Below are 57,671 nucleotides of genomic sequence, written 5' to 3' on the forward strand. Positions count from 1 at the left end.
GACGGACGGCTGGAGTACCTGGGCCGCGCCGACTTCCAGGTGAAGGTGCGTGGCTACCGCATCGAGCTGGGAGAGATTGAATCCGCGCTGCGGACGCATGCCTCCATCGGCGACGCGGTGGTGGTGGTGCGCGAGGACGGCCCCTCGGGCGCACGGCTCGTGGCCTATGTCGCGCCGCATGCCGGCGCTTCCCTCCCCGACATCGGCGTGCTGCGGACGCACCTGGGTGAGCGCCTCCCCTCGTACATGGTGCCCTCGGCCATCGTCGCGATGGAGGCGCTGCCCTTGTCCTCCAACGGCAAGGTCGACCGCGCCGCGCTGCCTTCGCCGGACGCCGTGAGCACCGACTCCTACGTCGCGCCTCGCAACGAGATGGAGGAGGCCCTCGCCACGGTGTGGGCCCAGGTGTTGCGCGTCCCGCGTGTCGGCATCCACGACAACTTCTTCCAGTTGGGCGGCGACTCCATCATCAGCCTCCAGCTCGTCGCGCGCGCCCGTCGTGCCGGTCTGCACTTCGCGCCCCGGCAGCTCTTCCAGTCGCAGACCATCGCCACCCTGGCCCCCGAGGTCTCCCGGCTCCAGGCCACCACCGCCGAGCAGACGCCCGTCGTCGGCCCGGTGCTCCTCACGCCCATCCAGCGCGCGTTCCTCGAGGGCACGAATCCCGAGCCGCACCACTACAACCAGGCGCTGATGCTGCGGCTGCGCGAGCCGGTGGAGCCCTCTGTCCTCGAAGCCGCCCTGCGCAAGCTGGTGGAGCACCACGACGCCCTGCGCATCCGCTTCGTCCAGGTGGACGGCCGGTGGAGCCAGCACGGCACGGGCCTGGAGCACACCCCGTCGTTGCGCCGGGAGGACGTGTCCTCGCTGTCCACGGGTGAGCGGACCGCGCGGGTGGAAGCCATCGCCACCGCGGCGCAGAGGTCCTTCGACCTGGGCTCGGCGCCGCTCTTGCGCGCCGTCCACTTCGACTTCGGCCCGGGGGAGTCCGCACGACTGCTGCTCGTGGCCCACCACCTCGTCGTCGACGCAGTCTCCTGGCGAATCCTCGTCGAGGACCTGGAGACCCTCTGCCGTCAGGCCCTGCGTGGCGAGGCGCCCTCGCTCCCGGCAAAGACGACGTCCTTCAAGACGTGGTCCGAGCGCCTGCACAAGCATGCCCGGTCCGAGGCGCTCGACGCTGAGCGCGCCTACTGGCTGGACGAGGCCCGCGCGCGCGTCCTCCCGCTGCCCCGAGACAGGGCGGAGGGGCTGAACACCGTCGCCTCCTCGCACACCGTCTCCACGAGTCTCGACGCCGGAGACACAGGCCTGCTGCTGCGTGAGGTGCCCGCGGCGTACCGCGCGCGGCTCCAGGATGTGTTGCTGGCCGCGCTGGGCCGTGCCCTGGCCGTGCGCACGGGCCAGTCGCGCTTCCTCGTCGAAGCCGAAGGCCACGGCCGCGAGGACCTCTTCACCGACGTGGACCTGTCACGCACCGTGGGCTGGTTCACCTCCCTCTACCCGGTCCTGCTCCAGGTGGGCGCCGGGGACAGCCCCGGTGACACCGTGCGCTCCACACGGGACGCGCTGCGCACCCTGTCCGCCAACGGCCTGGGACACGGCCTGCTGCGCCATCTGCGCGAGGACGACACCCATGCGCGGCTGCGCGACCTGCCCGTCCCCGAGGTGTCCCTCAACTATCTGGGCCAGGTGGACTCCACCTCCAGCGACGCCTCGCTGTTCACGTTCGCTCCAGAGGCCCAGGGTCCATCCATCAGCCCGCGTGCGCCGCGCGCGCACCTGCTCGACGTGTCAGCCGTCGTCCAGGGGGGACAACTCCACCTCTCCCTCTCGTACAGCCGCGACCTCCACGACGAGGCCACCGCGCTCGCGCTCGTGGAGTCCTTCAAGGATGCGCTGCGCCTGCTCGTCTCCGGCCGCGCCACGTCCGATGCCCTGCGCTACACCCCGGCCGACTTCCCGCTGGCTCGGCTGACACAGGCGACGCAGGACAGGGTGCTCCCACCGGGCTTGCCCGTGGAGGACGTCTACCCGCTGTCCGCGCTCCAGCAGGGCATGCTGTTCCAGTCGCTGATGGCGCCGGGCTCGGGCGTGTACGTCACGCAATTCGGCTGGACGTTCGGCGCGCGCATCGACCTGGGGCACTTCCGCCGCGCCTGGGAGACGGTGGTGGAGCGCCATGCGCCCCTGCGCACCGCGTTCGTCTGGGAAGGGCTGGATGAGCCGCTTCAGGTGGTGAGCCCGCGCGTCGCGCTGCCCTGGGAGGAGCTGGACTGGCGCGGCCTGACTCCGGACGAGCAGAAGGCCCGCTTCGATGCCCTCATGGCCTCGGACCGCGTCCGGGGCTTCGACCTGCGCCAGTCGCCCCTGATGCGCCTGACGGTGGTGAAGCTGGATGATGGGTTGCACCGCGTCCTCTGGTCCTCGCATCACCTGCTGATGGACGGCTGGAGCCTCGGCCTCGTCTTCAAGGAACTGTTCGCCTCCTACAACGCCGCCTCCAAGGGCCAGCGTCCCGCGCTGGGGGCCGCTCCCGCGTACCGGGACTTCATCTCCTGGCTACGAGAGGACCCCACCGCGCACAGCGAGGCCCACTGGCGCGAAGCCCTCCAGGGCTTCACCGCGCCGACGCCTCTCCCTGGCGCCCGGCTCCCCGACACCAAGGACGCGCCATACGCGCAGGGCGAGCGAGGGCTCCTCTTGAGCGCCGAGACGACCCAGGCGCTGCACGCGTACGCACGCCAGCACCAGCTCACGGCCAACACCGTGCTGCAGGGCGCCTGGGCGCTGGTGCTCGCCCGCTACTCCGGTGAGGGCGATGTCATCTTCGGCACCACCGTGTCCGGCCGCGCCGCCGACGTGCCGGGCATCGAGCACATGGTGGGCCTGTTCATCAATACGTTGCCCCTGCGCAGCCGGCTGGAGCCCGATATGCCGGTGGTGGCGTGGCTCGCTTCGCAACACGCCCAGATGCAGGCGCTGAACCAGCACGAGCACGCCTCACTGGCGCGCATCCAGGCATGGAGCGACGTGCCTCGCGGCCAGCCGCTGTTCCAGAGCCTGTACGTCTTCGAGAACTACCCCGTCGACGACGCCGTCTACTCCGGCGGCAGCGACTTCCAGGTCCGCGACCTCGCCAGCGCCGAACAGTCCGACGTGCCCTTCGTGGCCATCGTCCTGCCCGGCCCTCGGCTGGAGCTACGCCTCGTCTACGACACGCAGCGCTTCGAGACGCCGGCGCTGGAGCGGGTGCTGCGCCACTGGGCCGCGGCCCTGGAGTCCATGCTGGCCCAGCCCCAGGCCCTGCTGTCCTCGCTCTCCCTGGTGACACAGGAGGAGCGCGAGCGAGTGCTGGTGGAGTGGAACCGGACACAGCGCGACTACCCGCGCGACGCGGGAGTGCATCAGCTCTTCGCCGAGCAGGCGGCGCGCACACCGGACGCCATCGCCGTCGAGTCCACGACGGGCACGCTCACCTACCGGGAGCTCGACGAGCGCTCCAACCAGCTCGCGCACCATCTGCGCACCCTGGGAGTCACGCCGGGGACTCGCGTGGCCCTGTGCCTGGAGCGAAGCCTGGAGCTGCCCGTGGGCCTGCTGGGCATCCTCAAGGCGGGCGCGGCCTTCGTTCCGCTCGACCCCGCCTATCCGGCGGAGCGGCTGTCCGCCATGCTCGCGAGCACGGGCGCGTCCGTCCTCGTGACCCAGGAGCGGCTCGCCGATGAGCTGCCCGCCTACGTCCCGCTCCTCGTCTGCCTCGACTCCGACTGGGAGCAGGTGGCCCTCCAGCCTGTGTCGGCGCTCGACACTCGCGCTGACGCGGACAGCCTCGCGTACGTCATGTTCACCTCGGGCTCCACGGGGCAGCCCAAGGGCGTCGCCGTCCCCCACCGAGGCATCACCCGGCTGGTGATGAGCGGCGAGTTCATCCACTTCGGTCCCGAGGAGGTCTTCCTCCAGCTCGCACCCATCTCCTTCGACGCCTCCACGTTGGAGGTCTGGGGCGCGCTGCTCCATGGCGCCCGCCTGGTCCTCTTCCCGCCTCACACGCCCACGCTGGAAGAGCTGGGCGCGGTGCTGGTGCGCCACCGCGTCACCACCCTGTGGTTGACGGCGGCCCTCTTCGAGCAGATGGCCATCCACCAGCCCGAGGCCCTGGCCTCCGTGCGACAGGTGCTGGCGGGAGGCGATGTGCTGCCCGTGCGGCGCGTGCGCGAACACCTGTCGCGGATGGCTCCCGACGCGGTGCTCGTCAACGGCTACGGCCCCACGGAGAACACGACCTTCACCGCATGCCACCGGATGGAAGCGGGCGACGTCATCGGCGCTTCCGTGCCCATTGGCCGCCCCATCTCCAACACCCGCGTCTACGTGCTGGATGAGCGGTTCGAGCCGGTGCTTCCCGGTGCGCCGGGCGAGCTGTTCACGGGAGGAGACGGATTGGCCTGGGGCTACCTGGGCCGGCCGGACCTCACGGCCGAGCGCTTCGTGCCCCATCCGTTCAACGCGGGAGAACGCCTCTACCGCACGGGCGACAAGGTGCGCTGGAGCGACGACGGCACGCTGGAGTTCCTCGGCCGCACGGACTTCCAGGTCAAGGTGCGCGGATTCCGAATCGAGCCGGGCGAGGTGGAGAGCGTCCTGCGGCTGCACGCCAGCGTGAGCGAGGCCGTCGTCGTGGTGCGCGAGGATGCGCCCGGCGACAAGCGACTGGTGGCCTATGTCGTGGCGCCCGACGCCGACGTGGTGGGGCTGAAGGACTTCCTGCGCCAGAAGCTGCCCGAGTACATGGTGCCCTCGGCCCTGGTGTGCCTGGAGTCCCTGCCGTTGACGCCGAACGGCAAGGTGGACCGCAATGCCCTGCCGGCACCGGAGCTGGAGGGCTCGGGCGCTGACGCCTTCATGGTGCCTGTCGGTGCCACCGAAGTGGCGCTGGCCAGCATCTTCTCCGACGTGCTGGGCGTCCCGCGCGTGGGGAGGAATGACGACTTCTTCGAGCTGGGCGGACACTCGCTCCTCGCCACCCAGGTCGTCTCGCGCATCCGGGCGACGTTCGACCTGGAGCTGGCCCTGCGTGAGCTGTTCGAGTCCCCGACGCTCTCCGCGCTGGCCGGGCAGGTGGACGCCCTGCGCCTGGAACGGCGAGGCCTGGGCCTGCCCCCGCTCGTGCCCGTGCCGCGCACGGATGCGCTGCCGCTGTCCTTCGCGCAGCAGCGCCTGTGGTTCATCGACCAGTTGGAGCCGGCCAGCGCCCTGTACAACATGCCCTCCGCGCTCCGGCTGGTGGGCGACCTGGACGTGGCCGCGCTGGAGCACTCCATCTCCGACGTGGTGGAGCGCCACGAGGCACTGCGCACCACCTTCGCCTCGCGCGATGGGGAGCCTGTGCAACACATCCATCCGGCCGCGCCCGTGACGCTGCCGGTGGTGGACCTGAGCACCCTGCCCTCGGCCGAGCGCGAGGCCGAGGTGCTCCGCCTCGCCCGCGAAGAGGCCCTGACCCCCTTCGACCTCGCCACGGGTCCGCTCTTCCGCGTCACGCTGCTGCGAGTGGAAGCGCGGGAGCATGTGCTGCTCTCGACGATGCACCACATTGTCTCCGACGGCTGGTCCACGGGCGTGCTGGTGCGCGAGCTGGGCGCCCTCTACGCGGCGCACCTGTCAGGGACACAGGCGGAGCTGCCTCCGCTGCCCGTGCAGTACGCCGACTTCGCGGCCTGGCAGCGGGGCTGGCTGCGCGACGACGCGCTCCGCACGCGCCTGGGCTACTGGAAGCGACAGCTCGAAGGCGCTCCGGCGCTGCTGGAGCTGTCCACCGACAGACCCCGTCCGGCCGTCCAGACGCGCAACGCCGCTCAGCGCGCCGTCGTGCTGTCCACGGACCTCTCCGACGCCATCAAGACCCTGTCGCAGCAGCACGGCGCCACGCCCTTCATGACGTTGCTGGCCGCGTTCCAGGTGCTCCTCGCGCGCTACTCCGGCCAGGACGACATCGTCGTCGGCTCTCCCATCGCCGGGCGCAACCGGGGGGAGACCGAGGGCCTCATCGGCTTCTTCGTCAACACGCTGGCGCTGCGCGCGCGGCTGGAGCCACGCGCCTCCTTCACCTCGCTGCTGAAGCAGGTGAAGCGCACCACGCTGGAGGCCTTCGACCACCAGGACGTGCCCTTCGAGAAGCTCGTCGAGGAGCTGCACCCCGAGCGCAGCCTCAGCTACTCGCCGCTGTTCCAGGTCATGTTCTCCGTGCTGAACACCCCCATGGGCGCGCTGGAGCTGCCCGGGTTGCGGCTGGAGGGACTGGGGGACCACGAGATGCCCCTCAAGTTCGACCTGAACCTCACCCTGACGGAGACGCCAGCCGGCTTCGTGGGCACGCTCGACTACAACGTCGACCTGTTCGACGACGCCACCATGGCGCGGATGGTGGAGCACCTGCTCACCCTGCTCCGCGCGGCCGCGGCGGACCCCGAGCAGTCGCTCTCCACCCTGCCGCTGATGGACGAGGCCGAGCTGCGACGCGTCCTCGGAGAGGGGAACGACACCCAGACCTATGTCCTGGACGCGGACCTGCGGCCGGTCCCCACGGGCGTGCCCGGCGAGCTGTATCTGGGCGACGAGGGTCTGGCGCGCGGCGCCCCGCACCAGCCCCACCTCATCGCCGAGCGGTTCATCCCGAACCCGTTCAGCACCGAGCCCGGTGCCCGCATCTACCGCACCGGCGACAGGGCGCGCTGGCTCGCGAACGGAACCCTCGAGCACCTGGGCCGCTTCGACTTCCAGGTGAAGCTGCGCGGCTTGCGCATCGAGCCAGGTGAAGTCGAAGCCGCGCTCCTGCGACAGCCGGGCGTCCAGGAGGCCGTCGTGCTGGTGCGCGACGACCTGCTGGTCGCCTACGTGGTGCCACGAGCAGAGAGCACGCTGGAGGCCACGGAGCTCCGGCGAGGACTGCTGACCGGACTGCCTGAGCACCTGGTACCCGCGGCCTTCGTGGTGCTGGATGCGCTGCCCCTCACCGCGAACGGCAAGCTGGACCACGAGGCGCTGCCCGCACCGGACATGCAGGCCGACGCGGATGCCGCGTGGATCGCCCCGCGCACGCCCACGGAACAGACGCTGGCGGAGCTGATGGCCGCCATCCTCCGCGTCGAGCAGGTGGGAGCGCAGGACAGCTTCTTCACCCTGGGAGGCCACTCGCTGCTCGCCACCCAGCTCGCCTCTCGCATCCGGGCCGCGTTCCAGGTGGACCTCCCCCTGCGCGCCCTCTTCGAGGACCCCACCGTGGCGGGCCTCGCCGCGCGCATCGACGCCAGCCGGGGGGAGACGACTCCGGCGGTGCCGCCCCTGCTTCCCGTACCTCGTACGGAGGCGTTGCCGCTCTCCTTCTCCCAGCAGCGCCTGTGGTTCATCGACCAGCTCTCCCCGGGCACGCCGCTCTTCAACCTGCCCACGGCGCTGCGCGTGGAGGGTGCACTGGAGGTCGGAGCGCTGGAGCATGCCTTCAACGCCCTGGTGAACCGCCACGAGGTGCTGCGCACCACCTTCGCCATGCGTGACAGTGCGCCCGTGCAGCGCATCCGCCCCGCCTCGCACTTCAGCGTGCCCGTGGTGGACCTGAGCGCGCTGTCCGAAGAGGAGCGACAGGCGCGGACGCAAGCCCTCATCGCGGCGGACGCCCTCGCTTCGTTCGACCTCTCCACGGGGCCGCTCCTGCGCGCCTCGTTGCTGAAGCATGGCGCACAGGCCCATGTGCTCCTGGTGACGATGCACCACATCGTCTCCGACGCGTGGTCCACGGGCGTCCTCGTGCGCGAGCTGGCCACGCTGTACGTGGCTCGGACCACGGGCACTCCGGCCGCGCTGCCTCCGCTGCCCGTGCAGTACGCCGACTACGCGGCATGGCAGCGCTCCTGGCTGCGCGGCGACATGCTCCAGCGACAGCTCGACTTCTGGAAGGAGCACCTCTCGGGCACCTCGGGTGTCCTCGAGCTGCCCACGGACAGGCCTCGTCCGGCCGTCCAGTCCCACAAGGGCACCCTGCTCCCTGTCGCGCTGACAGGCGAGCTGAGCGCCTCCGTGCGAGCACTGGCCCAGCGTGAGGGCGCCACGCCCTTCATGGTGCTGCTCGCGGCCTGGCAGCTCGTGCTCGCCCGCTACGCCGGGCAGGACGACGTCTCCGTGGGCTTCCCCATCGCCAACCGCCAGCAGGGGGAGACGGAGGGCCTCATCGGCTTCTTCGTCAACACGCTCGTCCTGCGCTCGCGCATCGACGCGCGCGGCTCCTTCCTCCAGCTCCTCGCCCACGTGCGCGGTGCCACGCTGGCTGCGTACCAGCACCAGGACCTCCCCTTCGAGAAGCTCGTCGAGGAGCTCCAGCCTCAGCGCGACCTCGCTCGCAGCCCGCTCTTCCAGGCCACCCTCACCCTCCAGAACACCCCCGTCGAGGCCATCCAGCTCCCGGGGCTCTCCTTCGCGCCGCTCACCGCGAACATCACCACGTCGCAGTACGAGGTCAGCCTCCTGCTGGAAGAGGGGACGCAGGGCTTCTCCGGCGCCCTCAACTACAACACCGACCTCTTCGACGCGGACACGGTGAAGCGGCTGATGCGCCACTATGCCGTGCTGCTGGAGGCGGTCACCGCCGCGCCGGAGCGTCCACTGGGCCTCGTGTCGCTGCTGTCCTCCGAGGAGCGGCATCAGGTCCTGACGCGGTGGAACGCCGCCGCCGCGGAGTACCCGCGTGACGCGGCCATCCATCAACTCTTCGCCCGACAGTCCGCGCTCACTCCGGACGCCGTCGCCGTCGAGTCCGAGGACGCGAGCCTCACGTACGCGCAGCTCGACGCGCGCGCGAACCGGCTCGCCCATCATCTCCGCGGACTGGGCGTGCAGCCCGGCAGCCGCGTCGCCGTGCACCTGAAGCGCTCCGTGGACCTGGTGGTCGCGCTGCTCGGCACCCTCAAGGCGGGAGCCGCGTACGTCCCTCTGGATGCCACCTGGCCGACCGAGCGCATGGCGTGGGTCCTGCGCCAGTCCTCCTCCGCCGTCCTGTTGACGGAGTCGTCGGTGGCGGACGAGCTGCCAGAACTGGGCGTCGTGCTCGTCGTCCTGGACGAAGAGGCCGCGCATATCGCCCGCCAGCCGGACTCGGCCCCAGAGGTGCCCGCGAGCGCGGACGCCCTGGCCTACGTCATGTTCACCTCGGGGAGCACCGGCGAGCCCAAGGGCGTCTGCGTGCCGCACCGGGGCGTCGTCCGACTCGTGCAGCCTCACGGTGCCATCCGCTTCGGGCCCAACGAGGTCTGGCTCCAGGCGGCCCCCGTCGCCTTCGATGCCTCCACGCTCGAACTCTGGGGCGCGGTGCTTCACGGCGCCCGGCTCGTCCTCGCGCCTCCTGGAGCGCTTTCCCTGGAGGAGCTGGGAGCGCTGCTCGCGCGTCACCGCATCTCCTCGCTCTGGCTCACCGCTGCCCTCTACGAGCAGATGGTGACGTATCAGCCCCAGGCGCTGACCGGCGTCTCCCAGGTGCTCGCGGGTGGAGACGTGCTGCCCGCGCGGCGCGTGCGCGAACACCTCGCGCTGCTGCCTCCGAGCGGCGTCCTCATCAACGGCTACGGCCCCACCGAGAACACCACATTCTCCGCCACACATGCCCTGCGCGCGGGTGATGCGGTGGGCGACTCGGTCCCCATCGGCGGGCCGGTGCCTCACTCCTCCGCCTTCGTGTTGGACGGCTCATTCCAGCCGACGCCTCCCGGAGTGACGGGCGAGCTGTACGTCGGAGGCGACGGCCTCGCCTGGGGCTACCTCGGGCGGCCGGACCTCACCGCGGAGCGCTTCGTGCCCCATCCCTTCGGGGCTCCTGGCACGCGGCTCTACCGCACGGGTGACAAGGCCCGGTGGCGGATGGATGGAACCTTGGAGTTCCAGGGGCGCGCCGACTTCCAGGTCAAGGTGCGTGGCTTCCGCATCGAGCCCGGTGAAGTGGAGAGCGCCCTGCGCCAGCATCCGGGCGTCGGTGAGACCATCGTCGTCGTGCGCGAGGACGCCCCGGGCGACAAGCGACTCGTCGCCTACGTGGTGCCCTCGGAGCATGGACTGGACACGGGCGCTGTGCGCGGCTTCCTCGAGGAGCGGCTCCCCGCGTACATGGTGCCGTCGGCCATCGTCACGCTGACGGAGCTGCCGCTGACAGCGAACGGCAAGGTCGACCGCAAGGCCCTCCCGCCGCCCGGAGTCAGCACTCAGCCTCAAGAGGCGCCCGAGATGCCACGCACCGCCACGGAGGAGGTGCTCGCGGGCATCTACGCCGAGGTGCTCGGTGTCTCGCGAGTGGGCCCGGAGGACGACTTCTTCGAGCTGGGAGGCCACTCCCTTCTCGCCACGCAGGTCGTCTCCCGCATCCGCTCCGCCTTCAACGTCGAGCTCCCGCTGCGGGAGCTCTTCGAAGCCCCCACCGTCGCCGGACTGGCCCGGTACCTGGATGCCTCGCGACAGGAGCAACAGGGGCTGGAGGTTCCGGCGCTGACGCCCGTGCCGCGCACAGGCGCCCTGCCGCTGTCCTTCGCGCAGCAGCGACTGTGGTTCATCGACCAGCTCGAGCCCGGCAGCGCCCTCTACAACATCCTCACGGCGCTCCGCCTCGAGGGGACACTCGACATCGCCGCCTTGGAGCGAGCGGTCTCCGACGTCGTCTCACGCCACGAGGCGCTCCGCACCACGTTCACTTCCATCGACGGGCAACCGTCCCAGGTCATCCACCCCGCGGCGCCCGTCTCCATCGCGCTCATCGACCTGAGGCACCTGGAGGATGACCACCGTCAGGCCGAGGCCCGACGACTGACGGTGGAGGAAGGAGAGCGTCCCTTCGACCTCACCTCCGGACCGTTGTTCCGCCTCCGCCTCGTCAAACTGGCGGAGCGCGAGCACCTGCTCCTCGCCAACATCCACCACATCGTCTCCGACGGTTGGTCTTCCGGCGTGCTGGTGCGCGAACTGGGCACGCTCTACGCGGCGCACCTCTCCGGCGAGCCGGCCGAGCTTCCGCCGCTGTCCGTGCAATACGCCGACTTCGCGGCGTGGCAGCGCGGCTGGCTGCGTGACGAGGCGCTGCGGACGCGGCTGGCCTACTGGAAGCAGCAACTCCAAGGAGCCCCCGCGCTGCTGGAGCTGCCCACCGACAGGCCCCGCGCCGCCCACGCGTCGCGCGAGGCCGTCATCCTCCCCATCGCGCTGGGGGCCGAGCTGTCCGACGCCATCAAGGCGCTCTCACAGCGCCAGGGCGCCACGCCCTTCATGACGCTGCTGGCCGTCTTCCAGCTCTTGCTCTCCCGCTACTCGGGCCAGGACGACATCTCCGTCGGCTCACCCATCGCCGGCCGCAACCGAGAGGAGACCGAGGGCCTCATCGGCTTCTTCGTCAACACGCTGGTGCTCCGTGCGCGCATCGACCCACGAGCCTCGTTCCACGCGCTGTTGGAGCGCGTCCGCGCCACCACCCTGGGGGCCTTCGAGCACCAGGACGTGCCCTTCGAGAAGCTCGTCGAAGAGCTGCAGCCCGAGCGGGTCCTCGATGTCCCCCCGCTCTTCCAGGTCATGTTCTCCCTGCTGAACACGCCCATGGGAGGCCTGGAGCTGCCCGGCCTGCGAGTGCATTCCGTCGACCAGGGTGACGCGCTCGCCAAGTTCGACCTCAACCTCACCTTCGTCGAAGCACCTTCTGGATACGAAGGCGCCCTCCAGGTCGCCACCGCGCTCTTCGATGCCTCCACGGCCGCGCGCATGGTGACGCACTTCCTCACGCTACTCCGCGCCGCTGTGAATCAGCCGGACGCCCCGGTCGCGTCCCTTCCGCTCATGGACGAGGCCGAGCAGCGCCGCGTCCTGGTGGACTGGAACGACACGCACGCGGACTTCCCCGCGCACACCACCGTCCACGCCCTCTTTGAGGAAACCGTCGCTCGCACTCCCGACGCGCTCGCCGTGTCCATGGGCGACGCTCAGCTCACCTTCCGTGAGCTGGACGCACGCGCCAATCAGCTCGCCCACGCGCTGCGCGACCTGGGTGTGGGGCAAGGCTCACGAGTGGGCCTGTACTTCCGCCGCGCACCCGACATGGTCGTCGCCCTCTGGGCAACCCTCAAGGCCGGTGCCGCCTACCTGCCTCTCGACCCGGCCCTGCCCGCCTCTCGCATCGCCTTCCTCCTGCAAGACACCGACGTCGCCGTTGTCCTCACCCAGGCCGCGCTCGCGGACGCACTGCTCACGAACACAGTCTCCGTCCTCAGAGTCGACAAGGACTGGGACGTCACGGCCGGCAAGCAGCCCACGACGGCGCCGGCCCCCCTGGCCACCGCCGACGACCTCGCCTACCTCATCTACACCTCCGGCAGCACCGGTCTCCCCAAGGGCGTCATGGTGGAACACCGGGGCGTCGTGAACTACCTCACCTGGGCCCTGCACGCGTACCGCATCGCCGAAGGCTCCGGCTCTCCGGTCCACTCGCCTCTCTCCTTCGACCTGACCGTCACCAGCCTCATCGCTCCGCTCATCGCGGGAAGACCCGTGGTGCTCGTACCCGAGGAGGCAGGCGTGGAGGGACTGGGTGAAGCCTTGCGCGAGGGCAGCGACTTCAGCCTCGTGAAGCTGACGCCCACCCACCTGCAACTGCTCTCGTACCAGCTCACGCAGGGTGAGGCGGCCGGTCGCACCCGAGCCTTTGTCATCGGTGGCGAAGCCCTGACCGCCGAGGGCGTGGCCTTCTGGCGCAAGCATGCTCCAGACACCCTGCTCATCAATGAGTACGGCCCCACGGAGACGGTGGTCGGTTGCAGCGTCCACACTGTGGCCGCCGGAGACGCGACGAGCGGTTCCATCTCCATCGGCCGTCCCATCGCCAATACCCGCCTGTACGTCCTGGATGCCCACCTGCGCCCGGTGCCGGTAGGCGTCGTGGGTGAGCTGTTCATCGGCGGCTCGGGCGTGGCGCGCGGCTACTGGCGGCGGCCCGCGTTGACCGCGGAGCGCTTCATCCCCGACGCCTTCAGCACACTGCCTGGAGCCCGGATGTACCAGACGGGCGACCGCGTCCGCTGGGGCGCCGACGGACGGCTGGAGTACCTGGGCCGCGCCGACTTCCAGGTGAAGGTGCGTGGCTACCGCATCGAGCTGGGAGAGATTGAATCCGCGCTGCGGACGCATGCCTCCATCGGCGACGCGGTGGTGGTGGTGCGCGAGGAGGGCCCCTTGGGCGCACGGCTCGTGGCCTACGTCGCTCCGCATTCAGGCGCCCCCCTCCCCGACGCCAACGCCCTGCGGGGTCATCTGGGTGAACGCCTCCCGGCGTACATGGTGCCCTCAGCCATCGTCGCGCTGGAGGCGCTGCCCCTGTCCTCCAACGGCAAGGTCGACCGCGCCGCGCTGCCTTCGCCGGACGCCGTGAGCACCGACTCCCACGTCGCGCCTCTCAACGCCACCGAGCGCACGCTGGCCACCCTCATGGCGGAGTTGCTGCGCATCGAGCACGTCGGCGCCGAGGACTCCTTCTTCGCGCTCGGCGGCCACTCCATCCTCGCCACCCAGCTCGCCTCGCGCATCCGCACGGTCTTCCAGGTCGAGCTGCCCCTCCGAGCCCTCTTCGAGGCGCCCACCGTCTCGTCCCTCGCCGCACGCATCGACGCGAACGCTCGCGGGGGCGCCTCGGCGTTGCCTCCCCTGATTCCCGTATCCCGCACCCAGGCACTGCCGCTGTCCTTCGCGCAGCAGCGCCTGTGGTTCATCGACCAGCTCGAGCCCGGCAGCGCGCTCTACAATATGCCCGCGGCGCTGCGCCTGGAAGGGGCGCTGGACGCGGACGCGCTCAAGGCCAGCTTCGACGCCCTGGTGCGACGCCATGAAGCCCTCCGCACCACCTTCCCGTCGCATGACGGCGATCCCGTGCAGGTCATCCACCCGGCCGCGGCCTTCTCACTTCCGCTCGTGGACCTGAGCCGCGTGCACGGGGACGAGCGCGCTGCTCGGGCTCAGCGGCTCATCAACGAGGAGGCGCTCAAGCCCTTCGACCTGGCCACCGGCCCGCTGCTGCGCGCTTCGCTGCTCCGGATGGACGCGAAGGAGCACGTGTTGCTGGTGACGATGCATCACATCGTCTCCGACGGCTGGTCCATGGACGTGCTGGTGCGCGAGCTGGTCACGCTCTACGCGGCCATCGCCACGAACACGTCGCCAGACCTCGCGCCATTGCCTGTGCAGTACGCCGACTTCTCCGCATGGCAACGCGCGTGGCTGCGCGGCGAGGTGCTCCAGCGACAGCTCGACTACTGGAGGAACCAGCTCGCGGATGCGCCCGCCGTGCTGGAGCTGCCCACCGACAGGTCCCGCCCGGCGGTCCAGTCCTCCCAGGGTGGAGCGGTGCCATTCCACCTGCCCGAGGAGCTGACCCAGGCCCTGGAGTCCTTCACCCAAGCCGAAGGGGCGACGCTCTTCATGGGCGTGCTGGCCGCCTTCCAGCTCCTGCTCTCGCGTTACTCCGGGCAGGACGACATCTCCGTGGGCTCGCCCATCGCGGGACGCAACCGAGCGGAGACCGAGGGCCTCATCGGCTTCTTCGTCAACACGCTCGTCCTGCGCTCCCGCATCGCCCCACGCTCAACCTTCCGCGAGCTGCTCTCCCAGGTCCGTGCATCCACGCTCGCGGCCTATGAGCACCAGGACGTCCCGTTCGAGAAGCTCGTCGAGGAACTCCATCCCCGGCGCAGCCTGAGCCACTCGCCGCTCTTCCAGGTGATGCTCGCGCTCCAGAACACGCCTCGACAGGCGCCGTCGCTCCGCTCCGGACAGAGCGGGCTGGAAGCACTGAAGCTCACGCCGATGGGCGTGGAGGGGCTGGAGGCGAAGTTCGACCTCTCGCTCTCGCTCGCCCGGACATCCCAGGGACTCGGAGGAGCGCTCGATTTCCGCGTGGAGCTGTTCGACGAGCGGACCGTCGCGCGCATGGCGGGGTACCTCATCACCCTGCTGAAGGCCGTGGTCACCACGCCCGATGCGGACCTGGGTTCGCTGTCCCTCCTCTCCGACGCGGAGCGGGAGCAGCTCCTCGTGACGTGGAACGACACGCACCGCGAGCTGCCGTGGGGAGGAGCTCTACACGAGCGAATCGAAGCTCAAGTCGCTCGCACACCCGATGCGCTGGCGGTCCTCGACGACACGACGTCGCTCACCTTCGACCAGCTCGACCGTCGGGCCAACAGGCTCGCCCACTGGCTGCGTGCTCACGGCGTCAGGCCCGAGTCCCGCGTCGCCATCTGCATGGAGCGCGGCGTCGACATGATTGTCGCCGTCCTCGGCGTCCTCAAGGCGGGCGGCGCGTACGTCCCCCTGGACCCCTCCCATCCTCGCGAGCGGCTCGCCTTCGTGCGCCGCGACTCCGGCGTCACGCTCGTCCTCACGCAGCAGCTCCTGGCCGAGCGACTGGAGACGCCGTCCGTCAAGGTCCTCCGCATGGATGACCCGGACGTGGCCCAGATGCTCGCCAGTGAAGCGGACACCGCGCCACCCCGTGTCTCCGCGCCCCAGCACCTTGCCTACGTCATCTACACGTCGGGCAGCACCGGGCATCCGAAGGGCGTCATGATTCAGCACGCCTCCGTGATGAATCTGCATGCGGCCCTCGCGTCCACGGCGCTCGCCGGCCTGCAAGGCCCGCAGCGAGTCAGCCTCAACGCGCCGCTGGCCTTCGATGCGTCTGTCCAGCAGCTCATCCAGCTCTCCGATGGCCACACCCTGTGCGTGGTGCCCCAGGCCGTTCGCCAGGACGCGCCCCGCCTGGTGAACTGGGTGGAGCAACACCACATCGACGTGCTCGACTGCGCGCCGTCCCACCTGCGTCTGCTGCTCGATGAGGGGCTGGCCTCCAATCGAGCCCTGCGAGTCCTCGTCGGGGGCGAGGCGGTGGACGACGCCCTCTGGGAGCGGCTCGCCACCCATCCGCGCATCACCGCCTTCAACGTCTACGGGCCCACCGAGTGCACGGTGGACTCGACGGCGCGCGCGGTACGCGGAGCGCCGCGTCCTTCGCTCGGCTCACCGCTGACGAATGTGCGGGCCTACGTCCTGGATTCCCACCTCCAGCCTGTCCCCGTGGGTGTCTCCGGAGAGCTGTTCCTGGCCGGCGATGGCCTCGCGCGTGGCTACCTCGCGCGCCCGTCCCTCACCGCGGAGCGCTTCGTCCCCAATCCGTTCAGCTCCGTCTCCGGCGCGCGCATGTACCGCACGGGAGACAAGGTGCGCTGGCTCCCTGATGGAGAGCTCGCGTTCCTCGGCCGCCTCGACTTCCAGGTGAAGCTGCGCGGCTTCCGCATCGAGCTGGGCGAAATCGAAGCCACCCTCGCCCGCCACCCCGACGTCCGTGAAGCCCTGGTCCTCCTCCGCGAAGATGTCCCAGGAGACCAGCGCCTCGTCGCCTACTACACCGCTCACTCACGCCCGCCCGAACCCGCGGCCCTCCGCGCCTACCTCACCAAGAGACTCCCGGCCTACGAGGTCCCCGGCGCGCTCATGGCCCTGGAGTCCTTCCCGCTGACGCCCAACGGAAAGGTGGACCGCAAGGCCCTGCCTTCTCCCGAAGCGGCACCCGGCGCCGACGCCTTCGTCGCTCCGCTCACGTCCACCGAGGTGCGCCTCGCCGCCCTCTGGGCCGACGTCCTCCGCCTCCCGGTTGTCGGCCGGCATGACCACTTCTTCGAGCGCGGCGGCCATTCGCTGTTGGCCACCCGGTTGATGTCGCGCATCCGCTCCGTCTTCGCCCTGGAGCTCCCCCTGCGCGCCCTCTTCGAGGCGCCCACCCTGGAACTGCTCGCCCTCCGCGTCGAGCGCGCCACCGAGGCGTCCGCGCTCCCGCCGCTGCTCCCCGCACCGCGAGACGGCGCACCGTTGCCTCTCTCCTTCGCGCAGCAGCGCCTCTGGTTCCTCGAGCAGCTCCAGCCCGGCACTCCCACGTACAACATGCCCACGGCCCTCCGCATCGAGGGCTCGCTCGACGTCCCTTCCCTCCAGCGCGCCTTCTCGGAGCTGCTCCGCCGCCACGAAGCCCTCCGCACGTCCTTCGCCGAGGACAACGGCTCGCCCTTCCAGCACATCTCTCCCCCGGCTCCCTTCGCGCTCCTCGTGGAGGACCTCTCCTCCGTCGAGGAGCGTGAGGCCCTCGCTCGCGAGCGGGCGAATGAGGACGCCGTCCGCCCGTTCGACTTGAGTCGCGGCCCCCTGCTTCGCGCCTCCCTGCTGCGCCTCGCGCCCCAGCAGCACGTGCTGCTCCTCAACCTCCACCACGCCGTCACCGACGGCTGGTCCATGGGCCTGCTCGTCCGAGAAGTGGTCACCCTCTACGAGGCCTTCCGCCAGGGACTCCACTCCCCCCTTCCCGAGCTGCCGCTCCAGTACGCCGACTACGCCCTCTGGCAGCGCCAGTGGCTCAAGGACGATGTCCTCTCCCGGCAGGTGGCCTGGTGGAAGAACCAGCTCGCGGGAGCCCCCGCGCTTCTCGAGCTGCCCACCGACTTCCCTCGCCCACCGCTCCAGTCCTTCCACGGTCGCACCGTCGACTTCCAGATTCCCGGGGCCCTCGCTCGTGCCGTGGAAGCCTTCTGCAAGCAGGAGGGCGCCACCCTCTTCATGGGCGTGCTGGCCACCTTCCAGCTCCTGCTCTCGCGCTACTCCGGGCAGGACGACATCTCCATCGGCTCCCCCATCGCCGGCCGCAGGGCTTCCGAGTTGGAGGGCCTCATCGGCTTCTTCGTCAACACCCTCGTCCTGCGCTCCCGCGTCGAGCCGCGCGCATCCTTCCGTCAGCTCCTCTCCCAGGTGCGAGCCTCCACACTCGCCGCCTATGAACATCAGGACGTCCCCTTCGAGAAGCTCGTCGAGGAGCTCAAGCCCCAGCGCAGCCTCAGCTACTCGCCGCTCTTCCAGGTGATGTTCACCCTCCAGAACACCCCCACGGACACGCTGGAGGCCGGCGAAGGCACCGCGATGCTGAGCGTCCAGTCCGTCGCGCCCGACGTGCGTTCCACCCACTTCGACCTGACGCTGTCGCTCGCCGAAACGCCGGAGGGCTTCTCCGGCGCACTGACCTATCGGACCGACCTGTTCGAGGAGTCCACCATCACCCGCATGGCGGGACATTTCGCCACGCTGCTGGAAGCCGCCATCCACGCTCCCGAGACACATGTGGGCGAGCTTCCGCTGATGCCCGTCGCCGAGCGCGAGCAGATGCTGACTCGCTGGAACGACACCCATCGCGAGCGGCCCTGGGAGGGCGCCATCCACGGAGAGGCCATTGACGAGTCCTACTGGGAGAAGCTCTCCGCTCCCCGGCCCGTCGGTACCCCGCTGGCCAACGTCCAGGCCCACGTCCTCGATGCACGCATGCAGCCCGTTCCCCTGGGCGTTCCCGGCGAGCTCTTCCTCGCGGGCGCGGGCATCAGCCGGGGCCATCTCGGCGGGCCTGGCCTCACCGCCGAGCGGTTCCTCCCAGACCCGTTCTCGTCCACGCCTGGCGCCCGCCTCTACCGAACGGGTGACAAGGTGCGCAGACGGGACAACGGCGAACTGGTCTACCTCGGCCGCTTCGACGACACGGTGGACCCGAAGGCCCAGCTCGCTCCGGACATGCCCTCCACGAGCATCGAGTACGTCGCTCCGCGCAACCCTGGCGAGGAGACCATCGCGGCCCTCTGGCGCGAGCTCCTCGGCAGGCAGAAGGTGAGCGCCACCGACGACTTCTTCGCCCTCGGCGGCCACTCCCTGCTGGCCGTCCGCCTCATGTCGCTGCTGCGCGAGCGGCTGGGTGTCTCGCTGCCGGTGTCGGCCCTCTTCCAGGCCTCCACCGTGGAGCGCCTGGCACGACGGGTGGAGCAGCGCGAGCAGGCTCCACGGCCCACTCCCAACCTCGTGCGCCTGGACACCGGCACGTCGACCGAGCGGCCCCTCTTCCTCGTCCACGGCGGCGGAGGCGCGGCGCTGGGCTACACCGAGCTCGTTCGTGAGCTCGGTACCCAGCGGCCCATCTACGGCCTGTCCGCGTCCGGCATGGAGGGCGGCGAGCTTCCCGAGTCCTCCGTGAAGGCGCTGGCGCGCGACTACCTCGCACAGCTCCGCACGGTGCAGCCTCGGGGGCCGTACCTCCTCGGCGGCTGGTCCTTCGGCGGCGTCGTGGCACACGAGATGGCGCGGTTGCTCGAGGCCACGGGAGAGAAGGTGGACCTGCTGGTGCTGCTCGACAGCCGCGCGCCCACGCGGCAGCCGATGCCCAAGCCCGACACGCTCACGCTGCTCGCCGGCTTCGGTCAGATGCTCGGCGTGTCCTGGGGAGATGCCTCACTGGAGGTGGGGCGGCTGGAGCACCTGGGAGCGCGAGAGGTGCTGGCCCAGGTGCTGCCACGGCTGCGACTCGCCGCTCCGGCCTTGCACACGCTGGAACTCGACACGGCTGAGCGGCTCTTCAACGTCTACCAGCGACTCACCGAGGCCCAGCGTCGCCACGTGCCAGACGGTGTCTACACGGGTCGGACCGTGCTCTTCCGCGCCACCCGGTCTCCCGACGAGGCCCCGTTGCGCGAGGACCGCGGCTGGCGCGAGTGGCTCACCGGGGTGCTCTCGGTGCACGACGTCGCGGGCGACCACTTCACGATGTTGAGCGCACCGCGAGTCTCCGAGTTGGTGGAGCAGCTCGCGCGAGACCTGGAGGACGCAGCCTCGTGATGTGATTCACACCAGGCCCGGGCCATGAGCCCGGGCCCATTCCCCTCAAGGGAGGTCCTTCAGCATCTATCGGGTCCATCGGGTGACCACAGCGCGTCGTCGGGTGACCAGGGAAGGCTGGGCGCAGACGGAACCGGGGCGGGATTGAGGCTCGGTGCGGCAGGCGGGGCGGAAGGGATGGGAGCCGCCGACACCTTCGTGGCGACGACGGCTGGAGTCGCGACCTCTGGCGCGGCCGAGTCCGAGCGAGCCCGCGGCGACGCTGTCTGCTCGCGTGCGACCAGTTGGACCGGCAAGAGGACCGCGAGGCCAAGGAGTAGCAGCGCCACTCGCAACGAAGTACGGCGTCGCGGAGTGGAGACATCGACGTGTTCCAGCATGGACAACCTCCTGTGCAGCGTGTGGATGTGAGTTGAGGCACCGAGCACCGCGGCGGTGCCGTGGGTACGGGTGACGCCAAAGGTGAGGAGGAGCTGGCCATAATCACCGGGCGCGGCCCCCGTGAGGCGGAGGGCTTCGGCGTCGCAGGCCTCCTCTCGTGCCAGCGCATACTCCTGGGCTGTCTTGCGTACGAGCGGGTGGAAGAAGAGGACGCTCTCCGCGAGTGCCGGAACCCAGCCAAACCACAGGTCGCGGCGCTGGAAATGGGCCAACTCATGAGCCACTGCCATCCGCACTGATTCCAGGTCCAGGCACCGGACCGCCTGCGCGGGCAGAACAATCACCGGGGAGATCAGCCCCGTGGCCAGAGGGCTCGCCATCTCATCGGACATCAGGAGACAGGGCACTCGGCGCAGTCCCGCGGCGGAGGCGAGCTCGCTGATGGCCTTCTCGATGTCCGGTTGGCGAAGGGGCATCGCGCGAAGGCGCAGGCGACGCATGCGACTCCAGGCTCGCACATGCCCCTTGAGCTGCCAGGCGATTCCCAATCCCCACGCAACGAGCAGCACCGCCGCGCCCCCATGTCGCCAGGGCACTCCATCGCCCATGAGAGCCATGGTGTCCGGAGTGGCCACGTTCTCCTCCGGCCCCATCGACTCCACTCGTCCCGGAATCAGCGTGGGCAGAAGAGGAAGCTGCACCGGGCTCAACGCCCCCAGGGACAGCACGAACTTGAGGGAAACCAGCCACCACAGTCCCGCGCGCAGGGCGGAGGGCATGCGCGGCACTGCGTGGGACAGCCCCCAGACCAGCGCGGCCCACGGCGCACCCTGCCAGGAAGCCCGCCACAGACACTCCAGTGTGGAAAACCCCCAGCTGAAGTCCGTCAGCCATTCAGCACCCATGGGCGCACTCCTTCCCCTGCTTCCGAGAGTTCAGCCGGGCCACGACGTCCTGGAGCTTCCGAGAACCGGGTGAGGTGCCCCTTCGTCCGCAGCCACTCCATCACCCGCTCTCCCACAGTCGCCATGACTACATCTGTAGTCAGAACGTACGCGTGACTACAGCCGTAGTCAAGTCATCTCCGGAGCCGAGCTGCTTGCGCGACTGAACTCCTCCCAGCGCCACCTCGCCCTTGTCAGTCCATTCAGAATGCCCGTTGCGGTGCGCAAGCGAATCAACGCGATGGTCGCGGTATCGCGCATCGAGGAACTCAACAGAGTGGAATCGACTCACGCAGATGGCGAGCCGCTCTCATCGCCTGAAACGTTTGGTGACCCGCGGTCCGGAACTCCATCGTCGTGACTCGATTGTTCGGGGAAAACCCTACCAACGCCCATGCTTCAACGTTCCTGCCTGACTTGAATCGCTCCAAAGATTGACATGGCGAAATCGCCGCTCCCAAGGTTGGCCTGTCGCCGACGCTGGCGACCCGGAGCGCCTGCTGGTGTGAGCGAGCGCAATGGCTCTCACAGGCAGACGCGCATCGCCGTCCATTGCGTCGTTCGCGACGCTCAATGCCGAGGAGCCATCCATGTCGAAACCAAGCCAGTCAGCGCCACCCCTCTCCCGCCGCCTGTTGCCAGCACTCGCCGCCCTCGCCCTGGCCGTCGCCGCACCGGACGCCTCCGCGGCCTCCGCGGTCTACGGCGGTGGCCCGTTCTACTCCGGCGGCACCGCGGTGATGGACGACCTGCGCGCCTCGGGCTTCACCACCATCATCCTGTGGAGCTTCCACATCGAGGACAACGGCGACCTCGTCTACAACGACATCCCCGTGGTCAGGAACGGCGCCTACATGGGTGATGCCGCGTGGCCGACACGCCTGGCAACGCTCAAGACCGCGCCGACCTCGGTGAATCGCATCGAGGTGTCCATCGGCGCCTGGAGCGTTCCGGACTTCGAGCGCATGGCCAGACTGGTCAATGGCACCGCCGCCGGCTGCGGCACCACCCTCGTCTGCGGCACCGGCAGCAACAGCATCCTGTACAGGAACTTCCAGGCGCTGAAGGCCGCCACCGGCGCCGACGCGGTGAACTTCGACGACGAGAGCGCCTACGCCCTGGCTCCGACGACGACCTTCGGGCAGATGCTCATCGGCCAGGGTTACAAAATCACCTTCGCGCCGTACACCCAGCAGACGTTCTGGCGGAGCCTCAAGGACAACCTGGGGAGTGCCGTCGATAGAATCTACCTTCAGGTGTACGACGGCGGCGCCGGCAACAACCCGGCGAGTTGGAACACCGCGATGGGCATGACGGTCGACCCGGGCCTGTGGTCCAGGCATGGCACTGGCTGCACTTCGGGCGACAGCCCGGCCTCGGTGCAGAGCCGGATGAGCGGCTGGAAGACCAGCGCTGGCATTCGCGGCGGCTTCATGTGGTTGTACGACGACATCCAGCGGTGCTCCGCCCAGGGCACGAGCGCGCAGTACGCGGCGGCCATCAACACCGCGGTCAGCGGCAACACCCCGCCGGTGGCGAACTTCGGCGTCACCGTCAGCAGCCTCACCGCGACCTTCAGCGACTCGTCCACCGATGCCGACGGCACCATCACCTCGCGCAGTTGGAACTTCGGCGACGGCGGCACCTCCACCGCGACGAACCCCTCGCGCACCTATGCGAGTGCCGGCAACTACAACGTCACCCTCACCGTCACCGACAACGGCGGCGCGAGCAATACCAAGAGCCAGACGGTCTCGGTCGGCGCGGGCGTCGCCAATCTGGCGTTGAACAAGCCCACCACCAGCTCGGCCGCCTGCAACAGCAACGAGTCCGCGGCCAAGGCGGTCAACGGCAGCGTCTCGGGCGGCACCACCGACAAGTTCTGCTCACTGGTCTCGCCGGCGTGGATGCAGGTGGACCTGGGCTCGGCCCAGACGGTCAGCAGCTTCACCCTCAAGCACGCGGGGGCCGGGGGTGAGAACACGAGCTGGAACACCCAGGCGTTCACCATCCAGACGTCGAGCAATGGGACCACCTGGAGCACGCCTGTCACGGTGAGCACCAACACCGCCAGCAGCTCCACGCACGCCATCACCTCGACGTCGGCGCGCTACATCAAGCTCAACGTGACGACGCCCACCCAGAATGGAGACCCGGCGACGCGAATCTACGAGTTCGAGGTTCGCTAAGCTCTCGAAGACGAAGCCGACCCGCGACGCACCGTCGCGGGTCTTGACCTTGACACTGGTGTCAGGGGCTAGCGTTCGTTTCCAAGAGAGCCGGATGAACATCGGAGAACTCGCCAGGCGCACGGGCTGCAGTGCGCGCTCCATCCGTCACTATGAGAAGACGGGGCTCCTCAGGTCGAATCGACGCGCGAATGGCTACCGGGATTTCGATGGGGAGTCGGTGCCCCGGGTGATGCAGGTGGCCCACCTCATCCGGCTGGGCTTCTCCCTGGGGGACATCGCCACCTTTCCCCCCTGCATGCTCCGCGACGTCACGCATGCCATCTGCCCGCAGGCGCTCGCGCTCCACCGCAAGCGGCTGGCGGAGTTCGACCAGCAGCTCCTGGAGCTCGCGGGTCGTCGAGACCGGCTCGCTCGCGCGCTGGGCGCGAATGCCCGCTCCACCAAATAAGGACCTCATGAATCGTCGCGACCTGATGAAGACCGCCCTCCTGGGCGCGGGCATGCTCCCGATGCAAGGTGCCCTCGCCGCCGCGTCCGAGCGGGGCAAGCAACCCCGTCGCTCGTTCCTCCTGGTGCATGGCGCCTGGCACAACGCCCTCCACTGGGCACGCCTCACGGAGGCACTCTCCGCGCGAGGCCACCAGGTGGTGGCCATCAACCTGCCTGGACACGGCCTCAATGCGCGGTTTCCCTCGGCCTACGTGACGGGTGATGCGGCGAAGCTCCTCGAGGAGCGCTCACCGCAGGCGGACCTCACCTTGGAGGACTGCGCCGTCGCCGTGGTCACCGCGCTGGAGAAGCTGCGACAGGGGGCGGGCGGGACGAAGCCCGTCCTCGTGGGCCACAGCGTGGGCGGCGCCGTCATCACCCGGGCGGGAGAGCTGGCGCCACAGCACATCGGCCGGCTCGTCTACCTGAGCGCGTACTGCCCCCTGCGACTGGGAAGCCCCAGTGGCTACAACGAACTGCCCGAGGCGCGCACCGGCTACGGGGACACGCTGTTCCTCGGGGACCCGGGGAAGCTGGGCGCGGTGCGCATCAACCCTCGCGGAGGCACGGACTACCTGGAGGCCCTTCGCGAGGCGTACTACCAGGACGTGCCCCTGGCGGACTTCCTGCCCTTCGCGCTCTCCCTGACGCCGGACCTCCCCTTGTCGCTCTGGACCGCCAAGGTGGGAGCCACCCCGGCGCGCTGGGGCCGGATTCCTCGCAGCTATCTTCGCTGCACCCAGGACCGCGCACTGGCACCGGCGCTCCAGGAGTTGATGATTCGCGAGGCCAACGCCTTCACGCCCGGCAATGCCTTCACCGTCGAGTCATTGGAGGCCTCGCACTCGCCATTCGCGTCGCAGCCCGAGGCGCTCGCCGCGCTCCTGGACGGTCTGCGCTGAGCTGAAGTGAAGGTTGCCCTCGGCAGCCTGGGCCGCGCGGCTTATCCTCCAGACGTTGGAATGACGTGCGTCAAAGCCACCGAGGTCCAGGAGGGAGCACAATGGCCGGCAAGACACCCCGGAAGTCGGCGAAGGTCGCCAAGAAGACCGCCGCCAAAGCCAGCAAGCCCAAGCCCACGAAGGCCCCGGCGAAGAAATCACCGGCGCGCCGTGCGGCGCCCAAAGCCACCCCGGCCCCGCGCAAGAGCGCCAAGGAGCCTCGCCTCCTCTCCGGCGGCAATCCTCAAATCGCGAAGGGCTACGGCGACGCCCCCGTACAGGCCTACATCGCGGCCATGCCGGGGTGGAAACGCGACGTCGGGCACCGCCTCGACGCGCTCATCTCGCGCACCGTCCCCGGCGTGAGCAAGGCAGTCAAATGGAACTCGCCGATGTACGGAGTCGAGGGCCAGGGCTGGTTCCTTGGCGTCCATTGCTTCGCGAAGTACGTCAAGGTGGCGTTCTTCCGCGGCACCTCGCTGCGTCCTCTCCCCCCGGGCGAATCCAAGAGCCAGGACACGCGCTACCTCGACATCCGCGAGGACACTCCGCTCGACGAAGCTCAGTTCGCCAGGTGGGTGAAGCAAGCCAGCAAATTGCCTGGCGAACGGATGTGAGCGGCCACCCGCGCCGCTCCTGAAATCAGCGCGAACGCCGCCGCCTCTTCCATCAGCGGCGGCGTGTCCGACCTCATCCGCTCAGCCTCTTCTCCAGACCCGAAATGAGGCGCCCCGTGCGGAACCACGCAGGGGCGGAATCACTCAGGACTTCGCCTTCTTCGAGGGCCTGGCCTTCACCGCCGGCTTCGCCTTCGAGGGTTTGGCCTTCACCACCGCCTTCGCCTTCGAGGGCTTCGCCTTCACTACCGGCTTCGCCTTCGCGGGCCTGGCCTTCACCACTGGCTTCGCCTTGCCCTCGCTGTTGAGGTCGATCGCCTGGCGAATGAGCATCTTGAACGCGGCCGCATCCACCTTCTCTCCTTCGCGGATGTCGATGGCGCGGCGCGTATTCCCTTCGAGGCTCGAATTGAAGAGCCCGCCCGGGTCCATCAGGGAGGCGCCCTTGATGAAGGTCAGCTTCACGACCTCCTTGTAGGACTCGCCCGTGCAGATGATGCCGTCGCGCGACCAGACTGGAGTGCCCATCCACTTCCACTCCTCGACGACGTCCGGGTCCGCATCCTTGATGAGCTTGCGCATCCTGGCGAGGGTCTCCCCACGCCAGCCCCCAAGGTCGACGATTCTCTGCGAGATGAGCTCCGATGCCGACGGGCCTTCACTCGCGACGGGCTTTTTCATGGTCTCCTCCTAGAAGGTCCAGCGCTCAGGCGGTCGCCGGGCGGAGCCCAACGGACGGGGCCTGCAGGCGGCGCCAGAAGAAGTACGAGAGCCCCCAGAGTACTCCGGTGACCACCGCGTAGCTCCACGACTCCGGGCCGTGTCCCATCGCGAGGTGGGCGATGAGCGCCGAGACGAGGGTGTAGGCGAAGCCCGCATAGGCCCACTCCTTGAGCCGCGCCGGCACCGGCGCGAGCAACAGCACCACGCCGAGCAACTTGGCCCACGCGAGCTCCTTGCGGAAGTAGTGAGGGAAGCCGAGCTGGGCGATCGCCTCCGCCACCTCCGGCATGCTCAGCTGCGCGTAGGCGGTGAAGCCCATCTGCAGGCAGAGCAGCGCGGTGACGACCCAGAAGCCAATGACGATACCTTTTGAGCGGTGCATGTTCATGTCCAACGGGGGTTAGAAGGAGGGAGCTTCAACGCCGAACTGCCTGGCGTACTCGACATGCAAGCGCTGCCAGCCGTCGAACCGCATGGCGTCAGGGCCGACGAGGCGTCCGATGGGCTGACCTGCGAGCAGCCGATCCATCACATCGAAGCAGATGTGCCATCCGGCGGCGCCCATGGCGATGAAGCCACGGTTGATGTTGTGCCAGAGCGTGAGCCGGGTGCCGGCGCCCTGCGGCTCCAATTCCCAGCGGAGGTCCTGTCCTCCCCAGCTGTATTCGAGCAGCCGGGGCTCGTCGGCCCGCTTGATCTGCGTCTCGGCGACCATCTGCGTCGGAGCGCCCACGGTCGACAGCTTCGCGGTGCCCAGGCTCCCGAGGTTCCGGTCAGAGTCGAACGGCGCCCATTCGCGCAGATGCTCGGGCTGGGTGATGGCCCGCCAGACCTTCTCGGGAGGATGGGAGAGGTCGCGCACGACCACGAGCGTCCACTTCTCTCCCTCTTTCTGAATCCTGGCACCAGAAGCGGCACCCGGCATGTAGTGCTCACGGCTGCTCATGTTTCTTCTTTCCTTTCACAGGAGGAACCTTGTCCATCTTGTCCAGGTGCTGCTCCAGCGCATCCAGGTGCTTCGACCAGAAGCGCCTGAAGGGAATCAGCCATTCGTCGAGTTCCATGAGCGGCTCCGGTCTCAGTCGATAGAGGCGACGCTGCGCTTCGATACGTGATTCCACGAACCCGGCGTCCCGCAGCACCCGCAGGTGCTTGGAGACGGACGGCTGCGACAATCGAAGCTCGCGCTCGATGTCGCCCACGGAGCGCTCTGATGAGAGCAGCAGGCTCAGGATGGCCCGTCTGTGCGGCTCCGCGATGATGGCGAACGATGATTCCACGCCCCATACATACCCATTGAGGCATATACTCGTCAAGGCATATTACTCGCCGTCGGCCGCCGGTCGACGTAGAAGCTGAGCGGCCGGACGGCCGGGCCGTTCGGATGTCCCACACCCCACCCCACTGCCGTTGGTTCCCAAGCCATGACTGAGCGCAAGCCCTCCCCCAGCCAGCCTCCCGCGGACCGCCACGACCTGATTCGCGTCCGGGGCGCACGTGAGAACAACTTGAAGGACGTGAGCGTCGAGCTCCCCAAGCGACGGCTGACGGTGTTCACCGGCGTGTCGGGCTCGGGCAAGTCGTCGCTGGTGTTCGGCACCATCGCCGCGGAGTCGCAGCGGCTCATCAATGAGACCTACAGCGCGTTCGTGCAGGGGTTCATGCCGAGCCTGGGCCGGCCGGAGGTCGACGTCCTGGAGGGGCTGACGCCGGCCATCATCGTCGACCAGGAGCGGATGGGCGCCAACTCCCGCTCGACGGTCGGCACGGCGACCGACGCCAACGCGATGCTGCGGGTGCTGTTCAGCCGCCTCGGCAAGCCGTACATCGGCTCGTCCAACGCCTTCTCCTTCAACATCCCGTCGGTCCGAGGGGTCGGAGAGGTTTCAGTCGAGAAGGGCGACGGGAAGACCGAGAAGCGCGAGTTCACGGCCGCCGGCGGCATGTGCCCGCGCTGCGAGGGCATGGGCTCGGTGACGGATATCGACCTGGCGCAGTTGTACGACGACACGAAGTCGCTCGCCGAGGGCGCGCTCACGATTCCTGGGTACACCCCCGACGGCTGGCAGGTGCGCATCTTCGCGGCCTCGGGCTTCGTCGACCCGAACAAGCCCATTCGAAAGTACACGAAGAAGGAGCTGCACGACTTCCTCCATCACGAGCCCATCAAGGTGAAGTTCGAGAGCATCAACCTGACCTACGAGGGCCTGATTCCGCGAATCCAGAAGTCGTTCCTGACCAAGGACAAGGAGGCGATGCAGCCGCACATCCGTGCGTTCGTGGAGCGGGCGGTGACGTTCACCCCCTGTCCCGAGTGTGGCGGCACCCGACTCAACGCGGCCGCCCGGTCCTCCAAAATCAAGAAGATCAACATCGCGGACGCCTGCTCGATGCAGATCAGCGACCTGGCCGAGTGGATTCGCGGGCTGAACGAGCCGTCCGTCGCGCCGTTGCTGGCGACGCTGCGGCAGACGCTCGACTCGTTCGTGGAGATTGGCCTGGGCTACCTGAGCCTGGACCGGCCGTCGGGGACGCTGTCGGGCGGTGAAGCCCAGCGCACGCAGATGATTCGTCACCTCGGGTCCGCGCTCACGGACGTGACGTACGTGTTCGACGAGCCGACGGTCGGCCTGCACCCGCACGACATCCAGCGGATGAACAACCTGCTGCTGCGGCTGCGCGACAAGGGCAACACCGTGCTCGTCGTGGAGCACAAGCCGGAGGTCATCGAGATCGCCGACCACGTCGTCGACCTGGGCCCTGGGGCTGGAACCGCCGGTGGTGAGGTGGTGTTCGAGGGCACCGTCGCCGCGCTGCGGGCCAGCAAGACGCTGACTGGACGGCACCTGGACGACCGGGCTGCGTTGAAGCCGTCGGTGCGCAAGTCGTCGGGGGCGCTGAAAATCCGCGGCGCCAGCTCCCACAACCTGAAGAAGGTCGACGTCGACATCCCGCTCGGTGTGCTGGTGGTGGTGACGGGCGTGGCCGGGTCGGGAAAGAGTTCCCTGATTCACGGCTCGGTGTCGGGCAGGGACGGAGTGGTGTCGGTCGACCAGGCCCCGATTCGGGGCTCGCGGCGGAGCAACCCCGCGACGTACACGGACATGCTGGAGCCCATTCGCAAGGCGTTCGCGAAGGCCAACGGCGTGAAGCCCGCCTTGTTCAGCGCCAACTCCGAGGGCGCCTGCCCCACGTGCAACGGCGCCGGAGTCATCTACACCGACCTGGCGATGATGGCCGGCATCAGCACGCCCTGCGAGGACTGCGAGGGCCGACGGTTCCAGGCGGCGGTGCTGAAATACAAGCTCGGCGGGCTCAACATCGCCGAGGTGCTCGACCTGCCCGTCAAGGACGCGGTCGCATTCTTCGGTTCCGGCGCGGCGAAGACGCCGGCCGCGCATGAGATTCTCACGCACATGGCCGACGTCGGGCTCGGCTACCTGCGGCTCGGCCAGCCGCTCACGACGCTGTCGGGTGGCGAGCGGCAGCGGCTGAAGCTCGCGACGCACATGGGCACGGACGGAGGCATCTACGTGCTGGATGAACCGACCACCGGACTGCACCTGGCCGACGTCGAGCAGATGCTCGGGCTGCTGGACCGGCTGGTCGACTCCGGCAAGTCGGTCATCGTCATCGAGCACCACCAGGCGGTCATGGCGCACGCCGATTGGATCATCGACCTGGGACCGGGCGCGGGCCACGAGGGCGGGAAGATTGTCTTCGAGGGCACCCCGGCCGACCTGGTCGCGGCGCGCTCGACGCTGACCGCTGAGCACCTCGCGACGTACATCCGCTGACCAGGGACCGTGGACCACGGGGGCGCGGGTGATGACCGCGCCCCCGTACCCTCGAGGTATTTCCCCCTGAAGCCGCTAACGTCCGGGAGGGACGGGAAGCGCGTACCCGCTCTCCTTGGCCCAGAGTTCGAGCCCGGTCAGGCTTTGGGGTGCTCTGCCAACGCCCCCAGGTCCCGAGCGCTTCGGCCCCACCCAGGCATCGTTCGAGTCCTTGACTGGGAACACTCCTTCCTTGTTGGCGTCGACCTCGTGGCACGCCTCAACCAGGGCGAGGACCTTGTCCTTGGGCAGCCCCTGCACGTAGTCCAGCATCGCTGTCGGATCGACACCGATGTGTTTTGCCAGCGCCGTGAGCACCGGCCCCACGCTGCGGCCATCCTCATCGGCATTGCGCAGGTGGTGGGCGACGCCATCCTGGGTGACACCGCCTCCCTTCAGGAAGTCCTCGGTGTGTTCGTTCTCGTGCTTGTTGGAGGCCCTCACCTTGTCGAGCTGACGGAACCCCCAGGCCGCTCCGACCGCCAGCACGATTCCCACACCGGTCAGGGCCAGACTTGCCGAGACGCCGACGAACCCTGTTGCAACCAACGCCATCTGACCCGCCGTCTGAGCCGCATAGATGCCTGCCTTGGCGAGGTCTCCATCCTTCGCGGCCATCACCCCCTGCGCGAGGGTGATTCCCGCCCCCACTGCGCCAAGGAACTTGCCCGCGGCCCATCTGCTGCCGATCGCGGCGCCGGACTGAGGGGTGGCGCGGAAGAGCCCCGCCAGTGCTTCAACCTGCAGGGCGGCGCCCAACGTGGTGTTGATGGCGGTGAGGACATTCGTGACGCTGGGATTATCGAACGCCTTGGGCACCGTCGTACCAACGCCCCATGCGGCGACCACGCCCCCCATCGATTGGAATGCCTTGGACAGAGGATCATTGAAAGCGAAAAGCCCCATGCCGCTGAGCCCATCGATGGCCCCGCGCAATGACTCGAGCGCGGTATTCAGTCCCGGGGGCAGGTTGACGCTGAAGGAGCCACCCGATGCGGGGTCGGGCACGGGATAGGCCGCCGCCTCGGTCTTCACGTTCTGAATCTTGGCGATGACATCGTTGAGTTGTTCCGGTTGCAGGCCAAACAGCGCCGCGTTCCTGCGAACACCCTCGAGCATCTCGTTGAACGCGTTCGGCTCCGAGCCGCCCGCGCCAGTCATGGTCTGTGCCGCGACGACATTCAGCGACGTGGTCGCGAACTGCGTGAGAAACTCCTTCTCGTTGTCCGTCGTCTTGGCGATGGCGGGAACGTCTTTCAGGATGGTGTTCCCACCCGTGCCTTCCCGCTTGAAGAGCGCCTGCAGCTCCTGCTGGGCATCACCGCTCTGCTCAATCCGAGGGAACTGCTCGGCCACGAGCTTCTCGTTAGCCTTGATGATGTCGTCGGCGTGGTCCATGCCCTTCAGGTTCTCGGGCATCTCCTTGAGGGACTGGGCCGTCCGGACCATCTGCCCGCCGAGCTTCTCCAGCTCGTCGTATTCGGAGAACCCCTTCTTGTATTCGGTGATGGCATTCGTCAGCTCATCCTTGGTCATCAACGGGCCCCAAGCGTGAATCAGCTCCGCGAGCTTCCCGTTATGGTCTTCGACCTTCTTGGCCACATCCTTCATGTGGTCGTTGAAGGCCTTGGTCCCCTCCTTCACGTTCTCGAGGATATCGTCGGCCTGCTTGCCGCGCCCCGTCTCCGTGAGCTGGCGGCTGACCTCGAGCGAGAGGTTCGCGCCAGCACCATGGGTGACGGCGTTCCCCAGCGCCTCGTCGAACCGCCCGATGTCCTTCTGGTCGATGTTGCGGGTGATGGACGCGCCCACCGCCTGCAACACGTCCTGGTTCTTGCCATCCTTCACCGCGATGTTGGTCGCGGCGGCCAGGTCGGTCACCACCTGGTCGTACTTCTTTTGAGGTTCGGCGATGAGCGAGGAGTCGAACTGCCCGCCATCGAGCTTCTTGGCCTGCTTGCCCAGCTCCTCGGTGATTTTGTCGACGGTCGGCTGGGCCGCGCGCAGGACTTCAGCGGCGACATCCGGAGGAGCGTTCTCGGTCTGCTTGCGCAGCTCGGCGGCGGCGGCCTCCGCGCCACCCTTCGTGAACGCATCCGCGACCGCCTGGGCCTGGGTGGCACCAGGAGGTGGCGCGGGCGCGGCGGGCGGCGGCGGCAGTTCGGCCTTCGCCATGGCAGGCCCGGCGGGCGGCGCGGCCGGAGGCGCTTCCGCACCGGACAGGTTGACGAGAGGGCGCGCGTTGGCTTGGGGGACGAACTCATCACGAGCCCCCGCGAACTCGGGCCTGTTCCTCGCCGTCGGGACCTTCGCGTCAGCAGCGGCAGCGGCGGCGGCCTTGGCCATCTCGGCGGCGCGACGGGCCTCTTCGGCGCGACGGGCGGCCTCGGCGGCCTGTCGCTGGCGCTCCGCTTCGGCGGCCGCTGCCGCTGCATTCGGGTTCATTCCATTGGACGAGGGGATGGCGGACATAGGGGGTCTCCGGGGGGCAGAGGGCTTCTTCCCAAAGAGGTCCCGAGCCCCAACGCCATCCCAGAAAAACGCATCACCGCTTCTGCTAGCCTTTCCAGGGATGACGACGGAGTGCCCTGGCGAAACCACATTGAGCGACCTCCTCGCGGGGATGCTCGCGGCGGACCGTCGGGACGCGGTCCTCGTCCATGTCGAGGGTTGCGTCGGGTGTCAGTGGGTCCTGGAGGCCTGTCGCACGTGGCCGCCCGAGGGCACGCCCTTGAAGCCCGGGGCGACCTTCGCGCGGTACGTGGTGGAGCGACAGCTCGGCGCGGGGGCCATGGGCGTGGTGTACGCCGCCAGGGACCCCGCGCTGGCGCGACAGGTCGCGCTCAAGGTCCTCCGCCCCGAGGGCCGTGAGGTCAAGGAGCTCCAGCAACGACTCCTCCAGGAAGCGCAGGCCCTCGCGCGCCTCTCCCATCCGAATGTCGTCACCATCCATGACGTGGGCACCCATGAGGACAGCGTGTTCCTCGCCATGGAGCTGGTGGAGGGCACCACGCTCGAAGAATGGCTCCGACAGGAGCGCCCCTGGCGGGAAGTGGTGCGCATCTTCCTGGAAGCGGGACGGGGCCTGGCCGCGGCACACGCCGTGGGGCTCGTGCATCGCGACTTCAAGCCCGCCAACGTCCTGGTGGGAGGCCAGGGCCGCGTCTACGTGACGGACTTTGGCGTCGCGCGCTCCATCCTCCGAGGAACGCTGCCTCCACCTCCCGAGGCCCTTCGCATCGAGGAGATTCCCCCTGGCCCCCTCACCCGCACTGGAGCCCTTCTCGGCACCCCGGCCTACATGGCGCCAGAGCTGCTGGACGGAGGGATTGCCGACGAGCGCTCCGACCAGTTCAGCTTCTGCGTCGCACTGCACGAGGCCCTCTACGGGGCCCGCCCTTTCGAGGGCGCCGACCTGGAGACGCTGGCCCGGTCCGCGCGCGAGGGAATCCTCCGGCCCGTAAAGGGCACGGTCCACGTTCCCGCGTGGATACGACGCGTGGTGCTGCGGGGCATCCAGGCGCGCCCCGAGGACCGGTTCCCCTCCATGGAGGCCCTGCTCGTGGCGCTGTCCCCTTCCCCCAGGCACAACCGGGCCCGGGCCTGGGCCCTGCTCTCGCTGATGGTCCTGGTGGGTGCGGGCGCGGCATATCAGTGGGCCCATCGAAACGATGCGCGCTGCGAGCAGGAGGTGCAACGACTCACCTCGACGTGGAATCCCTCACGGCGGGAGAAGGTGCGGCAGGCTGTTCTCGCCACGAAGGCCCCTTATGCGGACACCGTCTGGGCACAGCTCGCCCCCGCGCTGGATGCATATGCCCAGCGCTGGCAGACGCTGCGTGGCGAGTCCTGCGCCGGGAGGAGCGACGACCTGTCGACGCCCGCCTGGCAGACCGCGACCTGTCTGGACGCCCGACTCTGGCGCTTCACCGCCACCGTCGAGGTGCTGGAGAAGGCGGACCCGCTGACCCTGCAGAACGTGCCTCGGCTGCTCACCTCGCTCGAGGGGCTCGACGCGTGTCGGGACACCCCCGCGCTGGCCACGCGCCCGCAGCCCGCCGAGGCCATCCGGAGTCGCGTCGATGAGGTGCGAAGCAAGCTGGCCCAGGTCCAGGCCCTCCTCTTCGCCGGGCAGTACACGACCGCGCTCGCGCGGACGCCGGCCCTGACGGAGGCGCTGAAGGGGCTCGACTTCCGACCGCTGGAGGCGGAGGTCCTGCTCGCGCAGGGAGACCTGCTGGGGAAGTCCGGCAAGATGAAGGAGGCCGAGGCGACCCTCTACAAGGCCGTGTACGCGGCGGAGGCGGGCGGCGACGACGAGTCGGTGGCCCGTGCCTGGGTGCTCCTCTTGTGGGTCGTCGGCAATGAACTGGCGCGCGTGGAGGACACGGAGCGCATCACCCAGCATGCCCGGGCCGCCGTGGAACGCGTGGGGAGGATGCGCTTCCCAGTCACCACCTCCGACATGCACCTGTGGCGCGCCGTGGTGCTCAGGCAGCGCGGCAAGCTGGAGCAGGCCGAAGCCGAAGCCCTCCAGGGGTTGGCCTTCTCCCGCGAGGCCCATGGTCCCGCCAGTCCCTACACCGCGATGTTCCTGCTCGCGCTGGGACAGCTTCGCTACTCCCAGCAGCGAGGAGAAGAGGCCCTGACGCTCCACGAGGAGGCTCGCGCCATCCTCGAATCCACGTTCGTTCCAGAGCACGCCACCCGCCTGTCGCTCGACAACAGCATCGCGTTGGACCAGTGGCTGCTGGGGCGGTACGAGCAGGCCATCGCCGGCTGGCGGAGAATCCTGACCATCCAGGAGCGAACCCAGGCACCGGAGCACGTCGCCCTCGCATCGCCCCTGCTCAACCTGGGAGCGCGCCTGCGGGTCGAAGGGCTGTTGGACGAAGCCCGGGGTCACCTCGAACGGGCGCTCGCCATTCTCGAGAAGGCCCATGGCCCCAATCATCCACGGGTGGCCGCGGCGCTGGAGGCGCTCGCCTTGCTGGAGCTGGATGCGGGCCAGCTCGAACGAGCGCTCGCCTACTGCGAGCAATCCCTGACGCGCATCCGGAACGTCCTCGGGCCCGAGTCTCCACGCAACGCCATGCCGCTCTTGATACGCGGACAGATACACCTCGCGGCGGGCCGCTTCGCGACCGCGAAGAAAGACCTGCGAGACTCGCTCGAGCTCGCGGAGAAAGAGCACGGCAAGGACAGCGTCCTGTCCACGGACATGCACATCTGGCTGGGCAACACGGCGCTGGCCTCGGGCCAGCCGCGAGAAGCCATGGTGCACTGTCAACGGGCCCTGGCCATCGACGAGAAGGACTCTGCGCTGCAACAACTCCGCGACGTGGCGCTGGAGCTCACGTGCGTCGCGGAAGCGCGGCTCGCGCTGAAAGAGCCGGCGCAAGCGCTGCCCCTGCTCGAGAGAGCGTGGGACATCCACACGCGGCACCCGCCCCTGGACCCACTGGACGCGGGCCGTGGCGCCTTCCTGCTGGCCCGCGCCGTGGCGGAGCAACACCCATCTCCGGACCTCGCCCGCGCCGCACGACTCACCGAGGAAGCCAGGGCCCGCCTGGGCAGGCTGGGAGTCCGGGCCGCTCCAGAGCTGCGCAACCTGATGGCGCGACAACGGCTCGAGGCCTCGCGATGACGAGCCCGGCCCTCGTGCTCGCCACGTGGCTCCGAGCAGAGCTGCCGCCCGCGAAGGCCGCCCTCCTCGACGATGTGGACGGGCTGGAGCCGCTCCTGGAGCGTCACGTCGCCTCCGCACGGGAGGCCTGGCCCGAGCTGGCGCTCGATATCCCCACGTTCCTTCGGCACATGGCCCGGCATCTGCCGGCGGAGAATGCGCCGGAAGTGCTCCGCCAGTTGCATGCGAGCGACCTGTATCTCGCCTGCGCCTGCGCCGCCGGGGAAGAATCCGCGCTGCGGGGCTTCGAGCGGCACGTCCTGCGACGGATTCCCGAACGCATCCACACCCTTCCCCGGGACGTGGTGGACGAAGCGCTCCAACAGCTCCGCGAGCAGTTGCTGTTGGGCCGGGCGGACACGCCCGCGAGGATCGCGAGCTATTCAGGCCGAGGGCCGCTCCTGGCCTGGGTGACCATCTCCGCGGCCCGACTCGCCGCGGGGCTCGCGAACCGGGAGGGCCATACGCCCTTCTCCGAAAAATCTCCGGACACCTACGTCCAGTTACTCACGCCCGGAGACCCCGAGCTGGAGTTGCTGCGAAAGGATTCGAGGACCATCGTCGCGGACGTGCTCCGCAAGGCATTGGCCGCCATGCCTGGACCGGAGCGCGCACTGCTGCGCCTGCACCACCTCCATGGCTACAACATGACCCAGCTCGCCACCGTCTTCGGAGACTCCCGCTCCGGCATCGCGCGCAGGGTGCTGCTGGCCCGTGGGCGGCTGCTGAAGCTCACTCGCGCGGAGCTGGCTTCGCGACTTCGTCTCGACGACACCCAGCTCGAGAGCTTCCTGGGCTTGATTCGCAGTCGCCTGGACTTGAGCTTGAGCAACCTCATGATTTGAGGGTGGGGGCCCTACTCAGGCGTTCCTCATCCATCATCCACGTCCCCGCGACAGCGCCCCAGCTCGGCCCGCGCCTCCGCTGTCTCCTGCGCATAGGCCTTGCTCCAGACGGACAGCTCCTCCCAGGCGTGCCGAGCCTCCACGCAGGCCTCCTCCACCGCACCCGTCAGCCGGAGCGCCCGCGCGAGCCGACGACGCACTCTCGGGACACGCGCGGAGACCACCTGCCGCGCCGTGAGCACCTCCAGCGCGGTGCGCAGCGGCACCAGTGCCTCGGCGGGCTGGCCCCGCGCGAGGTGGACGTCCCCCTGGAGGAGCAACGCCTCGATGCGCTCGGACGACGAAGACCCCAAGTCCCGCTCCATGCTCGCGAGCGCCCGCTCCACATGCCCCCGGGCCTCGTCAACCCGCCCCAGGAAGAGGAGGGCATCCGCCAGGGCACGCAGCCCTGCACCATCCACCTCGCCCTTGGCGACCAGGGGCGCTTGGAGCAAGACGCCGCGCGCATGAAAACCTCGCGCCTCGTCCGGACGCCCCAGCAGACGCAGCAGCCTGCCCACCTCGTGGACGTCCAGGGCCACCTCCGGGTGTGAGGCGCCGTAGACGCGCTCTCGATGCGCCAGGACGCGTCGCACGTGCGCCAGCTCCAGCGGACGCTCGCCCTGCTCTCCCAGGACGCCGAGTCGGTTCGACTCCATCCCCATCAGCACCGGACTGTCCGCGGCCACGCTCGCGCGCGCCACCGCCCAGCTCTCCTCCGCGGCCTTGCGCGCCTGGGCCCCATGTCCCCACTCGAAGTAGACGAGGGCCAGGTTGGACAACGTCCGGGCCACCGACAGGTTCTCCTCGCCCAGCGTCCGGCGAAGGATTCCGAGCGCCCGTTGGAGGACCGCCTCGGCCCTCGTCAACTCACCCAGCAGGGCCAGGGTGCCACCCAGGTTCGCCAGGGCCCGTCCCGTGTCCCGGTGGACCGGACCAAAGTGCTCCTCATGGAGCCGCAGCGCCTCCTCCTGCCAATGCTTCGCCTCCAGCAGGCGCCCCTGTTGCCGGGCCAGCAGGCCCAGCCGACCACTCAGCTCCGCACGCGCGTGCGTCTGTCCGCGCGTGGTGACGGTCTCCAGCGACGCACGCAAGAGCGGCTCCGCCTCCGAGAAGCGGCCCTCCTGCTCCAGCAGCTCCGCCTGCACGTTGTCCAACATCGTGTCCAGCTCGGCGTCACGCAGCGTCTCCGCCACGGCACGGGCGCGCTGGAGGAAGGGCCACGCCTCCGGGGTGCGCCCCAAGCCATATCCATGCAGCCAGGCCTGCGACTTCAGCACCCGCGCGAGCACACCCAGGTGTCGCCCCGCCTCGGCCGCCAGCGAGCCCTGGGCCAGCGACGCTCGCGCGTCCTCGAACGCTCCCGCATCCTCCTGCAACAGCGCGCAGAGCTGATGCGCCTCCGCTTCCAGGGGTCGATGCCGGGTGGCGAGCGCGCGCTCCCGGGCAGGCAGCGCGATTCGCAGCGCCTCCGGTGTATGCCCCGCGAGCAGCTCCGCGTTCGCCCGCGCCAGCTCCGTGCGCACCGCGTCCACCTCCGCGCGCACCCTCGGGTCTTCCGGTGGAGACACGGCCTCCTGCAACGTGCGCACGTCCGCGCATCGGCCCACGCCGCCAATCGAGGCGCCCAGCCCGAAGCCCCTCTCCACCGTCCGCGCGTCCGCTCCCTGCAGCGCCACCGTCAGCCGGGACAGCTCTCCCAGCCGCTGGTCCAGACACGTCATCCGAAGCCCGAGCACTGCCTCCGACTGCTCACCGAAGACGCGCGTCGCCTCGCACGCGGACTGATGCGCGTGCGTCCAGTCCCGGGTCCACCGCTCCAGCGAGGAGGCCACTGCCTGGAACGAGGCCTCGGCCGAAGGGTCCTCCGTCTTCAGAAATGCCAGATGCGTGGACTCACGCACGGACACATCCCAGATGCCCGCGAGGTGCCGCTCACTGCCCTGACAGAGTTCGCTCGGCGTCGCCGATGAAGGTCCCAGCACGACGAACCCCAGGCCCACCACACCTCCCGTGAGCACCGCCGTGGCGGCGATGCGCTTCCAGGCCACCACCTCCCGTGAGAGCTGGGCCCGCAGCACCTGCATGGACTCGAAGCGCCGCGACGGGTCCACGGAGAGTCCACGCCGGACCACGGCCTTGAGCCACGAGGGCACGCCCCGCGTCTCGGCACGCACCTCCTGGCGCTGCATGGACGACAGGAGTTCCTCGCGCGTGGCGCCCTCGAAGGGCCGCTGTCCGTTGAGCGCCTCGTAAAGCGCGACGCAGAAGGCGAACTGGTCCGAGCGTGCATCACCCCGCTCTCCGCGGAGCTGCTCCGGCGCGCCATACGCGAGCGTCCCCAGGAACGCCCCGGTGACGGTGAGCGACTCTCCGCCAGGGACAGGGGCCACGTCCTCTCGAGGAGGCTCCAGGGCACCCGCTACGTTGGCCAGGCCGAAGTCGGTGATGCGCACCTGACCGTCGCGCGTCAGCAGGACGTTGTCGGGCTTGAAGTCGCGGTGGATGATGCCCAGCGCGTGCGTCGCCGCGAGCCCCTCCGCCGCCTGGATGAAGCGCGCGAGGATTTCCCGGCGCGTGCGCGGCTTCTCCGCCAGCCAGCGCCGGAGCGTGCCGCCCTCGACCAACTCCATGACCAGGAAGAGCTGCCCCTGGAACTCGCCCACGTCGTGCAAGTGGGCAACATGGGGATGCGACAGCCGGGCCATCGTGCGGGCCTCGCGCTCCAGTCGCTGACGCGCCTGGGCCAGGGAGTCCACCCCCAGCCTCGCGAGGTTCAGCAGCTTGAGCGCCACCTTGCGGTCCAGCTCCGGGTCATAGGCGGCATGGACGCGCCCCATGCCTCCTTCGCCAAGCAGACCGAGCACCATGTACCGCCCCACGCGCGCGCCGGAGACGAGCAGCCCCGTGTCGACCAGCGGTGGAGGCGCCTCGAGTCCGCCCAGCGCGGCGAGCACGCTCCGGCACTCCGAGCAGCCCGCGACATGCTGGCGCACGACCGCCGTGCCCTCCGAGTCCAACGCGCCATTCGCATAACCCGAGAGCGTGTTCTCGTCCGGGCAGCTCATTCGCGCACCGCCAGCAGACCCGAGAGGCTCAGGTCCAACCGGCCATGGATGGCGCGCATCAGGCTGTCGACTTCCGGCTCGGGCAGAGACAGACGCTCGGCGAGCGCTCGCCGCGTGCGCTTCTCCAGCAGCGTCTGCACCGCGGAGAGCCTGCGTGAGAGCGTGGACTTGTGCAGGTCGAACAGCGCGCCCATGCGCTCCAGGGAGAGGCGCTCGACGAAGTGCAGTCGCAGCAGCTCCCGGTCCTCGTCGTCCAGCGAGGCCACCGCCCGGATGAAGGCCGCGCGCACATGCCCCCGAGCCTCCTCCCGGACGAAGCCCAGCTCCAACCCACCCGGGGCGGGATGTGCGGCGAGCACCTCCGCCTCGACGTGTGATTCTTCCCCCTGCGCCTTGCGCATCCTCAGCGCGAGCCGCACCGCGGAGATGCTCACCCAGTGCAGCAGCGGACCCATACCCGAGTAGCCAAGCAACCGTGACGGTGCCTCCTCGCGAGGCATCAGGAGGTTGGCCCGGAGCACCTGCAGCACCTCGTCCGCGAACGCCGGCGAGGGATGGATGCGCGATAGGGGGACGCGCAGCTTGAGGAGGACCTCCTGCTCCAGGAGCGCGCAGGCCGCCGGCAGCCCCTGCGCGCAGGAGAGCGCGAGCGCGAGGTCCCGGGCATGCAGTCGCTCCAGCGCGCGCATCGGGTCCGGCGCCCGTGAAAGCTGGGCCCCGAGGTGACGCGCGAAGGTGCTTGGCTCGGGCGCGGCGGCGCGGAGGGCGGCGGCCTGGGAGACGGCTCGCTCCACGGCGGCTCGGGCTCCCGGAGCCTCTCGGAGACGGAGGGAGGACTGCTCGCCGGCGGACCGCACCACCAGCTCGAAGGACTCGGCGTCAGCCCCATGCATCCCAGGCACTCCTGACATCAAGCCCACGATTCGACGGAACCGGGGCCCACGCCCAGGAGGCTACCACCGACCCCCACGACGGTTCAGCGCTTCTGGAGCGCCCCGCCGCCCGACAGCTCACGGCAGGCGCAGGGTGAAACTCCAGGACCTGGCAACACCCACGAAAGGATCGGGAGAGGTGGCCACGACGCCATAAGTCCCCGACGATTGGGCGGTGAAGCGCCGGGTCGCCGTTGGCGCATCGAACAGCAGGGGAACCTCCGCGCCATTCGGGTCCAGAATCCGGAGACCCACCGCCCTGGACTCCACGACATAGGTCCGGCTCGCCTCCGACTCGAAGGCGAATACGTCGATGTCCGTCCCCAGTTCGAAGGAGCCGTCCACTGTCGCAGGGAGCGTCAACGGAGTGGCATGGGCCGCGTCATCGCCGTGGTCGTCCGTGCCCACCCGCGCCATCTTGAACGTGAAGAAGAGAGGAGCAGTCTGCGAGCTGATCGTGAAGGTGACGTCCCCCGAGGACAGCAGGTGGATGTTCCAGGTGCCACCCCCGGACGCACGATGCACGCGGAAGGACGCGACAGGAGCGCTCGTCGACAGCGTGCAGCCGGGCGTGCAGGTGAGCCGGTACACGCCATCCGCCTCGAGAGGAATGGTGAAGGCATCCAGGTCCGCCACGTTGTGGATGAGCCCGGTGACAGTCTCTTCCACCGCGACGCGAGTGGCCGTTTCGGAAGTGCCACCATGGTCATCCGGTCCCAGGTTCTCCACTCCCACCTGGAAGTCCGTCCCCCAGGCTGAGTCCTTCTGGACATGCACGTAATACGTCCCCGTCGTGGGTGCGCCCTGGACGATTCGGCTGGAGGTGGTCGCCGCCAGCGTCGTGCCGTCCGCGTCCGTGAGCTTGACGTTCGCCACACGCGAGGGCGTCAGCCTGACGTCATGGATTTCCCCCGCGGTGGCGAAGAAGGAGAAGACATCCACGTCGTTGGTGCCCTGAAGCCGTGCCGTCACGGGGACACCGTCCGTCAGTCGGGTCGCGGCGGGAAGCGCATCCGCGTGTTCATCCACCCCCAGGTCGTCCAACTGGCAGTGGGTGGCCGGCAGGCTGCCATTCGAGGTGGAGACGCGGACGAACCACGTGCTCGCGTCCGGGCTCTTGTGGCCCACGCTGCCACCCACTCCCCCTCCTGACGCTCCGCTCTCCAACACTGCGCCCGCGCCATTCATCAGAGTCAGGGAGGTTCGCTCGGACTCACAAGAGAATCGGAAGCCCTGGCCCGCCTCGGTGCGGAAGGTAAAGACATCCTCGTCATCGTCGAACTCGAGCGTGACAGGGAATGGTGCACTCGCCAGCTCCACCGGTGTCGCCGTCGCGGGTGTGTCACCGTTCGCATCCTTGCCCATGTCTTCCAAACGGTAGAGATACGTCCCAGAAGCGCCGTCCTCATCCGCGGCCACCGTGATGAACCGGGGGGACGCCTCCGTGGACGTGAACTCCAGGTGGGCGCCGCCTCGAGCCACGACAACCAGCGAACTCATTACCTGCCCCGAGGCACTCAGCAGGCGTACGGCCACCTTGGCCAGGGTGCCGGGCCGGACGATGAAGCGAAGGCCATGGCCCGGCAGGGTGGGCATGGCGAAGACATCCTGATCCTTCCACACCCGGAAGGGAGGCTGGATGGCAGCGTCGTGGAAATCCACCGAGGGTACCAGCGTCGTGGCGGCCGCCACGGCGTCACCGTGGTCGTCCGGCTGCCGGTAGGCGGAGATGAAACAGCTGAGGCCCGAGGCCTCCTCCCATGCGCTGCAGTGACACATGGGGGCGCCATCGTCGGAGACGCAGCGTCCCGCGCTGCATTCCACATCGGCGCAAACGCGCGCGTCTTCTTCGGCGGAAGGGAAACCACAGGCGACCCAGAGGCCGCAGGCCACCAGCGCGAACAGGCGCGGGCTGAAAAATGAGCGAATGAGGGACACCGGAGACCTTGGGTTGACGACCGTCGATTGACCGTAATAACCAAACACCCGCGCATGCAAACGCTCTCTCGTCCCGCCGCGCAGGCGCTGGTCCTGCTGTCACTCCTGGTGTCTTCTCCAACCTTGGCGGAGGAACACGCGGGGCTCGAAGGGGGCTTTCCGCGCTGGCTCGCCATCTCCGCGCGCGGGGGCTACCTCATGCCGGGCGGGCGCATGGATGGCTCCGCCGAGCCGTTCTACCTGTACGAGGTCTACAAGGGGCTCTTCGCCGCCATCCTGGAACCCACCGTCCGAATCGGCCCGAACGTCGAGTTGGGGCCCTGGCTTCAGCTCGCCCACGCGCAGATGCGGATCCGCTGCTCCGCCGACCAGGCGTGTCCAGGCAGCAACCTGCGCTTCGGACTTCAAGGCAACTACCACTGGAATCCAGCCGGCCCCTACTCACCCTGGGCGGGGGTGGCGCTCGGCCACGAAACGACGTCGTTTTCAATTGGAGACGTCGACATCACGTACTCCGGGCCGGAAATCACGCTCCAGGCAGGGTTCGACAGGAACTTCGGCGGAGCCTTCTGGGCGGGGCTCTTCGTCAATGTCACGGGCGGCCGATACAGCACGCTGGATGTGGACCTGAGCACCGGCTCTGGAAGCGAGAGCCTCCGAGAGCGGACCCTCCACATGTGGGTCGGCTTCGGCTTCCGCGTGAGGGTGGCCGCGCCCCTCGCAGCGGCCCCTCGCTGACGCCGGGACAGTCCTCATCGAGCCCTGATGACAGCGGTCATCACCCTCGATGGCTCCAGTCACCGGCAACAGGGCTCCGGAGCCCGTCCCGGCTGAAGCGCTTCAGAGGGGAAACGGCACACTGGGGGGACCGCGAGAGGCTGGCACACGCCGTGCTCTAGGGAGGTCACGTCACGGGCTGGACGACGTCTGGCCCCATCCCCCACCGCCTCCCCGGAGCACTCCCATGCGCGTCTCCAACCGCCCCGCGTCCACCTCCGCCACGACCCCGGCTTCGTCCTCCAGCGCGGCGGCGTCCCCCGACAAGAAGGACGGCGTCTCGAACCTCTTTGGGTTCTGACGCGGCAGCGCTCCAGAGGGCCGGGCGCGGCGTCGAGCGAGCATCCGCGACGCCTATGCGCCCTTCAACTCGATGGTGTTGCCCTCCGGGTCCTGGATGTAGAACGAGAAGCCGTCACCCGTCGCACCGTACCGCTCCCCAGGAGCGAACACCGCGACACCCTGCTCGGCCAGGTGGGCGCGAATCGCCGCCTCGTCGAACGGCTGCACGGTGATGCAGAAGTGGTCGACGTTGCGGCCCTCACGCCCCGGTGCCGCGCCTCCCGCGCGCCCCAGCTTTCCATCCAGGGACACCAGGTCAATCATCGCCGTCCCCGCCCGCAGGTGCGTCAAGCCGAGGTGCGGCACCTCCCGGTCGACGGTGCAGCCAATCACGTCCCGATAGAAGGAGGCCATGCGCGCCGCGTCGGCGACACGCAGGACCAGGTGGTCGACCGTGGCTGGTTGGAAGGGTCGCTGACTCATCGCTGGAACTCCATTATCTTGATGTCGAGACAATGCAGCCGACTTATCTCGACGTCAAGACATCTGGAGTTCGCGAATGAGCAGGAGCACCCAGGACCATGTCGACCGCTTGCGGGGCCAGTGGGAGCGGGAGCTTCCGGACGTCGACACCCAAGGGATGGAAATCCTCGGGCGGGCCCGTCGCATCACCCTGCGGGTGCGGCCCCCCATCGAAGCGGTGTTCGAGGAGCACGGCCTGGACACGGGTGAGTTCGACGTCGTGTCAGCGCTGCTGCGCTCGGGCCCGCCCTACCGGATGCGCCCGACGGAGCTCTACAAGTCGCTGATGATTTCCTCCGGGGGGCTGACCGACCGACTGGCCCGGCTGACCCGCGCGGGCTTGATTCGCCGCCCCGCGACGGAGGGAGACGCGCGCAGCCTTCCGGTGGAGTTGACCCGGGAGGGGCGCGAGCGCACCGAGGCGGCGTTCCGCGCCGACATGGCCGTCGAGGCCCGGTTGCTCGCGGGCCTGTCACGCAACGAGCGGGCGACGCTGACCTCGCTCCTGCGGAAGCTGGCGCTGAGCCTGGAGACAGCGGAGTCCGAGGACGGGTGACTCACGTCGAGAAAGGGTCGAGCGCTGTCGGGTTCATCCACCCCGGCCGGCGCTCGACCCTTCATGCGACAGCGGCGCTAGTCCTTCGTACAGACGACGTCGTCGACCTGGAGGTGGTCGCGGTCGGCTTCACTCCGGCTCGGATAGAGGAACAGGCGCCAGTCGCGCACGTTGCCGGTGAAGCGGAAGAACACCGGCTGCCACTCATCACTGTCGACGACGAGGAAGTCCGTCTGCGGGCTCCAGCCTCCACTCGAGTAGATTCGATGACGGATGCTGCCGTGGCCTCGCACCCGGTACGAGCAGGAGTAGTTGCCGCTCGGGACGTTGAACTTCTCCGTGGAGAAGCGCTCGGCGACCTGGATGGGGACGACGAACTGCAGCGCCGTCGAACCGCCGTGCACCGCGTTGAGGTAGCGCACGAGACGCGTGGGCTTGATCTCCGTGCCCGGGTCCGCGACGCCGTTGTCGATGCCGTACCAGTAGTCAGGGATGAGATGGTTCCCCTGGTAGGGGATGGAATAGATGTTCCAGGACTCGAAGCCACCGTTGCGGACGATGTTCGCGGGGTGCTCCGCTGGGACGCAGCTGCGGGTCGCCGGGTCACAAGCCGGCAGGGCGCCGACGCAGTCGAGGGTCGTGAAGCAGGCGCCTTCGGCCAGCTCACACACGCCCGTCGTGGGATTGCAGGTGGTCGCCGGGCTGCTGCACACGACTCCAGCGCAAGGGTCTCCGGCGACGCAGAGGTGCGTGCTGGTTTCGCAGACCGGCGTCTGCGGAGTCTCCGCGCAATCGGCGTGGCGGACGCAGCGGTCCTCGGCGACCACGCACGTGTTGGTGCCATCACAGGCCTCCCACGCGGCGCAGTCCCCGCCGATGTTGCAGCGACCCGAGAGCGGCTCGCAGGTCGCGGAGGCATTCACGCACCGCTCCCAGGACTCGCAGCTGACCACGTCACACGGTTCGGCCGCCCGCATGCAGCGCACATCGTCGAGGAGCAGGTTCTCTCCGCTCGTATTCCGAACGCTGAAGATGAGTTCGAACGTGTCGAAGACGTCGCTCGCCAGGTTGAAGTTGTACGTCACCTGGGTCCACGCCGTGGTGTCGACGGAGGTGTAGGACGAGTACGAGGAGTAGTCGTCGTCGAAGAAGGCATTCCGGACATCACCGGTGCCCCGCGCCTGGAAGGTGCAGGAGTAGCGACCGGCGGGCATCGACTTCGCCAGCGTCGTGAACCGCCGATGCGTGGAAGAGGCGTTGGTCAGCCGGACCGCGTTCACTCCTTCGAAGGCATTCGTCGTCACCTTCTGCACGGCGCCGGAATCGATATTCGACTTGCTGCCGAACCACTGCGCCGGAAGCGCATCGGGCCACACCTCGAAGCCCCAGTTGCCGATGACGCTCACGACGGGAGGCTCACCGGCGTCCGGAGTCCCACCACCCGCGTCAGGCGTCCCACCACCCGCATCGGGGAGCTCACCACCCGCGTCCGGCGTCTCACCTCCAGCATCGGGGAGCTCACCGCCTGCGTCCGGAAGCTCTCCGCCCGCGTCCGGCGTCACCTCGCCCGCGTCGGGAAGCTCTCCGCCCGCGTCCGGCGTCACCTCGCCCGCGTCCGGAAGCTCTCCGCCCGCATCCGGCGTCACCTCGCCCGCGTCCGGAAGCTCTCCGCCCGCGTCCGGCGTCACCTCACCCGCGTCCGGAAGCTCTCCGCCTGCGTCCGGAATGTCTCCGCCCGCGTCCGGCGTCACCTCGCCCGCATCCGGAGTCCCATCACCCGCGTCGGGCGTCCCACCACCCGCGTCCGGCGTCCCATTTCCCGCGTCAGTCCGGGTCTCCCCCGCATCGGGAATCACCCCAGGCTCTGAATCACCACAGGAAACAACCAAGACCAGCAACGCGGTCAGACACCCTCGAAACAACGTCAAAGCAAGCCTCCGGGTCCCAGCAAAGTTCCTCTCGTACCACAATTTTCAAGTAGCGCGGGTGGCGCCGGGGTCACAAGAGGACCGCACCGGGGAGGGTTCACAACTCGGGAGGATTCGCCAGGACGGTCGGTGCTGCTGGCCTCGGACCCAGCGCGGCGCAACGGAGCAAGCCCGCGCCAACCGCTCCCCCATGCGGTTCCGAGCCGCTCGTTCCCATCTGGAATCAGCTCAAGGACAAGCCTGGCGGGAATTGGCGACGCCCTCGACCCGAGGCCTGATTGACGCAGCGGCCGGGTTTCAGTCTCCCCCACCCCGTGCGGCAATCGTTCGGCGGCCAGGACGTAGCCTCCCGCGTGGACACCTTCTTTGTTGGATTGCGTCAGGCACTGCGCTCGCTGCGCCGGAGCCCCGGTTTCACGCTCAGTTGCGTCCTGATGCTGGCGGTAGGCATCGGAGCGAGCACCGCGCTCTTCAGCGTGGTGGAGGGGGTGCTGCTGCGCCCCCTGCCCTATCCAAGCCCCGAGCGCCTCGTGCACCTGTCGCAGCGGACGGCCGTCGGCCGCTCGATTCCGTTCTCGGACCCCAACTTCGAGGATGTGCGGACACAGAGCCGCACCGTCTCGGCGCTGGCCCAGGTATCGGGAGCGGCGAGCGTCGCCGTCACCGGCACGGACGAGCCGACCTTCGCCATGATGGCGCTCGCCTCGCGCGACTTCTTCCGCGCCTTCGCGGTGCAGCCCGTACAGGGCCGCCTGTTCGCCGAGGATGAGCAGCAGCAGGGAGGCGCCCCGGTGGTGGTCGTGAGCCAGACCTTCTGGAAGCGGCACCTGGGCGCACGGCCGCTGCCGCTGTCGGACACCCTCACCTTCGAGGGGCGCGCCTATACCGTGGTGGGTGTGATGCCCAAGTCCTTCGACTACCCGGTGGGCACACAGCTGTGGATTCCGCGCGAGTTGAAGGCGCCCCTGCCCAGCAGGACCGCGCACAACTGGTGGGTGGTGGGACGGCTGGCGGAGGGCGTCAACCCCCAAGCCGCGCAAGCGGAGCTCACGGGCATCGCACGGGAGCTCGAGGCGCGGTACGGCCGGGAAATCTCGATGCAAGACATCGCCATGGTGCCCCTGCACGAGAGCCTGGTGGGGAGTGCCCAGTCCACGCTCTACGTGCTGCTGGGCGCCGCGGCCTTCCTGTTGCTGGTGGCGGGAGCCAACGTCACCAACCTGCTGCTGGCCCGCGCGGCGACCCACAGGCGCGAGCTCGCCGTCCGAGTGGCGCTGGGCGCCGGGCCCGGCGCGTTGGCGCGGCGGTTCCTCACCGAGTCGCTGCTGCTGTCGCTGGCCGGCGGTGCGCTGGGCACCCTGCTCGCAGCATGGAGCGTGCGCGCACTGCTCGCGTTCGAGCCGGGCCGCCTGCCACGCGTGGACGAGGTGGAGGTGAACGCCACCGCGCTCCTCTTCGCGCTCGGGCTCTCGCTGCTCCTCGCACTGGGGCTCGGGCTGGTGACGGCGTTGCGCGCGGCGCGCCAGAACCCCTGGGCCACGCTGGTGCAGGCGGGGCGCACCCAGGCCGGAGGAGTCGGAGCGGAGCGCACGCGCCGTGCCCTCGTGGTCGGACAGCTCGCGCTCGCACTGGTGCTGCTGCTGGGCGCGGCGCTGCTCGGGCGCAGCCTGATGCGCCTGCTCTCGCTGGACCCGGGATATCGCACCGAGGACGTCGCGGTGCTCAGCCTCGTGCTCCCTCCCGTCGAGGACGAGGCGGGGTGGCGGCGCAACCTTCAACTGCAGGAGCAACTCCTCGCGCGGCTGGGCGCACTGCCCGGAGTGCGCGCGGTGGGCGCCGTGAGCAACTTCCCGCTCGAGGGGAGCCCCTCGGGCTACGGCACCTTCCTCGTGCTCAACCGTCCCGACGAGGTGAAGAGCATCGAGGACTTCGGGCGGCTGGCGCATGAGCGCGAGCGCACGGGCTCCGCCGAGTACCGCGTGGCGAGCGAGGGCTACTTCCATGCGCTCGACATTCCGCTCGTGCGCGGGCGCCACTTCGATGCACGCGACACCGCCGAGACGCCTCATGTCGCCGTCATCAGCGAGTCGCTCGCGAAGGCCCGCTGGCCCCAAGAAGACCCGCTGGGCAAGACCATCCAGTTCGGCAACATGGACGGCGACCTGCGTCCCTTCACCATCGTCGGCGTGGTGGCGGACGTGCGCGAGCGGGGGTTGGATGAGGCGCCGAAGCCCATGTTCTATGGCTGCTCCCGCCAACGGGCGCGCGCCTCCTCCCGCTTCCACCTCGCCGTGTACGGCCCGGTGGGCTCCGCGGCCCTCGTCACCGCGGTCCGGCCGGTGCTGCGTGAGCTCGCCCCCGAGCTGCCCTCGCGCCTGCACACCGTGGAGAGCCTGCTCACGGACTCACTCGCGCCCAGGCGCTTCAGCCTCCTGCTGCTGGGGGCCTTCGGTGTCGTGGCGCTGCTGCTCTCTGTCGCGGGGCTCGCGGCCGTCGTGTCCTATGCGGTGGCGCAGCGCACCCAGGAGTTCGGCATCCGCTTCGCCCTGGGAGCGACGGCGGGGGACGTACTGAAGCTGGTGCTCCGGCAGGCGGCGCTGCTCTCGGGGCTGGGCGTGGCGCTCGGCGTGCTGGGCGCCATCGGGCTCAGTCAGGTGCTCGCGGGGCTCGTCTACGGAGTGAGCACCACCGACCCGCTCGTCTTCGCCGCGGTGGCGCTCCTCCTGCTCGGCGTGGCGCTGCTCGCAAGCTGGTTGCCGGCCCGGCGAGCCTCGCGGGTGGACCCGATGACGGCGCTGCGCTCGGAGGCCTGAACCGCGCCCCACGGGCCCCTCGCGCATAAGTGTACAATTGACACGAAGCCTATGGTGCTGCGAGAGTGCAGCCACCATGGACACCGCCTTCGTCGCCTTCATTCCGCTGTCGAACTGGCTGCGCGGATTTGATCGCTACCGAATGCGGTACTCGAAGGCGTCCATCGCTGAGTCGACCTTCCCCGACGCGTTCTACATGTTGAAGGAAGACGAGCCCTGGGCCCCCGGGCTCGAGAAGGCTCGGCGGCTGGTGGCGAAGCTCGGTCGCGCGAAGGACCGCGTCGTCGCGTTGCGCGCGCGGCTGCCGACGTCGGGGGCGCCAGCGATGCGCCCCAATGACACCACGGGCACGGGAATCGGCTGGCGCTGGCCCGCCCCCGAAGTGCCCCTGAGCGGAGTGGCCTGGGTCGACGACGCCGGTGCGCTGCGGCCCACGCTGCATGAGGAGGTCACCGCGCAGGCCTTCCTGCTCGAAGACACGGGGCTCGCGCCCTGGGCCGACTGTCGGCCTCGCTCCTTCTCGGTGCTGCCCGTGGCGAAGGCCTGCCAGGCGAAATGTGCGTTCTGCTTCTCGAAGGCCAGTGTCTCGGACCTCGCGCGGCAGCGGAGTGTCTCGCTTGAAGAGCAACTGCACTGGGCGGACCTCGCGCGCGCACGCGGGGCGGAGCGCGCCGTCATCACCGGCGGCGGCGAGCCGACCCTGCTGGCGCCTGGCCAGTTGCGTTCGCTGGTCCATGGCCTCGCCGAGCGATTTCCGAAGACGCTGTTGATCACCAATGGCGCGCGGCTCGACGCCGAGCAACTGCACACCCTGCGTGACGAGGGACTCACCACGCTGGCCGTCAGCCGTCACGGCGTCACCCGCGAGGACGACGCGCGCATCATGGGCCTGTCCGTCGACTCGGGTGCGCTCGCGCGGGCCTTTGGCCTCCGCAGCCGGGCCATCTGCGTGCTTCAGCGCGGAGGAGTCGATGACGTGGCCCAGGTCCACGCGTACCTGGAGCGCAGCGCGCTCGAAGGGTTCCACGAGGTCTGCTTCAAGGAGCTCTATGTCTCCAGCCTCTCCGAGAACGCATGGGCGCCAAGCGCCGTGAATCGCTACTGCGAGGCGAACCAGGTGCCGCTCGAAGTGGTGCTCCGCGCGATGGACGTGTGGGGCTTCACGAAGGTCACCGAACTGCCGTGGGGCAGCCCGGTGTTCGAGGGAGAGGTCGCAGGGCGCGTGCTGCGCGTCGCGGCCTACACGGAGCCTTCGGTCGGTTGGGAGCGAACACATCGGTTGGTGCGCTCGTGGAACCTCATGAGCGATGGAACCTGCCTGGCCTCGCTGGAAGACCCGGCCTCGGAGCTGCGCCGATGAAACACGACGCCTTTCTCTCCCTGGCTGACGCGTGGCGTGGCCAGCGCCCCGAGCTCGTCGACCTGGCGGAGCTCAACGTCTATCGCAGCCTCGCGCCGACCTTCGCCGCCATCGCTCCGTCGACGCATCCCGAGGCTCCGTATCGGTGTCACCTCGCCGAACGCTTTCTCGCGCACCTCGAACTCGACGCGGAACTCAAGTCCAGGACCCAGGTCAGTCACGGCGTGCGCCGCTCCCTGCGAGCGCTGTTCGGCTGGCTCGCGTCACGCAACGCCCGCGTCGCGGTTCCCGCCGACGTGTATCCGGTCTACCTCCAGCTCGCCGGGGAAGCCGGCGTCGAGGTCGTTCCATTCGCCGCGCGGGAGGGGCTGCCCGAGCTCGAGGCCTGCGACGCGCTGCTCCTCTGCGAGCCGCTCAAGCCCTGGGGACGAACCCCACGGAGCGAAGAGGCCGAGCGCGTGGAGCGCTGGGTCCGCGCCGAGCCGGGAAAGCGGGTGCTCATCATCGACTCCGCGTACGCGACCCCTCCCACCCCGTGGACACTCCGGCTGCTGCGAGAGGAACTCGCGTTCGTCCTCGTCTCGCTCTCGAAGAGCTGGCTCATCCCCGACCACGTGGGGTTGTGCATCACGCCTTCGCGATGGCGGCAGGACGCGCGCGCCGTCTTCGCGCCGCTGCCGAAAGACGAACAGAAGCTGCGCATCGGCTACGCGGCCCTCACGGAGCACGCGTCCCGTCCTCGCCAGGTCGGCGCGCTGCTGGCCGAGCGAGCCCGCGCCCTGGACGCGTTCACCGCCACCCGGCCCGAACTCCGGGCCTCACCGTGCGTGGGCTACTTCGCCACGTCCCAGTGCTCCTTCGATGAACTCCTGGAGCAAGGGGTCCTCGGAGTGCCCGCCTCGGTCTTCGGCGGCCCCGCGCAGGTGACCATTCTTTCGAGCCTGCCCTCCGCCGTGAGCCCTTCGGCGTCCTGAGCGGGCGGGCGACTCCCCGCGAAATCGCCAGACGGAAACCCGCGCGACGCGGCGCACTCAGCCCTTGGCCTTGCCCTTGGTCCGGAGGCCACTGGCCGAGGGGTCGCGCGGCAGGTGCCGCAGGCCCATCCAGCCCAGCGCCGACACGTGCCGCACCACGTGCTCCAGGGGGATGGGACGGCCCTCCGCCGCCCACCACACCCCCACCTGCGTCACCATGCCGACGAGCGCGTTGGCGTACACCGGGGCGACCTTGGGGTTGAAGCCCGCTCGGCTGAACTCCGCCTGGAAGATGTCTCCCACCCGCTGCGCCAGGTCGTCGATGACGCGCGTGAGGCCGCGCCGGGCGCTGGACGTGGGCGAGTCGCGCGTGAGGACGGCGAAGCCCGCCGGCTCCTCCTTCGCGTAGGTGAGGAAGACCAGCACCGCGGCCTCGAAGCGCTCGCGGGCACTGCCCTGGGCGATGGCGTCCGACATGCCCTGCACCAGCCCGTCCATCTCCCGCTCCACGATGGCCGCGTAGAGGCCCTCCTTCGCCCCGAAGTGCTCGTAGACGATGGGCTTTGAGACGCCGGCCTTCGCCGCCACCTCCTCGATGGACGTCGCCTCGTAGCCGCGCGAGGCGAAGAGCTCGCGGCCCACCTCCAGCAACTGGGCGCGCCGCTGCGGGCCCGTCAAACGCTGTTTCTTGGCCACCTTGACCTCTGGGCTACCCGAGCGTAGGTTACTTCAACGTAACTTACCGGTGAGTAGGCTACCTGCCGGTTTTCAGGAGACCTCCGTGTACCTCATCCTCTGCGGCCTCGTCTTCACTGGCGCCTACCTGCTCAACATCCTCACCATCTCCGTGGGCTATCACCGCGCGCTCGCGCACAAGGCGGTGCGGCTGCACCCGGCGCTGCGGCGCCTGCTCGTGGTGGGCGGCAACTGGTTCACCGGGCTGGACCCGAAGGCGTGGGTGGTGATGCACCGGCTGCACCACGAGCACTCGGACACGCCGCTCGACCCGCACTCCCCCGTGAATGTGGGGCTGCTGGGCATCGCGAACGAGCAGCTGCGCAACTACAAGCGCATCATCGTGGGGCTCATGCGAGAGAAGCCCGAGTACACGAAGTACGCGAAGGACCTCGACTTCCCGCTCAACGCCCTCAACCGCAAGAACCTCTGGTGGCTGCCCTATGCGCTGCACGCGGGCGTGGGACTGGCGCTGGCGCTGAGCGTGGGCTGGGTGCTGGGCGCGGCGTACTTCCTCGGGATGATGAGCCACCCGGTGCAGGGCGGCATCGTCAACGCGCTGGGGCATGCGGTGGGCGGGCGCAACTTCGACACCCGGGACAACTCGCGCAACAACCACCTGGCCGCCTGGCTCATCCTGGGCGAGGGCTTCCAGAACAACCACCACGCCTACCCGGGCTCGGCGTCCTTCTCGCACCACCGCCACGAGGTGGACCTGGGCTTCGTGGCCTGCCTCGCGCTCGAGCGGCTGGGGCTGCTGACCATCGACCGCGCCTATCTCATTCCCAGGCCCGAGCAGCTCGACACGGCGCGGGCACGGGCGTAATCGCCCTGCCCCGCCCGTGCTCGCCAACACGACGAGCACGGGCCGTTGGAGAGCGACCTGCGCGCCCCACCGGGACGGGCCTCGGCGGAAGTCGAGGTCGTCGAAGCAGGCGGCCCGATGACGACTCCGGGGCTACAGCGTCTTGAGGTACTCGATGAGCGCCAGACGCTCCGGGTCCGTGAGGACGGCGTTGAACTCATGTCCGCCGTTGTCCTGGCCGAACGCGTGGGTGTTGTAGATTTTCCGGTCCTCGAGCTGCTGCCGTGTGCGCGTCGGTGGGAAGAGGATGTTCCATGAAGCGCTCAGGTTGCTGAAGAGCACGGCCATGATTTCCTGCGCGAGGGGCGTGCGGAACTCGTCACCCGGGTCGCAGTTGATGTACGGCGATACCGCCGGATTCCAGGGCGTGCGCCACTGGCAGGCGATGCTGTCGTACTTCCAACCGAGCCGGGTGGAGTCGTAGGCGCGCTGCAGACTGGTGTCGAAGCCCATGATGACGAGCGGCTGGTCCCAGCGCGGTGGGGCGGAGACGCGGCGCCAGATGGGCTTGCGGTCAGCGGGCTTGAGCACCTCCCATACATTGGGAACCGAGCCGTTGTGGAAGTACGGCGCGGTGGCCCAGACCCCGTAGAGCGGTGGCGCGAGATAGCCGTGCTCGCGGTCTCCACGAAGGTGGGGCTGGTTCTGCGGGCCGCAGTCCTGCGCGGTGCCGGCCGTCTGCGGATAGCCGAAGAAGTTCTTGGCACCAGCGGACTGCACCGCGGCGTTGTTGGTGTTCACCCGGACCGGGTCCGTGCCGATGATGCGCAGCGGCGCGATGTAGCTCGCCATGCCCGCCAACGCGGGGGTCGCCAGGAACGCCGGGTCATTGACGTAACGGGGCGAGTAGGCCCCATGGCAGCTCGCACAGGAGCCATTGCCTTGAGGCCGTGGCACGGCGTTGTTGCGCCCCGGAGCCCACATGTCGAGGGTGTGGAACAGCACCGCGCCCTGCTCGGCCAACGACGTGTTGACGGGCAGCGGATAGGGCGGTGACTTGAGCGACTCCACCCAGGTGTTGAGCGCCGGGCCGTTGGCGCGCATCCAGTCCTGCCCCGCTTCGCTCACCGGCCCGCCGATGCCGCCGAACAGTCCGAGGAACGGTGTGTAGAACACCATGTCCACGCGGGGTGCATCCATCGGGAACACGCCGTCGATGAACTTCACCGGCCGGTGCCCCATGTTCCACCAGGCGGGCGTATCCATTCCGGCGGTCGAGCCGGAGTTGATGAGGCCAATCACCTCCGAGGGCGTCAGCGGTTCCTCATCCGGGAACAGGAAGGCGAGGTTGATGTCGCTGGCGTTGTTGGTGCCCCGGGTGCGGTTGAGGTTCAGGAACGTGGCCAGCGACGCCGGATACCCCAGGGGCAAGAGGTCGCTCAGGAACAGGTCCAGGTCCGCCAGGCTGCTGCCGCCACCCATCAACACCCCAAGGCCCGGGCCGTCCGAGGGAGTGCCCACCACGCCGCTGTGGCAGGCGTGACAGGTGACGCCCATGCGTCCGCTCCAGCTCCCATCCGGGTTGCGCAGCTGCGTGAGCATCTGCGGCAGTTGGCCGCTGCCGCCGTTGGTGCGATTGGGCAGCTGCAAGGGCAGCGGATAGGGATTGCGCTCGGTGCTCAACCCCGACCCGTAGCGCTGGGCCACCAAGGCATCGAAGTTGTCGGGACGAAATGGAAAGCCCCAGACACGCCACAGCTCGTTGTACTGCGCCGCGGAGAAGGTGGCGATGCCGAAGCCCGCCTCGGGGCGCGTGGCGTCGGTGCCGGTGAACAGCGCGCCCACGCCCGGATGGCCGTTCGTCAGCAGCCCCTCCCCGCGACTGAAGCGTCCACGCAGCTCGCCGCAAGTCCTGGCCGCGCCCTCCTCCTGCACCGCCTCTGGATTGACATGACAGTTCTTCCAGAAGGCATTGAAGTGCACCGCCCGGCCGTTGCTGATGCCGGGCTGCACCAGGGTTCGTGGGTCCACCGGTAGGACGGCACCGTCCGGCTTGCCGTAACAGAAATCCCACTGCGCCGAGCCGCCTCGGCTGCTGCCCAGCAAATCACTGGCGACGGAGACACCGGGCATCGCCAGTGTCCCCATGGCCAGCAACACTCGAATGAATGGAACAGCGGTGCCGCGCGCTGCGAACGCCTTCCTGACTGCGCTCATGGGTCCCTCCTCCTTCGCTGCGTGTTCCCACTTCCCGGTCGGCGGGGGCGGACGTCCGCGGGGAGGAGAATCGTCGAGCGCAGCTCGGAGTTCGTCCGCCAGGCCATGGTCAACGTGCAGCCGTTGCGCGCCTCCGGAGGGTGGAGTTCGACAGTGGCGGCCTGCGCGGCAACCGACGACCGGCTGCGGTGACAGGCCATGAGAGCGATTCGTGAGAGGGATGATGGGCCGCTATTGGCACAACGTCAATAGTGGCCCCCTGGACTTGTCCGGAACCCGGTCGCCACGGCCCGCGGAGGTGTCCCCTCCCCAGACAACCTGCACACCAGTGAACAGAGCCGGGAGCGAATCACTCCGCGAGGACCTTCGCTTCCGGCCACCGCTGGCCTGAGCTGTAATTGGCCGGAATCCACCGGTAGCTCCTCCCCTCCGCGCCCAGGCGGCCCAGTCCAGGGAAGGGCATGTGCGAAAGGCCGAGCAGGTCGCCGCGCTGCGCCGCCTCAGCGAATGTGCGCGCTCGCTGGGCCGCGGCCGCACGGTCATCCACGTCGTAGGCGACCGTCACCGACGGCTCGCGCAGTTGCACCGAGCCGAAGTGCATCAGGTCGCCAAACAGGACCAGCCGCTGCCTCCGGCTCTCGATGATGTAGCTGCTGTGCCCCGGCGTGTGTCCCGCGGTGGGCATGACCCGGATGCCCGGGACGATGGAGTCCCCGCCTCCGAACGTCTTCAGCTTCCCCGCGACCCGGTAGGGCTCCACCATCGCCCGCGCCTCCTCGAAGTACTTCGGGTCCACCTGTCCCCGCGCCTTCTCACGCCCCAGCCAGAAGTCCGCTTCGCGCGCGTGGACCTGGAGGATGGCGTTGGGGAACGCCCGGCGCGTGCCAGACATGAGGCCACCGGAGTGGTCGGAATGGATGTGCGTGAGCAGCACCACGTCAATCTGCTCGGGCTGGTAGCCCGCGGCCTGGAGGCTCTGCTGGAGTTGGCCTCCCACGCCGGGGCCGAAGAAGCCACCCACGCCCGTATCCACGAGCACCAGCGCCGTGCCGGTGTTGATGAGGAACGCGTTGATGGACAGCTCGACGGGGTCCTCGAGGTGGTCGCGCGCGAGCAGGTCCTTCACCTGCTCCGGCGTCGTGTGCGTCGCCACGTCGCGCACCGTCTGGGGGACGGTTCCGTCGGACAGCGCGGTGACCTCGAAGTCTCCGAGCATCATCCGGTAGAAGCCAGGTGCCTGCGTTCGCACCTGGGGCGCGGCCGCGTGGGCAGCGGCCGGAAGCAGTGAAGCCGTGGCCATCACCAGCAAGGTCAGGGCGCGTGAGACAGCGAGAAAGACACCGCGAGGAAGAGGTCTTGTCATGGGTGACGAAGTAGCGCCCGACCTCGCCTCGGATAAACGGGCGCGCGTCACACACACTGTTTCACCCCAGAAACAATCAGGAGCCCCGCGGCCCCCGGGCTGAACGCGATATGCCGTCAGCGGAGGTGGAAGATGGACAGGTTCACGGCGATGGAGGCCTTCGTCCGCGTGGTGGAGAGCGGCACCTTTACCAAGGCGGCGGACGCGCTGGGCCGCCCGAAGACAGCGGTGACCCGGCTCATCCAGCAACTGGAGGCGCAGTTGCGCGTGAAGCTGCTGCACCGCACCACGCGCCGCGTGACTGTCACGCCGGAGGGCATGACCTACTACCACCAGGCCTTGCGCCTGCTCGGGGAGGTGCGGGAGCTCGAAGCCACGCTGTCCCAGTCACGGCGCGGCCCCCGGGGACGTCTGCGCGTGGAGTCGAGTGGAACCATTTCCCGGCTGCTGCTCGTCCCCGCGCTGCCTTCGTTCTACGCGCGCTACCCGCAGATGCACATCGAGCTGGGGGTGAGCGACCGCGTCGTGGACCTGCTCGCGGACAATGTCGACTGCGCCATTCGCGGAGGGGGCGTGAAGGATGAGTCCCTGGTGGCGCGACACCTGGGGGACCTCTGCTATTGGCTGTGCGCGTCCCCCAGGTATGTGGAGCGTCACGGTGCGCCAGGCCACCCGCGAGAGCTGGCGGGCCCGACACACGCGGTGGTCAGCTACTTCTCGTCGCTGAGTGGCAAGGAGCTCCCCTTCGTCTTCCTCCGCGACGGGGAGCGACTGGAGGTCCAGGGCCGCAGCCTGCTCACGCTCAACGAAACCAACGCGTACCTGGCCGCCGGACTGGCCGGCCTGGGTGTCATGTTCGCGCCCCGCTTCGTGGTGGAGCCGTACATCGCCACCGGTGAGCTGGTGCAGGTGCTGGAGGATTGGCGGCCCGAGGCCCGGCCCCTGTTCCTGGT

Annotated in this window: 29 protein-coding genes and 1 pseudogene (1 of these 30 cut by a window edge); 15 read left to right on the forward strand and 15 right to left on the reverse strand. The window is 69.0% G+C overall.

What is annotated here, in order from left to right; translation table 11 throughout:
- Window positions 1-19,755, forward strand: a 19,755-nt coding sequence (locus HUA75_RS22005; protein WP_174487504.1) for a non-ribosomal peptide synthase/polyketide synthase, incomplete at its 5' end; no start/stop codon positions are given.
- Between the two features lie 59 nt (window positions 19,756-19,814).
- Here HUA75_RS22005 and HUA75_RS22010 read toward each other — a convergent pair.
- Window positions 19,815-21,041 carry a M56 family metallopeptidase gene (locus tag HUA75_RS22010; RefSeq protein WP_174456263.1) on the reverse strand — a complete coding sequence of 409 codons (1,227 nt, stop codon included), beginning with the start codon at window positions 21,039-21,041 and terminating at the stop codon, window positions 19,815-19,817.
- A gap of 629 nt (window positions 21,042-21,670) precedes the next feature.
- Between HUA75_RS22010 and HUA75_RS22015 the strand changes: the two genes are divergently transcribed.
- The 4 genes from HUA75_RS22015 to HUA75_RS22030 all read left to right on the forward strand — a co-directional run bounded on the left by HUA75_RS22015 (window position 21,671) and on the right by HUA75_RS22030 (window position 25,319).
- Window positions 21,671-23,269: a PKD domain-containing protein gene (locus HUA75_RS22015; RefSeq protein WP_141640286.1), complete on the forward strand. Its 1,599-nt coding sequence runs from the start codon at window positions 21,671-21,673 to the stop codon at window positions 23,267-23,269.
- A 94-nt stretch (window positions 23,270-23,363) separates the two neighbouring features.
- A complete protein-coding gene (locus HUA75_RS22020) occupies window positions 23,364-23,720 on the forward strand; it encodes a MerR family transcriptional regulator (protein WP_141640287.1) in 357 nt (118 codons plus the stop codon).
- 7 nt (window positions 23,721-23,727) lie between these two features.
- Complete coding sequence (locus HUA75_RS22025; RefSeq protein ID WP_174487505.1) at window positions 23,728-24,663, forward strand: alpha/beta fold hydrolase; 936 nt, start codon at window positions 23,728-23,730, stop codon at window positions 24,661-24,663.
- A 101-nt stretch (window positions 24,664-24,764) separates the two neighbouring features.
- The gene (locus tag HUA75_RS22030) at window positions 24,765-25,319 is read left to right on the forward strand and encodes a DUF1801 domain-containing protein (RefSeq protein ID WP_174487506.1); all 555 of its coding nucleotides are present in this window, start codon (window positions 24,765-24,767) and stop codon (window positions 25,317-25,319) included.
- Between the two features lie 267 nt (window positions 25,320-25,586).
- Here the strand turns inward: HUA75_RS22030 and HUA75_RS22035 are convergent.
- The 4 genes and pseudogenes from HUA75_RS22035 to HUA75_RS22050 form a co-directional block, all read right to left on the reverse strand.
- Window positions 25,587-26,000, reverse strand: a pseudogene (locus tag HUA75_RS22035) (DUF1801 domain-containing protein); the annotation flags it as partial.
- 25 nt (window positions 26,001-26,025) lie between these two features.
- The gene (locus HUA75_RS22040) at window positions 26,026-26,424 is read right to left on the reverse strand and encodes a DoxX family protein (protein WP_174487508.1); all 399 of its coding nucleotides are present in this window, start codon (window positions 26,422-26,424) and stop codon (window positions 26,026-26,028) included.
- An 18-nt stretch (window positions 26,425-26,442) separates the two neighbouring features.
- On the reverse strand, window positions 26,443-26,988 hold the full coding sequence (locus tag HUA75_RS22045) for an SRPBCC family protein (RefSeq protein WP_174487509.1): 546 nt from the start codon (window positions 26,986-26,988) through the stop codon (window positions 26,443-26,445).
- Window positions 26,975-27,322 (reverse strand): helix-turn-helix transcriptional regulator, encoded by a 348-nt coding sequence (locus tag HUA75_RS22050; RefSeq protein ID WP_141640293.1) that lies wholly within the window; start codon window positions 27,320-27,322, stop codon window positions 26,975-26,977. Before HUA75_RS22050 ends, HUA75_RS22045 begins: the two co-directional genes overlap by 14 nt.
- Before the next feature lie 144 nt (window positions 27,323-27,466).
- On the opposite strand from HUA75_RS22050, the gene HUA75_RS22055 reads away from it, so the two are divergent.
- Entirely contained in the window at window positions 27,467-29,839 is a 2,373-nt protein-coding gene (locus HUA75_RS22055; RefSeq protein ID WP_174487510.1) for an excinuclease ABC subunit UvrA, read from the forward strand.
- A 75-nt stretch (window positions 29,840-29,914) separates the two neighbouring features.
- Here HUA75_RS22055 and HUA75_RS22060 read toward each other — a convergent pair whose 3' ends face one another.
- On the reverse strand, window positions 29,915-32,350 hold the full coding sequence (locus HUA75_RS22060; RefSeq protein ID WP_217446224.1) for a hypothetical protein: 2,436 nt from the start codon (window positions 32,348-32,350) through the stop codon (window positions 29,915-29,917).
- 130 nt (window positions 32,351-32,480) lie between these two features.
- Between HUA75_RS22060 and HUA75_RS22065 the strand changes: the two genes are divergently transcribed.
- Together HUA75_RS22065 and HUA75_RS22070 are read left to right on the forward strand one after the other, a co-directional pair.
- The gene (locus tag HUA75_RS22065) at window positions 32,481-35,525 is read left to right on the forward strand and encodes a serine/threonine-protein kinase (protein ID WP_254627702.1); all 3,045 of its coding nucleotides are present in this window, start codon (window positions 32,481-32,483) and stop codon (window positions 35,523-35,525) included.
- On the forward strand, window positions 35,522-36,409 hold the full coding sequence (locus tag HUA75_RS22070; protein ID WP_174487513.1) for an RNA polymerase subunit sigma-70: 888 nt from the start codon (window positions 35,522-35,524) through the stop codon (window positions 36,407-36,409). Before HUA75_RS22065 ends, HUA75_RS22070 begins: the two co-directional genes overlap by 4 nt.
- Window positions 36,410-36,435: 26 nt before the next feature.
- On the opposite strand, the gene HUA75_RS22075 is transcribed toward HUA75_RS22070, so the two are convergent.
- The 3 genes from HUA75_RS22075 to HUA75_RS22085 form a co-directional block, all read right to left on the reverse strand.
- Window positions 36,436-39,516 (reverse strand): serine/threonine-protein kinase, encoded by a 3,081-nt coding sequence (locus tag HUA75_RS22075; RefSeq protein WP_174487514.1) that lies wholly within the window; start codon window positions 39,514-39,516, stop codon window positions 36,436-36,438.
- Entirely contained in the window at window positions 39,513-40,409 is an 897-nt protein-coding gene (locus HUA75_RS22080; RefSeq protein ID WP_141640299.1) for a transcriptional regulator, read from the reverse strand. The genes HUA75_RS22075 and HUA75_RS22080 overlap by 4 nt, the downstream gene beginning before the upstream one ends.
- Window positions 40,410-40,526: 117 nt before the next feature.
- Window positions 40,527-42,227, reverse strand: coding sequence for a hypothetical protein (locus HUA75_RS22085; protein WP_174487515.1), 1,701 nt, complete (start codon window positions 42,225-42,227; stop codon window positions 40,527-40,529).
- 213 nt (window positions 42,228-42,440) lie between these two features.
- Between HUA75_RS22085 and HUA75_RS22090 the strand changes: the two genes are divergently transcribed.
- Complete coding sequence (locus HUA75_RS22090; RefSeq protein WP_174487516.1) at window positions 42,441-43,124, forward strand: hypothetical protein; 684 nt, start codon at window positions 42,441-42,443, stop codon at window positions 43,122-43,124.
- 171 nt (window positions 43,125-43,295) lie between these two features.
- Here HUA75_RS22090 and HUA75_RS46240 read toward each other — a convergent pair whose 3' ends face one another.
- Both HUA75_RS46240 and HUA75_RS22095 read right to left on the reverse strand, forming a co-directional pair.
- The gene (locus tag HUA75_RS46240; RefSeq protein ID WP_217446225.1) at window positions 43,296-43,508 is read right to left on the reverse strand and encodes a hypothetical protein; all 213 of its coding nucleotides are present in this window, start codon (window positions 43,506-43,508) and stop codon (window positions 43,296-43,298) included.
- Window positions 43,509-43,517: 9 nt separating this feature from the next.
- Window positions 43,518-43,928 (reverse strand): VOC family protein, encoded by a 411-nt coding sequence (locus HUA75_RS22095; RefSeq protein ID WP_141640301.1) that lies wholly within the window; start codon window positions 43,926-43,928, stop codon window positions 43,518-43,520.
- 76 nt (window positions 43,929-44,004) lie between these two features.
- Between HUA75_RS22095 and HUA75_RS22100 the strand changes: the two genes are divergently transcribed.
- Entirely contained in the window at window positions 44,005-44,523 is a 519-nt protein-coding gene (locus HUA75_RS22100; RefSeq protein WP_174487517.1) for a MarR family winged helix-turn-helix transcriptional regulator, read from the forward strand.
- A gap of 77 nt (window positions 44,524-44,600) precedes the next feature.
- Here HUA75_RS22100 and HUA75_RS22105 read toward each other — a convergent pair whose 3' ends face one another.
- The gene (locus HUA75_RS22105; protein ID WP_174487518.1) at window positions 44,601-46,451 is read right to left on the reverse strand and encodes an invertase recombinase-like protein; all 1,851 of its coding nucleotides are present in this window, start codon (window positions 46,449-46,451) and stop codon (window positions 44,601-44,603) included.
- Between the two features lie 353 nt (window positions 46,452-46,804).
- On the opposite strand from HUA75_RS22105, the gene HUA75_RS22110 reads away from it, so the two are divergent.
- From HUA75_RS22110 to HUA75_RS22120, 3 genes are all read left to right on the forward strand, one after another.
- Window positions 46,805-49,264, forward strand: a complete 2,460-nt coding sequence (locus HUA75_RS22110; protein ID WP_174487519.1) for an ABC transporter permease — start codon at window positions 46,805-46,807, stop codon at window positions 49,262-49,264.
- A 76-nt stretch (window positions 49,265-49,340) separates the two neighbouring features.
- Window positions 49,341-50,624, forward strand: a complete 1,284-nt coding sequence (locus tag HUA75_RS22115; protein ID WP_174487520.1) for a radical SAM protein — start codon at window positions 49,341-49,343, stop codon at window positions 50,622-50,624.
- Window positions 50,621-51,598 (forward strand): aminotransferase class I/II-fold pyridoxal phosphate-dependent enzyme, encoded by a 978-nt coding sequence (locus tag HUA75_RS22120; protein ID WP_174487521.1) that lies wholly within the window; start codon window positions 50,621-50,623, stop codon window positions 51,596-51,598. Before HUA75_RS22115 ends, HUA75_RS22120 begins: the two co-directional genes overlap by 4 nt.
- Window positions 51,599-51,655: 57 nt before the next feature.
- Here the strand turns inward: HUA75_RS22120 and HUA75_RS22125 are convergent, their stop codons facing one another.
- The gene (locus HUA75_RS22125; RefSeq protein WP_174463896.1) at window positions 51,656-52,294 is read right to left on the reverse strand and encodes a TetR/AcrR family transcriptional regulator; all 639 of its coding nucleotides are present in this window, start codon (window positions 52,292-52,294) and stop codon (window positions 51,656-51,658) included.
- Window positions 52,295-52,379: 85 nt separating this feature from the next.
- Between HUA75_RS22125 and HUA75_RS22130 the strand changes: the two genes are divergently transcribed.
- Window positions 52,380-53,159 (forward strand): acyl-CoA desaturase, encoded by a 780-nt coding sequence (locus HUA75_RS22130; RefSeq protein WP_174456280.1) that lies wholly within the window; start codon window positions 52,380-52,382, stop codon window positions 53,157-53,159.
- A gap of 132 nt (window positions 53,160-53,291) precedes the next feature.
- Here HUA75_RS22130 and HUA75_RS22135 read toward each other — a convergent pair whose 3' ends face one another.
- Together HUA75_RS22135 and HUA75_RS22140 are read right to left on the reverse strand one after the other, a co-directional pair.
- Window positions 53,292-55,355: a hypothetical protein gene (locus HUA75_RS22135; protein WP_174487522.1), complete on the reverse strand. Its 2,064-nt coding sequence runs from the start codon at window positions 55,353-55,355 to the stop codon at window positions 53,292-53,294.
- Window positions 55,356-55,704: 349 nt separating this feature from the next.
- Window positions 55,705-56,718, reverse strand: a complete 1,014-nt coding sequence (locus tag HUA75_RS22140) for an MBL fold metallo-hydrolase (protein WP_174487523.1) — start codon at window positions 56,716-56,718, stop codon at window positions 55,705-55,707.
- Between the two features lie 132 nt (window positions 56,719-56,850).
- Here HUA75_RS22140 and HUA75_RS22145 point away from each other — a divergent pair, with 132 nt between their 5' ends.
- Window positions 56,851-57,671, forward strand: partial view of a LysR family transcriptional regulator gene (locus HUA75_RS22145; protein ID WP_174487524.1) — the 5' portion only. The gene runs 103 nt beyond the window's last position; 821 of the gene's 924 nt are visible here — the first part of the coding sequence; the start codon lies at window positions 56,851-56,853; its stop codon lies beyond the right edge, outside the window.

This window comes from Myxococcus sp. CA040A, from assembly GCF_013336725.1.
In the GTDB taxonomy this organism is placed as follows: domain Bacteria; phylum Myxococcota; class Myxococcia; order Myxococcales; family Myxococcaceae; genus Myxococcus; species Myxococcus llanfairpwllgwyngyllgogerychwyrndrobwllllantysiliogogogochensis.

Bases quoted from the DNA above. Each gene is read 5' to 3' on its own strand.
- HUA75_RS22010 (WP_174456263.1), bottom strand. From the start codon at position 21,041: ATGGGTGCTGAATGGCTGACGGACTTCAGCTGGGGGTTTTCCACACTG.
- HUA75_RS22015 (WP_141640286.1), top strand. From the start codon at position 21,671: ATGTCGAAACCAAGCCAGTCAGCGCCACCCCTCTCCCGCCGCCTGTTG.
- HUA75_RS22020 (WP_141640287.1), top strand. From the start codon at position 23,364: ATGAACATCGGAGAACTCGCCAGGCGCACGGGCTGCAGTGCGCGCTCC.
- HUA75_RS22025 (WP_174487505.1), top strand. From the start codon at position 23,728: ATGAATCGTCGCGACCTGATGAAGACCGCCCTCCTGGGCGCGGGCATG.
- HUA75_RS22030 (WP_174487506.1), top strand. From the start codon at position 24,765: ATGGCCGGCAAGACACCCCGGAAGTCGGCGAAGGTCGCCAAGAAGACC.
- HUA75_RS22040 (WP_174487508.1), bottom strand. From the start codon at position 26,424: ATGCACCGCTCAAAAGGTATCGTCATTGGCTTCTGGGTCGTCACCGCG.
- HUA75_RS22045 (WP_174487509.1), bottom strand. From the start codon at position 26,988: ATGAGCAGCCGTGAGCACTACATGCCGGGTGCCGCTTCTGGTGCCAGG.
- HUA75_RS22055 (WP_174487510.1), top strand. From the start codon at position 27,467: ATGACTGAGCGCAAGCCCTCCCCCAGCCAGCCTCCCGCGGACCGCCAC.
- HUA75_RS22060 (WP_217446224.1), bottom strand. From the start codon at position 32,350: ATGTCCGCCATCCCCTCGTCCAATGGAATGAACCCGAATGCAGCGGCA.
- HUA75_RS22070 (WP_174487513.1), top strand. From the start codon at position 35,522: ATGACGAGCCCGGCCCTCGTGCTCGCCACGTGGCTCCGAGCAGAGCTG.
- HUA75_RS22075 (WP_174487514.1), bottom strand. From the start codon at position 39,516: ATGAGCTGCCCGGACGAGAACACGCTCTCGGGTTATGCGAATGGCGCG.
- HUA75_RS22080 (WP_141640299.1), bottom strand. From the start codon at position 40,409: ATGCATGGGGCTGACGCCGAGTCCTTCGAGCTGGTGGTGCGGTCCGCC.
- HUA75_RS22085 (WP_174487515.1), bottom strand. From the start codon at position 42,227: ATGTGTCACTGCAGCGCATGGGAGGAGGCCTCGGGCCTCAGCTGTTTC.
- HUA75_RS22090 (WP_174487516.1), top strand. From the start codon at position 42,441: ATGCAAACGCTCTCTCGTCCCGCCGCGCAGGCGCTGGTCCTGCTGTCA.
- HUA75_RS46240 (WP_217446225.1), bottom strand. From the start codon at position 43,508: ATGCTCGCTCGACGCCGCGCCCGGCCCTCTGGAGCGCTGCCGCGTCAG.
- HUA75_RS22095 (WP_141640301.1), bottom strand. From the start codon at position 43,928: ATGAGTCAGCGACCCTTCCAACCAGCCACGGTCGACCACCTGGTCCTG.
- HUA75_RS22100 (WP_174487517.1), top strand. From the start codon at position 44,005: ATGAGCAGGAGCACCCAGGACCATGTCGACCGCTTGCGGGGCCAGTGG.
- HUA75_RS22115 (WP_174487520.1), top strand. From the start codon at position 49,341: ATGGACACCGCCTTCGTCGCCTTCATTCCGCTGTCGAACTGGCTGCGC.
- HUA75_RS22120 (WP_174487521.1), top strand. From the start codon at position 50,621: ATGAAACACGACGCCTTTCTCTCCCTGGCTGACGCGTGGCGTGGCCAG.
- HUA75_RS22135 (WP_174487522.1), bottom strand. From the start codon at position 55,355: ATGAGCGCAGTCAGGAAGGCGTTCGCAGCGCGCGGCACCGCTGTTCCA.
- HUA75_RS22140 (WP_174487523.1), bottom strand. From the start codon at position 56,718: ATGACAAGACCTCTTCCTCGCGGTGTCTTTCTCGCTGTCTCACGCGCC.